A 54,689-nucleotide genomic window follows, 5' to 3' on the forward strand; every position below is an offset into this window, starting at 1 on the left:
ATTCGGGCTGGCGAAGTGGCCCGGCCGCACGCGTGCGGCTTCACCCCAAGGGCTGCTCGGAACTGACGCTCCGGCGACCCGTCGTGCTTGGGTCCTCCACTCCTGCCGATCCACTCCTGTCGACCGGTCATCCGGGCGGCGGCAGGACTCGGCGTCCGCCCGGATCGCCCCGCCGCGGCGGCGGGGTCTTGTCGTCAGTCAGGGATCTTGGCTCATGGCGCGATCGAAAACCCAACGGAACGGGGGGTTTGTGTTGTTACTCACCACTCATCCGTTCGGGTGGACGGCTCCCTGTTCGGGGCGTCGTCCCGTGCCCGGGGGATCCGCGGACCAGCGGTGGGACAGGCCATTCCGGCCTTCGGGTACGCGCGTTGCGCAACTTCGACGCGTCGAAAACAGCAGGTTCGTCTACGCCGGATGGGGGTACACCGTTTGGTCCGTTTCAACCCCGGCCGGGACGCGCCGTCGGCCGGGGTCGTCGTGCGGGGTCCGTGGGCGTCAACTGCCGGAATCCGGCGGCAGCGTGACCCGGGCCGTGCGCCGCTCGCCGTCCAGCACGCGCAGGGCGCGCGTCAGGGTGACGGAGTGCAGCTCGCTCTCGCCGCGCCCGTGCATCAGGGTCAGCGCGTCGCGCAGCGCGATCGCCTTGCCGACCAGCGCCTGGGCCGCGCGCAGTCCGCGGTAGGTGTCACCGCCGAGGGCGGGGTTGACCCGGCCGAGCAGGTCGACGACCTCGAGATAACGGTCGATCAACTCGGCCTCCGCGCGGGTCAGCGCGGGCAGCGGGGGCAGTTCGGGTGGCAGCATCCGGGGCTCACCTCGAGCCGGAGGCGGGGTACGCGTTCCTGCGGTTCGGGACGATCCGGTCGGCCAGGCCGTAGTCCACCGCCGCCTGCGCGTCGAGGACCTTGTCCCGCTCGATGTCCGCCCGGACCTGCTCCGTCGTGCGGCCCGTGTGCCGGGCCAGGATCTCCTCCATGCGGGACCGGATACGGGTCAACTCCTCCGCCTGGATGGCCAGATCGCTGGTCTGTCCCTCGATCGGCTCAAGGAGGGAGGGCTGACGGAGCACCAGACGGGAGTCGGGCAGCACGAACCGCTTGCCCGGGGTGCCGGCGGCCAGCAGCAGCGCGGCGGCTCCCTCCGCCTGGCCGAGGCAGATCGTCTCCACGTCGCACGTGACGTAGCGCAGCGTGTCGTAGATCGCCGACATGGAGTGGAAGGAGCCGCCGGGGGAGTTGACGTAGAGCGAGATGTCCCGGTCGGGGGAGTGGTGCTCCAGATACATGAACTGGGCCATCACGTCGTTCGCGGAGGTCTCGTCGATCTGCGTCCCGAGGATGACGATCCGCTCCTCGAGCAGCTTCGAGTACGGATCCATCGTCCGTTGCCCGGATGCCGTGCGTTCGGTGAACTCGGGCAGGACGTGGCGGGCGGACGGTCGGGTCATGAGAGCCCCTCCTGTCTGGTTGTCTCTGTAAAAAATGTACAGGACGTACGTGACGTTATGATGGGTTCATGGCCTACGAGATTCCGGTTACCCAAGCCAGGGCTGAGCTCGCCGACCTCATCAACCGAGTGGTGTACGGCGGTGAACGCGTGGTCGTGACCCGGCACGGAAAGCCCCTCGTCGCCCTTGTGTCCGCCGATGACCTGCGACGACTCGAGGAGCTGCGGGAGGACCGGGAGCCCGCCGAGGAGCCGGTGATCAGCACGCTGGCCGGTGTCCGTGAGGTCGCGTCCGCTGCCCGCGAACACCCGCGCTTCGGCATCGCGGCGGAGCACCGGGGAACCGCCACCTCGTAGACCCAGGCGAACAGGACCGTGCACCCCCGTCCGCTACGGCGGGGGTGCACGGTCGTCTTCGTGCCGCGGGCGGTGGTGCGGCCGTCACGCGGGTCGGGCGGCGGTCAGCCGGCGGGAGCGAGGCTCGGCCCGGACGCCGGTTCCGTCTTCCCCGTACGTCCCTTCAGTGCGTCGCCGACCAGGACGGCCCCCAGGCCGAGCGCCGCCCACCAGGTCAGCGTCAGCGCGGGCCCGGCCGCCGCCGCGCCGTCGAAGAAGGACACCGAGCGCAGCAGGGACACTCCCGCCCCCGGCGGCAGCCACTGGCCGATCACCCCGGCCGGCCCGGGCAGCATCTCGGGCGCCGAGGCCGCCCCCGAGAAGGGGTTGCCGAGCAGCATGATCAGAACGCCGCCCAGGACGATACCGGCCCGGCCCATCAGCGCCGCGAGTCCGGCGACCCCCGCACTCATGGCCAGCGCGGCCAGGGCGAACGTACCGGCCACGGCCCACCAGTCCCCCGGAACGGCCTCCAGCCAGCTGTGCGCCAGGGCCGCCGCCACGGCTCCGACCAGGGCGGCGGCCCCGGCCAGCGCGGCCACCGCGCGGGTGCCGCGCAGCCCCAGCAGCGTCACCGCGGCGCCGGCCCCGATCCCGGCCAGGGCCAGGGGCAGCACGCTCGTGTTGAGGACCGCGCCGCGCGGATCCCGTTCGGCGGCGGGCACGACGTCCACGGTGGTGACCGCCGCGCCGGTGGCGGAGGCCCGCTCCGCCACCGCCTGCTGGAGCATCTGGGCCACGACCGGGCTCGCCGCGGACGCGGTGAGCAGCCTCGGGCCCCGCTCGGTGACGACGACCGCGCCGTACACCTCGCGGTCCTCGACGGCCTCACGGGCGGCGGCCTCATCGGCGTAGCGGTGCAGTTCGAAGGCGCCGTTCCGCTGCTTCAGCTGCTGCTCCACCGGCGCGGTCGCGGCGGCGGGGCCGGCCACGCCGAGTGGCAGGTCGTTAGGCGCCGTACGGGCCGCGGGCCAGGCGAAGGCCCAGAGGGCCAGCGCCACCAGGGCGGGGATCAGCAGCATCACGGCGAGGACCCGGCGGTGCGGCGACAGTGATGAGGAGGGCATGAGAGCTCCAGCGGGCCTGAAAGAAGGATCGTTCGTTTTACGTTCATCGCCACCGTCCCGCTCCGCGTGCTTCTTGTCAAGAAGGAATGTTCGTTTTAGATTCGGCGCATGGCTCGCGTATCCCAGGAACACCTCGACGCCCGCCGCCGTCAGATCCTCGACGGCGCCGCGCTCTGCTTCGCCCGCAACGGCTTCCACGCCACCTCCATGCAGGACGTCCTCAAGGAGGTCGACCTGTCGGCCGGCGCGGTCTACCGCTACTTCGCGGGCAAGGACGAGCTGATCACCGCGATCGTCGGCGAGGTGCTCGGTGAGGTCCGGGAGGCCTTCGACGAGGCCGCCGGGCAGAGCCCGCCCCCGTCGCCGGACCGTCTGATCGGCGCGGTGCTCGGCCGCGTCCTCGGCGCCCGCGCCTCCCTCACCGTCGACGGGGAGCCCGCCTTCCCGAGCCTGATCCTCCAGGTCTGGGCGGAGACCCTGCGCAGCCCCGAGCTGGCCGCCGCCCTGCGCGAGGGGTATGGCGCGGTGCGGGACGCGTGGACCCGGGTCGTCGAGGGCTATCAGAGTGCCGGGATGATGGCGGCGGACGTTCCCGCGCAGGACGTGGCGCGGATCATGGTCGCCCTCGTGCAGGGGTTCCTGGCCCAGCAGTCACTGTTCGGCTCCGCCCCGGTCGAGGTGCTTCAGAACGGGCTGCGCGGTCTGATGAGCCACCGGGACCCGGACCGGCCCGCCCCGGCGGGTCACGGTTCGGTTAACGTGCCCGAAACCCCGTCCGACTAGCCTCACCCTCCACGCCACCAGGCACGTCGCGCGGTGGCCGCGGCAACCGGGCCCCGCACGGTCCGGAGCGAGGACTGTGAGGTGGGACGTGCAACTGACCCCGCACGAGCAAGAGAGGCTGCTGATCCACGTGGCGGCCGACGTCGCCGAGAAGCGCCGGGCCCGCGGACTCACGCTGAACCACCCCGAGGCGGTCGCCCTCATCACCGCGCACATCCTCGAGGGTGCCCGGGACGGCCGCACCGTCGCCGAACTCATGGCCTCAGGGCGCCGGCTGCTCACCCGGGACGAGGTCATGGAGGGCGTCCCGGAGATGATCCACGACGTCCAGGTGGAGGCGACCTTCCCGGACGGCACCAAGCTCGTCACCGTCCACGACCCGATCGTCTGACGGGGGAGCGGCCGCCGTGATTCCCGGAGAGATCCTGTTCGCCGACGACCCGATTGCCTACAACGCGGGTCTCGACGTCACCCCGCTGACCGTCCTCAACGCCGCCGACCGGCCCGTCCAGGTCGGCTCCCACTACCACTTCGCCGAGGCCAACCCCGGCCTGGAGTTCGACCGCGCGGCGGCGCGCGGAAAGCGGCTGAACATCGCCGCCGGCGCCGCCGTACGGTTCGAGCCCGGCATCCCCGTCGAGGTGGAACTCGTCCCGCTCGCCGGAGCCCGCGTGGTGCCCGGACTGCGCGGGGAGACCGGAGGCGCGCTCGATGCCTGAGATCTCCCGCGCCGCCTACGCCGACCTGTTCGGCCCGACGACCGGTGACCGCATCCGGCTCGCCGACACCGACCTGCTGATCGAGATCGAGGAGGACCGCTCCGGCGGGCCCGGACGCGCGGGCGACGAGGCCGTGTTCGGCGGTGGAAAGGTCATCCGCGAGTCCATGGGCCAGTCCCGCGCCACCCGCGCGGACGGCACCCCGGACACGGTCGTCACCGGCGCGGTCGTCGTCGACCACTGGGGCGTCGTCAAGGCCGACATCGGCATCCGCGACGGCCGGATCACCGGCATCGGCAAGGCCGGCAACCCCGACACCATGGACGGCGTCCACCCGGACCTGGTCATCGGCCCCGAGACCGAGATCATCGCCGGCAACGGACGGATCCTGACCGCCGGAGCCATCGACGCGCACGTCCACTTCATCTGCCCGGGGATCGCCGACGAGGCGCTGGCCTCCGGTGTCACCACCCTGGTCGGCGGCGGCACCGGACCCGCAGAGGGCTCCAAGGCGACCACCGTCACGCCCGGTTCCTGGCACCTGGCGCGGATGCTGGAGGCCATGGAGGCGTACCCGCTGAACATCGGGCTGCTCGGCAAGGGCAACACCGTCTCCCAGGAGGCGCTGCTCGCCCAGATCCGGGGCGGCGCGGCCGGGCTCAAACTGCACGAGGACTGGGGTTCCACCCCGGCCGTCATCGACGCCGCGCTGACCGTCGCCGAGCGGACCGGCGTCCAGGTCGCCATCCACACCGACACCCTCAACGAGGCCGGATTCGTGGGCGACACGCTCGCCGCGATCGCCGGACGCGGCATCCACGCGTACCACACCGAGGGCGCCGGCGGCGGACACGCCCCGGACATCATGACCGTGGTCTCCGAACCGCACGTCCTGCCCAGCTCCACCAACCCCACCCGGCCGTTCACCGTCAACACCGTCGAGGAGCACCTCGACATGCTGATGGTCTGCCACCACCTGAACCCGGCCGTACCGGAGGACCTCGCCTTCGCCGAGTCCCGGATCCGGCCGTCCACCATCGGTGCCGAGGACGTGCTGCACGACCTCGGCGCCATCTCGGTCATCTCCTCCGACTCCCAGGCCATGGGACGCGTAGGAGAGGTGATCATGCGGACCTGGCAGACCGCCCATGTGATGAAGCGACGGCGCGGCGCGCTTCCCGGCGACGGACGCGCCGACAACCACCGGGTACGTCGCTATGTCGCCAAATACACGATCAACCCGGCGCTCGCCCAGGGGCTGGCCCGTGAGATCGGCTCCGTGGAGCGCGGCAAGCTGGCCGATCTCGTGCTGTGGGAACCGGCGTTCTTCGGGGTCAAGCCCCTCCTCGTCCTCAAGGGCGGACAGATCGCCTACGCGCAGATGGGCGACGCCAACGCGTCCATCCCGACCCCGCAGCCGGTGCTCCCGCGCCCGATGTTCGGGGCGATCGGGCGGGCGCCCGCAGCCAACTCGGTGAACTTCGTGGCGGAACCGGCGATCGAGGCCGGACTGCCGGACCGGCTGGGTCTTGGCAAGCGGTTCGTGACCATCGACTCCACCCGTGGGGTGACCAAGGCGGACATGCGGGAGAACGACGCCATGCCGGACGTGCGGATCGACCCCGACAGCTTCGCCGTGCGGGTCGACGGGGAGCTGATCGAGGCGTCCCCGGCCGAGGAACTGCCCATGGCCCAGCGCTACTTCCTCTTCTGATGTCCAGGGGAGCGCTGCTGGTTCTGGCCGACGGCCGGTTTCCCGCCGGGGGGCACGCGCACTCCGGCGGGGCCGAGGCGGCGGTCCGGGCCGGGCGGATCACGGGGGCCGCGAGCCTGGAGGACTTCTGCCGGGGGCGGCTGCACACGACGGGGCTCGTTGGGGCGGCGCTCGCCGCCGCGGCGGCGCTGGGGGTCGATCCGGTGGCGCTGGACGCGGCCGCCGATGCGCGTACGCCCTCGCCCGCGCTGCGTCTGGCCGCGCGCAGGCTGGGGCGGCAGTTGACGCGGGCGGGGCGCGCGGTGTGGCCCTCCGACGAGCTCGAAGCACTGGCGCGGCGGTTTCCCAAGGGGGCGCATCAACCGGTGGTGCTGGGGGTGGTCGCGCGGGCGGCGGGGCTGGGGGCGGTGGATGCGGCGTACTGCGTGGCCTACGAGTGTGTGAGTGGGCCGGCGTCGGCGGTGGTGCGGTTGCTGGGGCTCGATCCGCTGGACGCGACGGGGGTTTCGGCGCGGTTGGCGGTGGAGGTGGACGGGGTGGTTTCGCGGGCCGTGGAGGCGGCGCGGGGGGTTGTCGGTGAGGGGGTCGACGTGTTGCCTTCGGCGTCCGCGCCGTTGCTGGAGGTTTTCGCGGAGGCGCATGCGGGGCGGTCGGGTCGGCTCTTCGCCACGTGAGGTCGCCCCCGCCGCCCCTTCCCTTCCCGTCCCCGGGGGCTCCGCCCCCGGACCCCCCATCGGCCTACGGCCTCGTCCTCAAACGCCGGACGGGCTGGAAGTTGTCAGCGGCCTCGTCCTCATGTGCCGGACGGGCTGGATAGCTGGATACTGGAGGCGTTCCATGCATCTTGATCACTCCCTCTCCCACGACGGGCCCGCCGCCGTCAGTGCTGATGTACGTCGGCCCGACGGGAGGCGGCGGGCTCTGCGGATCGGGCTCGGTGGGCCCGTGGGGTCCGGGAAGACCGCCACCGTCGCCGCGCTCTGCCGGGAGTTGCGGGACCAGGTGTCGCTCGCCGTCGTCACCAATGACATCTACACGCGGGAGGACGCCGAGTTCCTGCTCCGCGAGGCCGTGCTGCCGCCCGAGCGGATCACCGCCGTGGAGACCGGGGCGTGCCCGCACACCGCGATCCGCGACGACATCTCCGCCAACCTCGAAGCCGTCGAGGACCTCGAGGACGAGGCCGGACCGCTGGATCTGATCCTCGTCGAGTCCGGCGGGGACAACCTCACCGCCACCTTCTCCAGGGGGCTCGTGGACGCGCAGATCTTCGTCATCGACGTGGCCGGCGGGGACGACATCCCGCGCAAGGGCGGCCCCGGGGTCACCACCGCCGACCTGCTGGTCGTCAACAAGACCGATCTCGCCCCCTACGTCGGCTCCGACCTGGCCCGCATGGCCGCCGACGCCAGGGCCCAGCGGGCCCACCTCCCCGTGGTGTTCCAGTCGCTGCGCGGCGCAGACGGGGCGAAGGAGGTCGCCGACTGGGTGCGGGAGCGGCTCGCGGCGTGGACGGCGTGACCACCGCCGGCGTATGTGCCGTCGCCCGGGTCCGCGCCCGCCCCGACGGCCGGGGCGGGACCTCCCTGCCCGTGCTGGAGAGCGACGGCCCCCTGGCGCTCCGGCGGACGCGGGGGACCGGCGCCGAGGCGCGCGTCGTGCTGGTCGGCGCCATGAGCGGCCCCCTCGGCGGGGACCGCCTCACGGTGCTCGCGGACGTGGAGCCGGGCGCCCGGCTCCGGTTCGGATCGGCCGCCGCCACCCTCGCCCTGCCCGGCCGGTCCGGGGGCCAGGCACGCTACGACACACGGCTCACCGTCGCCGAGGGCGGTGAACTGCACTGGCTCCCCGAGCAGTTGATCTCCGTCAGGGGGAGCGACCTGTCTGTCACCACCCGGGTCGACCTCGCTCCCGGGGCCCGGCTCGTGCTGCGGGAGGAGCAGGTGCTGGGGCGCGCCGGGGAGCCACCCGGAAGGCTCACCTCCCGTCTGACCGTACGGATCGCGGGGCGTGCCGTCCTCGACCAGGAGCTGTCCTGCGGTCCCGGAGCCCCCGGAGGCTGGGACGGCCCCGCCGTGCTGGACGGACACCGAGCCGTGGGCCAACTTGTCGTAGTGGACCCCGAGTTCGAGGAAAAGCCGGCAGGCGCCCGGCAGTTGGGCGAGGGCGCCGCCGTCCTGCCGCTCGCCGGACCCGCCGTCCTGGTGAGCGCCGTGGCACCCGACGCGCTGCGGCTGCGACGCCTGCTCGACGAGGCGGGTGCCTCCCTGTGATCAGCGCAGCGGCAGGCGCGGGAACCGCCGCTTGTCCTCCGCCTCGCGCGCCGCGTCCTCGGCCTTGGCGACCGCCGCGTACTGGTCGACGTACTCCTGCTCGGACAGGCGGAGGACGGCGTACATGATCTCGTCGGTGATGGCGCGCAGGACCGCCTTCTCGTTCTCCATGCCGGCGTAGCGCGAGAAGTCCAGCGGCTCACCGAAACGGATCACCACCGGGTGGATCCGCGGGATCACCTTGCCGGGCGGCTGCGCCTCGAACGTGCCGATCATCGCGCAGGGGATCACCGGCACGCCCGCCCTGAGGGCCATGACCGCGACACCGACCTTGCCCTTGTAGAGGCGGCCGTCGTGCGAGCGCGTGCCCTCCGGGTAGATGCCGAGCAGTTCCCCCTTGCTCAGCACCCCGAGGCCCTCCCGGATCGCGGCCTGCCCCGCCTCCTTGCCGGAGCGGTCGACGGGGATCTGCCCCGCGCTGTGGAAGAAGAACGCCGTCAGCCGGCCCTTGAGGCCGGGGCCGGTGAAGTACTCGGCCTTGGCGAGGAAGGTGATGCGCCGCTTGAGCACGGCCGGCATCAGGAAGTGGTCGGAGAACGACAGATGGTTGCCCGCGACGATGGCGGCGCCGGACGACGGAACATGCTCCAGGCCCTCTATTCGCGGCCGGAAGACCAGTCGGAGCAGCGGGCCCAGCAGCACGTATTTGAGCAGATAGTAGAACAAGCGCACGCTCCTCGACTCTGGCGGACGGGCGGTGCCGCCGCATTCGAGCAGGTCATCCGGCACGTCGTGGGCTGCCAGTCTAGGACCGGGCACGGCGACCCGGCACCAGGTGCGACGGGACGGGATGTGCCGGGCCGGGCCGGGCCGTTGAGCGTCCGTCAGTGGCGTACCGCGCGGAGTAGGCTCCGAAGCATGCGGATCTCCGTCTCCTCCGACATGGACGAACCCGTGGCCCACGCCCTCCTCGCCGAGCTCCGCGAGCGCGGCCACGAGGTACGCGCGCACGGCGCCCTCAGCCCCGGGGACGACCCGCAGTGGGCCGTCTGCTCCGAGGCGGCGGCCCGCGACGTCGCCGACGGGACGGCCGACCAGGCGGTGGTGTGCTGCTGGACCGGCACGGGCGCCTCCATCGCCGCGAACAAGGTGCCCGGCGTCAGGGCCGCCCTGTGCGCGGACGCGTACACGGCGGACGGCGCGCGCCGCTGGAACGACGCCAACGTGCTGGCGCTCAGCCTGCGGCTGACCTCCGTACCGCTGCTGAGGGAGATCCTCGACGCCTGGTTCGCCGGCGCGCCCAGCGACGACCCGGAGGACCGGCGCAACGTGGACCGCACGGCGCGGCTCGACCGGGAGCGCACCGGCCACTGACCCACGGGTTCCCGACGTCACAGCCGTACGACGACCAGCGCCGTGTCGTCCGTGGCGCCGCCGGGGCGCAGCAGCTCCAGCAGCACGATGTCCGCGAGGGTCTCGGGATCCTCCGTCCGGTGGCGGCCCAGGGCCTCGGAGAGCCGGAGCAGACCCAGGTCGATGTCCTCCCGGCGCCGCTCGATCAGACCGTCGGTGTACAGCACCAGGGTCGCCCCCGGCGTGAACCCGGTCGTCGCCTCCGACCTCGGGGTCGGATCGGGCTGGGCGTCGAGCGGCGGGTCGGTGGCCCGGTCGAGGAACTCCACCTGTCCGTCGTGGTGGAGCAGCACGGGCGGCGGATGGCCGGCGCTGCTGTAGGTGATGGTGTGCCGGTCGAAGTCGATGAACGTCGTCACCGCCGTCGCGGACTCGGCCCCGTCCACCACATGGGCGTAGCGGCCCACCACGTTCAGTGCCTGCGCGGGCCCGTCCGCCACCCGGGAGGCGGCGCTGAGCGCGCTGCGCAGCTGCCCCATGACCCCGGCCGCCGCCAGACCGTGCCCGACCACGTCGCCCACGGACACGCCGATGCGGTGCCCGCCCACCAGGTCGACCAGGTCGTACCAGTCGCCGCAGACGTTGAGCGCGCCCACCGCCGGCCGGTAGCGCACCGCGGCACGGTGGTGGCCGACCTGCCGGCGGGCGGGCAGCATCGCCTCCTGCAACGCCAGGGCCACCTCGCGTTCCCGGGCGTGCGCCCGACGCAGCCGGTTGTTGAGCTCCTGGAGCTCACGGCCGCGCGCGTACAGCTCGGTCTCCATCACCAGCCCCCGGCCGCCGACCGCGCTGTCCTGGGCCCGGACCAGCTCGGTCACCTCCTCGACCCGGTGCACGATCATCGCGACCCGCCCGTCGGGACCGCGCACCGGTGTGTTCACCGGGCTCCAGTAGTGCTCCTCCCACACCCCCGAGTGCTCCGGGGTCTCCAGGTCGTAGCGCTGCACGGCCATGGTGTCGCGCTCCCCGGTGGACAGGACCCGCAGCAGCGAGGTGCGCAGATTGTGCGCGCCCTTGGCCTCCGGGTCGTTGGGGTTCTCCGGGAAGACGTCGAACATGCCGCGGCCCACCACGCTCTCCCGGGCCCGGCCGGTCCCGCGGACGAAGGCCTCGTTGACATCCAGGTAGACCAGGTCCGGAGTCAGCACCGCCACCATGCCGGGCAGGGCCCGGTAGACCGCCGCGTAATCGATCGGCACCTCCGCCATGGCCCTCGCCTCACTCCAGCGGTGCGTTCAGCGACTGCTCCGCCCAGATGATCTTCCCGTCGGGCACGAACCGCGTGCCCCACCGCTGGGCCAGCTGGGAGACCAGCAGCAGGCCGCGCCCGCCCTCGTCCATCGCGCGGGGATGCCGCAGATGGGGAGCGGTGGCGCCGCCGTCGAACACCTCGCACACCAGCGCACGCTCCCGGATCAGCCGCAACCGTACGGGCCCGTCGGCGTGCCGGATGGCATTGGTGACCAGTTCGCTGACCACCAGTTCCGTGGTGAAGCCCAGCTCGTCCAGCCCCCATCGGGTCAGTTGCCGGGTGGTGGTCTTGCGGGCCTGGGCCACGACGGCCGGATCCGCCGGCAGCTCCCAGACCGCGACCTGCCCGGGGTCGAGACGTTTGGTACGGGCCATCAGCAGGGCCACGTCGTCGTACGGACGGGCCGGGACCAGCATGTCGACCACGGCCCGGCAGCTCTGCTCGAGCGCCGACGAGGCACCCTCCAGGGCCTGACGCAGGCGCTCCCGGTCCGCCCCGTCGCCCGTCGGCTCCCCGTGGGCCAGCAGACCGTCGGTGTGCAGGGCGAGCGTGCTGCCCTCGGTCAGGGACAGCTCCACCGCCTCGAACGGCGGACCGCCCACACCGAGCGCCGGCCCCTGCGGAAGGTCCACGAAGGTGACCGTGCCGTCGGGGGCCACCACCGCGGGCGCCGGATGGCCCGCCGCGGCCATCGTGCACTTACCGTCCACGGGGTCGTAGACCACGTACAGGCACCCGGACCCGACGGACCGGCCGGGGGCGTCGCCGGACTCCCCGCCGCCCTCGTCCCGCGCCAGCCGCGACGCCAGGTCGTCCAGATGGGCGAGCACCTCCTCGGGCGGCAGATCGATCGCGGCCAGGGTCCGTACGGCGGTGCGCAGCCGCCCCATGGCCGCCGCGGCGTCGATGCCGTGCCCCGGTACCTCGCCGACGACCAGGGCGACCCGGGCGCCGGACAGCGGGATCAGGTCGTACCAGTCGCCGCCCAGACCGGTCAGCTCGTCGGCCGGGAGATAGCAGGCGGACACCTCGACGGCGTCCTGCTCGGGCAGCCGGCGGGGCAGCAGACTGCGCTGGAGGACGAGCGCGGCGTCCCGCTCACGGGTGTAGCGCCGGGCGTTGTCCACGCAGACGGCGGCGCGGGAGACGAGGTCCTCGGCCAGATTGAGGTCGTCCGCGTCGAACGGGTTCTGCCGGCGCCGACGGAAGAACGTGGTGACGCCCAGGGTGACGCCACGCGCCCGGACCGGGACGACCATCACGCTCTGGAGGCCCAGCTCCAGAAACGTGGACTCCCGGCCGCCCGGGGTCGCGGCCCACTCCAGGGCCAGCGGGTCGAGCTGTTCCTGACGCCAGGACCGGCCCGTGGTCAGACAGCGCACCGGCGGCGAACCGGCCAGGTACGACACGACCGCCCCGTGCTCCACGGCCGTCCGCGGCAGATCCTCGTACATCGACCGGTGTCCCGCGCGGCGCAGCGGCACCCGGTCGGAGTCGGTGAGCGGTCCGGGCGGGAGTTCGGCGCCGTGCAGCACCGTCTCCAGCAGGTCCACCAGGACGAAGTCCGCGAGGTCCGGCACGGCGACGTCCGCCAGTTCCTGCGCGGTGCGCATGATGTCCAGCGTCTGGCCGATGTGCTCGCCGGCCCGGTCGAGCAGGGCGAGACGCTCCCGGGCGCGGTGCCGCTCGGTGACGTCCACGACGGTGTAGTACACGCCCATCGGACGGCCGCGGTCGTCGTCGAGGCGGGTGAACGACAGCATGTGCGCGGTCTCGCGCATGGGTGCCGAGCGCACCCGCCCGACGTGCTCGTAGCCGACCACCTGCTCGCCGGTGTCCAGCACGTGCCGCATCTGCGCCTCGACGGCCTCGGCGTTCAGCCCCGGCTGGACGTCCGCGAACCGGAGCCCCAGCCGCCGCTCGGCGGGACCGCCGCCGAACTGCTCGAGCGCGGCGTTGGACCACACGAAGCGCAGCTCCGTGTCCACGATCGCGATGCCGATCGCCGTATCGGTGACCATCTGCTCCAGCACGGACCGGCTCATGTCCCAGCCGGCCGAGTCGGCCAGCTCCGACAGCAGCACCAGCAGCGACGAACGGCCGCGCGGCTCCACCGTCGGCGTGATCCGCACCATCACCGCGACCGGATGCCCGTCCCGGTGCCGGGCGGTCATCAGCCCCGCCCAGTCGCCGTCCGAGCAGCACCGCTCGACCAGGTCGGGCACCCGCTCGGCGTCCTCGGGGATCAGCAGCTCGGCGAACTTGCGGCCCACCGCCTCGGACGCGCGGTACCCCAGCAGTCGCTCGGCCCGCTCCGTCCAGCTCGACACCATGCCGTGCGGATCCAGCAACAGGGGAACGGCGTCGGCCACATCGAACCCCTGCCGGGCAACGTCCTGCTCCTTGTGTCCGCCCACGGCCGACCTCTCTGTCGCTGAGAGTGGTCTACCACCTCTTGTCCCCATCTTCACCCTTGGAGCGGGCCGAGGGCTCCCCGGGAGGTGCCGTCCCCCGCGCGAGCCGGGCGGGGGACGGCGACGGCTCAGGCCTGCCGGGCCAGAACCTTCTCCACGGTGTGCAGGGCGCTCTGGAGCTCCTCCGCCGTGATGGTCAGGGGCGGGGCCAGACGGATGGTGGAGCCGTGCGTGTCCTTGACCAGGATGCCCTCCCGCATCAGCCGCTCGCTGACCTCCCGGCCGGTGCCCAGCGCCGGGTCGACGTCCACGCCCGCCCACAGACCGCGCGAGCGGAAACCGACCACGCCCTTGCCGACGAGGGATTCCAGGCCCTCGCGCAGGATCCCGCCCAGTTCCGCCGCCCGGCGCTGGAACTCGCCCGTCTCCAGCAGCTCCACCACGGCCGTACCGACCGCCGCGGCCAGCGGATTGCCGCCGAAGGTCGACCCGTGCTCACCCGGATGGAGCACCTCGAGGACCTCCCGCCGGGCCACCACCGCCGACACCGGGACGATGCCGCCGCCCAGCGCCTTGCCGAGCAGCACCACGTCCGGGACGACCGACTCGTGCTCCACGGCGAGCGTGCGGCCCGTGCGGCCGAGCCCCGACTGGATCTCGTCGGCGACGAACAGGCACCCCGCGCGGCGCGTCAGGTCCCGCACACCCGCCAGATAGCCGTCGTCCGGAATCACGACGCCCGCCTCGCCCTGGATCGGCTCGATCAGCACCGCGGCCGTCGTCTCGTCGACCGCCGCCTCCAGCGCCGCCAGGTCGTTGTACGGCACGACCCGGAAACCCGGGGTGAAGGGCCCGAACCCGGTCCGGGCGACCTCGTCCGTCGAGAAGCTCACGATCGTCGTCGTACGGCCGTGGAAGTTGTCCGCCGCCACCACGATCGTCGCCCGGTCGGCCGGGACGCCCTTCACGTCGTAGGCCCACTTGCGGGCCACCTTGATCCCGCTCTCCACCGCCTCCGCGCCGGTGTTCATGGGCAGCACCATGTCGAGACCGGTCAGCGCGGCCAGCCGTTCCGCGAACTCGGCGAGCCGGTCGTTGTGGAACGCGCGCGAGGTCAGCGTGAGCCGGTCCAGCTGGCGGTGCGCCGCCTCGATCAGCGCCGGATGCCGGTGGCCGAAGTTGAGCGCCGAATAGCCCGCCAGCATGTCCAGGTACCGGCGGCCCTCCACGTCCTCCACCCACGCGCCCTCCGCGCGGGCGACGACCACGGGCAGCGGATGGTAGTTGTGCGCGAGGACCGGCCCCTCGGCACCGATCAGCTCGGCGGACGAACGCGCGGGTACGACAGAGGTCATGAGCGGATCTCCTGAGTGCAGCACTTGATGCCCCCGCCGGCCTTGTGGAACTCGGACAGGTCGACGGGAACGGGAACGTAGCCGCGGTCGGCGAGCCGGGCGGCGAGGGCCGTGGCCCCCGGCGAGACGAACACATGGCGCCCGTCGGAGACGGAGTTCAGCCCGAACGCCATCGCGTCCTCACGGGTCGCGAGCACCGCGTCCGGGTAGAGCCGGGCGAGCACCTCACGGCTGCCCGGCGAGAAGGCCTCCGGGTAGTACGCGACGTTCTCGTCGTCCAGCACGAACAGCGCCGTGTCCAGGTGGTAGAAGTACGGATCCACCAGCGTCAACCCGATCACCGGCACCCCGAAGTACTCCTGCGCCTCACGGTGCGCCTCGGGGGTGGTGCGGAACCCGGTGCCGGCGAGGATCCAGCGCCCGGCGGGCACCAGGTCGCCCTCGCCCTCGCACACCGACTCGGGATGCTGGACCTCGTACCCCTCGGCCTTGAACCAGGCCTCGTACGGCACGGACTCGGGACGCCGCTCGGGCGCCAGGAACAGGGAGCCGAAGACCCGGCCCGCCACGACGACCGCCGCGTTCGCGGCGAACACCATGTCGGGCAGCGCGGGCTCCGGGTCCACGGTCTCCACGGTATGACCGTGGGCGCGGTAGGTGTCGATCAACGTACGCCACTGGCGTTGGGCGAGGGCGACGTCGACGGGACGGTCGGGGTGCATCCAGGGATTGATCGCGTACCGCACGGCGAAGTGTCTGGGTTCGCAGACGAGGTATCGCCGTGGGGACGCCACACGGAAGTCGGGCACAGAGGGGTTCCTCCGCTTCCACGCGGTCTCGACAGGGGTGTCTCCACGGTAGGAACCGACCGGGACGGGCGACAAGGAACGAGAGCTGCGTGTCCACGCAGGATCACTGCGTCTTTCCGCGGCTCAACGCACGTCCGGTGCGCCCTCGGGGGCCGGCTGGCTCACTCCCGCCTCAGGACTGTCCGGCAGCAGATGGGACAGCACCATCACGCTGATCGTCTTCCGGATGAACGGCTCCTGGCGGATCCGCTCCAGCACCTCCTCGAAGTGCTCCACGTCCCGCGCCCGCACGTGCAGCAGCGCGTCCGCGCCGCCGGTCACCGTCATCGCCGCGGCGATCTCCGGATGGTTGCGCACCACCTCCGCCAGCCGCCGGGGCGGCGCCGCGCCCTCGCAGTACACCTCCACGTACGCCTCGGTGCGCCAGCCCAGCGCCGACGGCCGCACCGTCGCCGTGAACCCGGTGATCACCCCGGTCTCCCGCAGCCGGTCCACCCGGCGCTTGACCGCCGTCGACGACAGCCCGATGGCCGCGCCGATCTCCGCGAACGACGTCCTGGCGTTCGCCATCAGCGCGGTGACGATCTTCCGGTCGAGTTCGTCGAACGACGCGGGCCTGCTGTTCATGCGGGCACTGTATCCAGCGGGAACGCCCGGGGCCGGGGCATGTCCACACGTGGAAATCACCCCTACACTCCACCTTCATGCTGCGCGCCCTCGCCGTCGACGACGAACGTCCCTCGCTGGAGGAACTGCTCTACCTGCTGAACGCCGACCCCCGCATCGGCAGCGCGGAGGGCGCCGGCGACGCCACCGAGGCACTGCGCCGCATCAACCGCGCCCTGGAGTCGGGACCCGACGGGCCCGAGGCCATCGACGTCGTCTTCCTCGACATCCAGATGCCGGGACTCGACGGCCTCGACCTGGCCCGGCTGCTCACCGGGTTCGCCCGGCCGCCGCTCGTCGTGTTCGTCACCGCCCACGAGGACTTCGCCGTCCAGGCCTTCGACCTCAAGGCCGTCGACTACGTGCTCAAACCGGTCCGCAAGGAACGGCTGGCCGAGGCGGTCCGCCGCGCCGCCGAGCTGCGCGCCGCGGGCCGGCACGGCACCGCCGCCCCGCACATCCCCGTGCACGAACCCGACCCCGACCACATACCCGTCGAACTCGGCGGCGTGACCCGCTTCGTCGCCGTCGACGACATCACCCACGTCGAGGCCCAGGGCGACTACGCCCGTCTGCACACCGACCGGGGCAGCCACCTCGTACGGATCCCGCTGTCCACCCTGGAGGAGCGCTGGCGCTCCCGCGGCTTCGTCCGCATCCACCGCCGCCATCTGGTCGCCCTGCGCCACATCGGCGAGCTCCGGCTCGACGCGGGCACCGTGAGCGTCCTGATCGGCTCCGAGGAACTCCAGGTCAGCAGGCGGCACGCCCGTGAACTGCGGGACCTGCTGATGCGCCGGACCACGAGCTAGACGGGGGAGGACCCATGCCCCAGGACCCGACCGAACGCCGCGTGGTCGTCACCGGCCCGCCCCGCCGCGCCCGCCGCTCCTCCGGCTACTACCGCCCACGCACCGAGATCGACGAACAGACCACCCTCGGCCACACCTACGTCCGCTCCCTGATGCGCATCCAGCTGCGCACCGGACTCGCCGTGTTCGCCGTCCTCGCCCTGCTCATCGGCCCCCTCCCGCTGGTCTTCGCCGCGGCACCCGACGCCCGCCGCCTGGAGTGGGCGGTGCTCGGCTTCGGGCTGTACCCCCCGCTGGTCCTGCTCGCCCGCTGGTACGTCCGCCGCGCCGAACGCAACGAACGCGACTTCGTGCGGCTCGTCGAGGACCGCTGAGACCGGGGACCGCCCGCACCGTGAACTCCACCTACGCCGTCACCGCCGTCGCGCTCGTCGCCCTCGCGACCGTCCTCGTCGGCGCCTTCGGCCTGCGCATCTCCCGCACGACCTCCGACTTCTACGTCGCCTCCCGCACCGTCGGCCCCCGCCTCAACGCGGCCGCCATCAGCGGCGAGTACCTCTCCGCCGCCTCCTTCCTCGGCATCGCGGGACTCGTCCTCGTCCAGGGCCCGGACATGCTCTGGTACCCGGTCGGCTACACCGCCGGCTATCTGGTCCTGCTGCTGTTCGTCGCCGCCCCGCTGCGCCGCTCCGGCGCCTACACGCTGCCCGACTTCGCCGAGGCCCGGCTCGACTCGCAGACCGTACGACGGCTCGCCGGAGCCTTCGTCGTGGGCGTCGGCTGGCTGTATCTGCTGCCCCAGCTCCAGGGCGCCGGGCTCACCCTGACCGTCCTCACGGGAGCCCCCGACTGGCTGGGCGGGGTGATCGTCGCCGTCGTGGTCACCGTCATCGTCGGCGCGGGCGGCATGCGCAGCATCACCTTCGTCCAGGCCTTCCAGTACTGGCTGAAGCTCACCGCCCTGCTCGTCCCCGCCCTCTTCCTGATCGTCGCCTGGCAGAGCGACGGCGCCCCCAGCCACGCCTTCGACGAGCCGGCCACCTTCCGCGAACAGCGCGTGGTCCGCGTCGACGACACCCTCGACCTCCGGCTCTCCGAGCCGCTGACCGTCACGGTGGACGGCACCGTCGACGGCCGCGACCTCGACGGCACCGAGATCGGCCTGCCCGCCGGCACCCACCGCATCGACGGCGGCACCCGGCTCACCTTCGCCGAGGGCGCCGAGGTCCCCGCCGCCGGGCGCGGCGCCGACGACGCCCTGTCGCCCTCCCGGGCCGAGTCCCGCGAGGAACGCCCGCTGTACGCCACGTACGGGCTGATCCTCGCCACCTTCTTCGGCACCATGGGACTGCCCCACGTCGTCGTCCGCTTCTACACCAGCCCGCACGGCGTCGCAGCCCGCCGCACCACCGTCGCGGTGCTCGGCCTGATCGGCGCCTTCTACCTCCTCCCGCCGGTCTACGGCGCCCTCGGCCGCCTCTACGCGCCCGAGCTCACCCTCACCGGCGACGCGGACGCCGCGGTCCTGCTCCTGCCCGGACGCATGATCGGCGGAACGGGCGGCGACCTCCTCGGCGCGCTGGTCGCCGGGGGCGCCTTCGCCGCGTTCCTGTCGACGGCCTCCGGGCTCACCATGGCCGTGGCCGGAGTGCTCACCCAGGACGTGCTCCCGTCGCGCGGCGTACGGCACTTCCGGCTCGGCACGGTGCTCGCGATGGCCGTACCGCTCGGGGCGAGCCTCCTGGTCGGCGGGCTGCCGGTGGCCGACGCCGTGGGGCTCGCCTTCGCCGTGTCGGCGTCGTCGTTCTGCCCGCTGCTCGTCCTCGGCATCTGGTGGCGCCGGCTGACCCCGCCGGGGGCGGCGGCCGGCATGCTGGTGGGCGGCGGCTCCGCGTTCCTCGCCGTCGCCGCGACCATGGCCGGCTACCCGGGCGGCGGCCCGCTGCACGCCCTGCTCGCCTGGCCCGCGCTGTGGTCGGTGCCGCTGGGCTTCCTCACCATGATCCTGGTCTCGCTCGCCACCCCCGGCCGGGTGCCGCCCGGCACGGCGGCCGTGCTGGCCCGCTTCCACCTTCCGGAGGAACTCCGTACGGAGGTGTCCGCATGAGCGGTTTCCTCGCCGGTCTGCTCGTCGCCGTATTGCCCCTGCTGGCCGCCGGGTTCTGGATCGGCCGGCGCACCGCCCGGCCCGCCGGCCTCGCCGGACTCGGCACGCCCGTCGAGCACGCCACCTTCGAGACCCTGCACACCGCCTCCCTGGCCACACCCCCGCTCCGGGCCGGCCTCACGGAGGAGACCGCCGGGAAGTCCGCCCGCAAACTGCGCTCCCTGCTGGGCACGGACGCCCTGTGCCTCACCGACCGCGAGCAGGTCCTCGTCTGGGACGGCGTCGGCGCCCACCACCGCACCGAGATCATGGAGCGCCTCACCGGCCCTCTCGACACCGGCCGCGGCGAGGCCTTCCCGCTGACCTGCGACACCCCCGACTGCTCGGTGCGCTGGGCCGTGGTCGCCCCGCTCACCGTCGACGACCGGGTGCACGGCGCGCTGGTCGCCTGCGCGCCCCGCGAGTCGGCGGTCCTGGTCCGGGCCGCCGGCGAGGTCGCCCGCTGGGTCTCCGTCCAGCTCGAACTCGCCGACCTCGACCAGTCCCGCACCCGTCTCATCGAGGCGGAGATCCGGGCGCTGCGGGCGCAGATCTCCCCGCACTTCATCTTCAACTCGCTCGCCGTGATCGCCTCGTTCGTGCGCACCGACCCCGAGCGCGCCCGCGAACTGCTGCTGGAGTTCGCCGACTTCACCCGCTACTCGTTCCGCCGGCACGGCGACTTCACCACCCTCGCCGACGAACTCCACGCCATCGACCACTACCTGGCGCTGGTCCGGGCGCGCTTCGGCGACCGCCTCTCCGTCACCCTCCAGATTGCCCCCGAGGTGCTGCCGGTGGCGCTGCCCTTCCTCTGCCTCCAGCCGCTGGTGGAGAACGCCGTCAAGCACGGGCTGGAGGGCAAGGCCGACAAGTGCCGCATCCAGATCACCGCGCAGGACGCCGGCGCCGAGGCCCTCGTCGTCATCGAGGACGACGGCGCCGGAATGGACCCCGTCCTGCTCCGTCGCATCCTCGCCCGCGAGGTCAGCCCCACCGGCGGCATCGGCCTGTCCAACGTCGACGACCGGCTCCGCCAGGTGTACGGCGACGACCACGGCCTCGTCATCGAGACGGCCGTGGGCGCCGGCATGAAGATCACCGTCCGGCTGCCGAAGTACCAGCCGGGCGTGCACCTGGCGGGCCGGCTCACCCCGAGGTGAGGCGGGTGTCCCTCAGGTGCTGCGGGTGGCGACCATCCCCAGGGTGATCAGTCCCAGAACGACCCAGCCGAACCACAGCCAGCCGTTGCTTCCGAGTGCCACCGTGTAGGCCGTGACGGCGACCAGGCCGCCGACGGTGAGCACTCCCATGGTCTTCGTGGACGTGGAACCGTTCGTGGAACCGGGCATCGCAACACCCTCCTCATGGTTCGGCTCCCTCCATGGTGCCCCCGTTCTGCCTCCTCACGGTGCACACGACGACATGTGTGCCCGATTTCCACGGCCCCTCACTGGTCCACGACCCGGCTTCGTGGACCGACGGGTCGAATCCGTAGTCACGCGGCGGGACCGCGCGGGCACACGCCGCGTCCGACTCCGTACGCGCCTCGGCGAGCGTGACGTCCCCGTCCAGCCGGGTGAAACCGAGCACCTGCTCGTCGTACCTCCCCTCGCACGACACCAGCCGCGCCTCCCGGCGGGACCGCACGTCCAGACAGTCCCGCCGCTGCATCGTCGCCGTGTCGGCGAACGCCGTCCCGGGGCGGCGCCGGTCCCCGAGCGGCCCGTACACCGGCCCGTGCGCCCCCAGCACCAGACAGGCGGTACGCCCGTCGGCCGCCTCGAACCCGTCCGGCGTCGGTACGACGGCCAGCGCGCGCACGTCGGCCAGCCGGCCGCGCAGTTCCCGGGTCCGCTCCTCGCAGCGGGCCGGGCCCCGCTCCCGCGCCTCCTCGTCCGAGGCGGCCTCGACGAGCGCCACGACCTGCCCGTCGGGTGCCTGGTCCGAGCAGGTCGGGTCCAGGGCCAGCCGGGGTGTGCCGCCGAACCGGGTGCCGCCCGGCCAGTCGGCCAGCACGCAGTCGCCCTCCTCGAGCGCCCGGGTCAGCCCGACGGCCTCTCCGTACGGTCGGGCCGCCGTCCCGCCGCCGGCGCCCTCCCGGTCGGCCAGCGCGTACCAGGCCCCGCCCAGGGCCAGCACCAGACCCAGCCCGCCCGCGAGGACGGCACGCAGGGCGTGCGGGCGGGGACGCCGACGGGTGCCGCCGGCGGGGCCACGGGGCTGCGCGCCGGGTGCCGGGCCGGGGGAGGCGTCCCAGTGCGGCTGGGACCCGGGGTCGGTCCCGGTCCGCGGATACGTCTCCGACTGGGGCGTCACGATCCGCGCCAGCTCGGCCTCCACGTCCCGAGCCGCGGCCCGCTGTTCCGGATCCTTGGCGAGCAGCCCCCGCAGCACCGGCTCCAGCGCACCCGCGCGCACCGGCGGGTAGGGGTCCTCCATGACCGCCGCGGTGACCGAGGCCAGCGGCGACTCACGCGCGAAGGGGCCACGTCCCTCCACCGCGTGGTACAGCGTGCAGCCGAGCGAGAACAGGTCGGCCGCGGGCGTCGGCGGACCGCCGGTGGCCCGCTCCGGCGCCAGATAGCCCGCCGTGCCGACCAGCGCGGACGCCATGGTGTACCGCGTCTCCCCGGTGTCCGGCTGTACGGAGATGCCGTAGTCGGTGAGCAACACCCGCCCGTGCGGCGCACCGCCCCGGTCCGGGGCGAGCAGGATGTTCGCCGGTTTCACGTCCCGGTGCATCACGCCCCGCTCGTGCCCGGCGGTCAGCGCGTCCAGCACGGCCAGCCCGATCCGGGCGCACTCGGCCGGGGGGAGCGGACCGTCGCGGGCGAGCAGCTCCCGCAGATCGACGGCGCCCGCCACGTACTCCATGACGATCCAGGGCAGCCCCTCGTGCTCCAGCACGTCGTGCACCGTCACCACGTGCGGATGGCCCCGCAGACCGGCAGCGTGCCGCGCCTCCGCGCGAGCCCGGGCCACCCGGGCCTCCCGCTCCTGGCCGGGCTCGGCCGGATCGCCGAGCACGACCTCCTTCAGCGCGACCTCGCACGCGAGTCTCTGGTCGTGGGCCAGCCAGACGTGTCCCATGCCGCCGCTGCCCAGCCGGCGCAGCAGCAGATAGCGGCCGGCGATGACCCGGCCCACTCCCGACGTCGGTGATCCTGACGGCATCCGGTCACTCCCGGGTTCGACGGGGGCGCTCAGCGGTGGCGCTCGCGGTGGGCGCCTCGGAGGTGGCGGGCACGCTCGTGTCCGGAGCGCTGCTCGCGGGCCCGCTGGTGGGCGGTGGGGGCGTGGCGCTCGTGACGGGGGCGCCGGTCGGGGGCGCGGAGGTGGTACGGGGTGGTGCGGAGGAGCTTTCCGGGGGCGCGGAGCGCGTCGGCGGCGGGGACGTGTCCCCTTGCGTCCCGCTCGGCGACGCGGGCCGCTCGGACCGCGAGGGCCCGGTGGAGGACCCGGACGGCTCGGAGGGCGAGGACGACGGAGACGACGCGGACGAAGGGGACGAGGCGGACGGCGTCGGCCGCGTCGACGGCGGTCCTGGCCCCTTCGACGCGGGCGGCGACTGCGAAGCCGGGGGAGTGGTCCGACCGCCGGACCCACTCCCACGCGAGTCCTCCGCCACGCTCAGCGTGACGTACGCCCCGAACCGCAGCTCGGCCCCGGCCGCCGGATCGGACGCCGTGACCCGCGCGCCGTCCGGCGGCGGCTCCTCCCCGCCGTGGGCGACCGCCAGTCCCCGCCCGGTCAGCCGTCGGCTCGCTTCGCCGAACGTGGTCCCGGTGAGCCGCGGCACCGCCCGCCGCTCCCGGGTGTCGAAGGCGGAGTCGTCCTCGCCCGTCGTCCCCACGGGCCGCGCGATGCCCCGGTCGGAGTCCTCGACGTCCACCAGGGCGATCCGCTCCAGTTCGCGGGTCGCGGGCCGCACGACCACGACCTCGGAGCGGTCGTACCCCTTCCACTTCTTGTTGCCGTCGTCGAACGACACGGAAATCCCGGTCCTGTCCCCTTCGAAGGGCCGCAGTGGATTTCCGCACGAGCACTTCACCGCCGGCAGCCCCTGCTCGTCGACCAGAACCGCGATTCCCGCCTGGAGCAGCGCATTGAAGGGAACAGCCTTTCCCTTTTTGTAGTCGTGGTTCTTCACCAGAGTGTCGTGACGCAGGAGAACAGGGGTGAGCCGGTCGAGATACCCCGGTATCTCATCCGTACGGAGATCGAGTGCCCCGGCCCACGCCCGCGCCTTGCGGTCGTTGCGCCGCTCGCCGAGATACCGCTTCAGCTGCTCGACGTCGCAGATCGTCGCCTGTGCGGTGCCCCCGTAGAGACCCGGTGTGTCCCCCTGCTGGAGGCCACCGTGAGCGGGCCGGGCCCGCACCTCGGCGTCCCGTCCGAGTCCGCTGCCCTCGTCGAAGAACGGTGCGAGGGAGGCGGTTCCCGCGGCGACCGCCTTCACATCGAACAAAGGTGTGCCCGAATCGCACCCGCCGACGGCAAGAAGTAACAACGACAGGACGGCGATCTTCCGAATCGCCGCTTTTCCCGTCCTGTTCATGAACGCGCGAAGTGCCATCACCGCTCCCCCCGGCGGTCCCCCCTGACGGCATTCATGCTACTGGAGGAAATTGCCCGTTCAAGGGGAACGGGAAGACGGTGAATTCAGTTTCCGCGTGCGTGCAATGAGGCCAGATAGGCGTTGTACGCCTCGAGTTCCTTGTCCCCGTCCCGGTCGGCCGCGCGGTCCTTGCGCTTGGCCTGCCGCTGGTCCGAGGCGTACCACTGGAACAGCAGCGCGATCAGCACCAGGACGGAGGGGATCTCGCTGAACGCCCAGGCGATTCCGCCGGCCGCGTTCTGGTCGGAGAGCGCCTCGATGCCGAGCGAGCCGGGCGGGTTCTCGAACGTCGTGACCATCGGGGTCGACGCCATCATCAGGGCGATGCCGAAGAACGCGTGGAACGGCATGCCCGCGAACAGCTCCAGCATCCGCATCAGATACCCCGGCCGGTGCGGGCCCGGGTCCACGCCCATGATCGGCCAGAAGAAGACCAGGCCCACGGCGAGGAAGTGCACCATCATCGCGATGTGCCCCGTCTTGGAGCCCATCAGGAAGTCGAACAGCGGGGTGAAGTACAGGCCGTACAGGCTCGCGATGAACAGCGGGATGGTGAACACCGGATGGGTGACGACCCGCATGTAGCGGCTGTGCAGCAGCATCAGCAGCAGCTCGCGGGGCCCCTTGCGGCCCCGCCCGGCCGGCGGCAGCGCGCGCAGGGCCAGGGTGATCGGGGCGCCCAGCAGGATCAGGATCGGCGACACCATGCTGATCACCATGTGCTGCACCATGTGCACGCTGAACATGACCATGCCGTAGTCGTTCAGCTTGGTGCACATCATGAGCCCGATGCTCAGCACACCGGCGACGAAGGCGACGGTCCGGCCCACCGGCCACTTGTCACCGCGCCGCACCAGCCGGACCACGCCCCAGCCGTACAGCGCCAGCCCCAGCAGGCAGGCGAGAAGAAAGAAGGGATCCGCCGACCAGCCGAGCCCTCGCCCCAGCGTGAACGGCGGCAGATCCATGGTCATGCCGTGCCCGCCGTGATCCATCCACCGGCTCCATTTTCGTCCAGGTTGTACGCAATCAGTCCGCACCCAGACTAGAACCGCCCCCGGCGACCTCTGTCACCGGGGGCGGGAAGCGCCCCGAAAGGGGCGCGGGGAACTGCGCGACAAGCCCCCACGGCCCGCAGACCGCGACGAACCTGATGGACCGAGCTCTTAGCGGCGCCGCGAGTTCACAAGACGCACTCCGCCTCGTCATACCGTGCCTCCGGCACAGTCTTCAGCGTCTCGACCGCCTCCGCGAGCGACACCATCACGATGTCCGTACCCCGCAGCGCGGTCATCCGCCCGAACTCCCCCCGGTGCACGGCCTCCACCGCGTGCCACCCGAACCGCGTGGCCAGCACCCGGTCGTACGCCGTGGGCGTCCCGCCCCGCTGCACGTGCCCGAGGATCACCGGCCGCGCCTCCTTGCCGAGCCGCGACTCCAGTTCCACGGAGAGCTGCCGGGCGATCCCGGCGAACCGCTCATGGCCGTACACGTCCTTGCCGCCCTCGTCGAAGTCCATGGTGCCGGCCTTCGGCTTGGCCCCCTCCGCGGCGACGACGATCGCGAACCGCTTGCCGGCCGAGAACCGCTCGCCGACCTTCGCGGTCAGCTCGTCGATGTCGAAGGGCCGTTCGGGCACGACGACCGCGTGCGCGCCTGCCGCCATGCCGGAGTGCAGCGCGATCCAGCCGGTGTGCCGGCCCATGACCTCCACGATCAGCACCCGCTGGTGCGACTCGGCGGTGGTCTTCAGCCGGTCCAGTGCCTCCGTCGCCACGCCGACGGCCGTGTCGAAGCCGAAGGTGACGTCGGTGACAGCGATGTCGTTGTCGATGGTCTTCGGCACACCGACTATCGGCAGGCCGTTGTCCGACAGCAGCCGGGCCGCCTTGAGCGTGCCCTCACCGCCGATCGGGATGATCGCGTCGAGGCCGAGTTCCTGGACGTGCCCCTTGGCCCGCTCCACACCGTCCCGCAGATGCTCCGGGCGCACCCGGGAGGAGCCGAGGATCGTGCCGCCGCGGGCGAGGATGCCGCTCACCGCGTCGAGGTCGAGCTTGAGGTAGTCGCATTCCAGGAGGCCCTTCCAGCCGTCCCGGAAACCGATGACCTCGTCGCCGTGGTCGACGACGGCACGGTGCACGACGGACCGGATGACGGCGTTCAGGCCGGGGCAGTCGCCGCCGGACGTGAGGACACCAATGCGCATAGCCCGAAACAACCTTCTCGATGTGGGCCGGGACCGGACCGCGCTGTCCGGCTCGATCTCCGCCACCCTAGCGGCTCCGGGGGGCGGGGCCGCACCTCGCGTCCGCCTGCTGGACGACCCCGCTCACCTGTGCGGACCAGCCGTCAGACGGGCCGGTTACGCCCGTCCGACGCCCAGGTGTCCGCGGGTCCGCGGACACCGGCCCGCGTGGTTCACGCGGGCTGCTGGGCCGCCGCGATGCGTTCGTTGCGCAGCGCCTCGTACCAGCGGTCGTCGGTGGGCGGCAGCGCGTTGACGTCGAGCGCCAGCTTCAGCAGCAGGTCCGCGATCTGCGGGTTGCGGGCGAGCACGGGACCGTGCATGTACGTGCCGAAGACGGTGTCGTTGAACGCGCCCTCCGTGCCGTCCCCGGTGCCGTTGCCGTTGCCGAAGCGCACCTGGGCGAGCGGGCGGGCGGTGGGGCCCAGGTGGGTGACGCCCTGGTGGTTCTCGAACCCGGTCAGCGGGGGCAGCCCCAGCTGCGGGTGGATGTCCGCCAGCACGTCACCGACGCACCGGGCGCCCTCACCACGCACCGAGACCACGTCGAGCAGTCCAAGGCCGGGCTCGCGCTGGCCGAGGTCGTTGATGAACTCGTGGCCGAGGATCTGGTAGCCGGCGCAGACCGAGAAGACGATCGCGCCGTTCTCCACCGCCCGGTGCAGACCGCCGTCGCGGCGCAGCCGCTCGGCGGCCAGCCGCTGCGGACGGTCCTCACCGCCGCCGATCAGGTAGATGTCGCCGGAGGTCGGGATCGGCTGGTCGCTGCGCACGTCGAGCCGTGCCACGTCCAGGCCGCGCTGTCGCGCCCGGCGCTCCACGACGAGGACGTTGCCCTGGTCGCCGTACGTGCTGAGCAGGTCCGGGTAGATCCAGACGACCCGCAGCTGGTTGTCGCTCACTTCAAGTCCCCAGAGGTGTCGTGGTCAGTTGCCGACGCGGCGGCGCAGGTCCTGGAACGCGGTGTAGTTGGCGATGACCTCGATCCGGCCCGGCGGGCACAGCTGCACCGCCTGGTCGAGGTTCTCGCAGACCTGGAACTGCTGGTTCGCGACCTCCAGGCGCACCGCGAGGTCCAGCTTCCGGTCGCCGACGACGCAGATCGGGTGACCCGTCAGCCGGGTGTAGTCGACGTCCCACAGCCAGGAGGTGTCGGTGCCGTCCGCGGAGCGCGCGTTGACCGAGAGGATCACCGGGGTCGGCGGCGGGTCGATCAACGAGAACGTCTCCAGCCAGCCCGCGGGGTTCTTGGCGAGCAGCAGGCGCAGGTCACGGCCCTGGAACTGGACGACGTCGTAGCGGCCGGCCACGGCCTGCACCTGGTACATGCGCTCCAGGGCGACCTGCGGCGGTACCCCGAAGACGGCGGCGACGGCCGCGGAGCTGGCGGCGTTGGCCTTGTTGGCGCGGCCCGGCAGCTGGAGGTGGATCGGCCAGGCGGAGCCGTGCGGGTCGAGGACGTGGTCGCCGGAGAGCGCCCAGCTCGGGGTGGGCCGGCGGAAGCCGCACTCGCCGCAGAACCAGTCGTCGCCGGGCCGCTGCATCACACCGCCGCAGGACGGGCAGGACCAGGCGTCGTCCTTCCACATCTGGCCGGCGGCGACCCAGATCACGTTGGGGGAGGAGGACGCCGCCCACACCACCAGCGGGTCGTCGGCGTTGGCGACGACGACGGCCTTGGACCCGGCCAGGCCCTCGCGCCAGTTCTCCGCGAGCATCCTGGTCTCGGCGGCGCGGTCGAGCTGGTCGCGGGAGAGGTTGAGCAGGGCGATGCACTTCGGGTCGGTGTCCCGGGCGACGCCCGCGAGGTACTTCTCGTCGACCTCGATGACGGCGAACTTGGCCTCCGAGCCACCCGCGAGCGCCGAGGTGATACCGGCCGGCATGTTGGCGCCGAGCGCGTTGGAGACCACGGGCCCCGCGGCCCGCAGCGCCTCGGCGATGAGCCGGGTGGTGGTGGTCTTGCCGTTGGTCGCCGAGACCAGGACGCAGTCCAGGTTCTGGGCGAGCCGGGCGAGGAGATCGGGGTCGAGTTTGAGTGCCACCCGGCCGCCGATCACCGAACCGCTGCCGCGCCCGGCGGCGCGGGATGCCGCTGCGACCGCCTTGCCCGCGGTCACGGCCAGCTTGGCCCGCGGCGTGAGCGGGTCCGAGTTGCCTGCCATCAGTTCTCGATCCTCCTTGCGTACGCGCCGCGTCTGTGCCTGACGGCCACGTGGTGGGACCTCAGCCTATCGAGATCCATTCGCACTCCAGAACCGCGGCACCACCGTGAGACGGGCGTTGCTGGAAGGACCGTACTCTGACCGGCATGCGACAAGGCTCCATCCCCGGCGTCCACGGACGTGTGCGGCCCCTCACCCTGCTCGGCGACCCGGTGCTGCACGCACCCTGCCTGGAGGTCACCGACTTCGGCCCGGAACTCGCCCGCCTGGTGGACGACTTGTTCGCCACGATGTACGCGGCGCAGGGCGTGGGCCTGGCCGCCAACCAGGTCGGCGAGCCGCTCAGGGTGTTCGTCTACGACTGCCCGGACGACGAGGACGTCCGGCACCTGGGACATGTGGTGAACCCGCGGCTGGTCGAGACGGACGGGGTGGTGGTGCGCGGCCCCGAGGGCTGTCTGTCCCTGCCGGGCCTGGAGGCGGGGACGGAGCGCCACGACCACGCGGTCGTCGAGGGCTTCACGGTGACCGGCGAACCGGTCACCGTCCACGGCACCGGGTTCTTCGCCCGGTGTTTGCAGCACGAGTGCGACCACCTGGAGGGCCGCGTCTACGCCGACCGTCTGACGGGGTGGCGACACCGCAGGCTCATGCGCCGGGCGGAGCGGGCCCCCTGGCGCCGGCCGGGCTGAGTCTCAGAACCCGGGCCCGCCCACCTTGTCGCCCGCCGCGGCCAGCCGCCCCCACAGCAGATCGGCCAGGCTGCGCACCAATTCCGCCCGGGAGCAGGGCCGTTCGCCGAGCCACCAGTCACCGGCCGCGTGCATCATGCCGACGATGCCGTGCCCCCACACCCGGGCCAGCCGCTGGCCGGCCGGTCCGAGGTCCAGCCGCTCCTCGATCACCTGGGCCAGCTCCTCGCCCATGCGCCGCAGCAGCGGCGCCGAGTGCTTGCCGACGTCGAAGCCCTGGTCGCTCTGCGACCCCTCCGCCGGGTGCATCAGGAACCGGTACACCTGGGGTCGCGCCTCGATCGCCGAGAGGTAGGTGTCGAGGGTCGCCTCCACCCGCTCGCGCCGGTCGGCCGGGGCGTCCAGCGCGGCCCGCAGCGAGTCCAGCAGCGCGTCGGTGTGCCGCTTGGCCAGGGCGGCGTAGAGTCCTCCCTTGTCGCCGAAGTGCCGGTAGAGGATCGGCTTGGTGATGCCGGCCTCGGCGGCGATCGCGTTCATCGACGCCTGCGGGCCGTCGCGCAGCACCACCCGGTCGGCGGCCTCCAGCAGCTCGCGCCGGCGTCGGTCGGCGGACCGCTGCTGATCGGTCCGCTGTGTGGTGTCCATGAGCTCTCCCCACCCGTGCTGATTCGGTGACGCCTGCGCAAACTAACACTGAAGGCGCCGGCGTCATCGAACGGGATGCCGACCCGTCCTGGGGAGTTGACTTTTCCTACCCACCGGTAACAGACTCGGGGTTACCGCAAGTAACATGCACGTGTGTCGCCGCTGGAGGGGTCATGGCCGAGTTCACCATGGAGCTCAACGACGAACAGAAGGAGGTCCGGGACTGGCTGCACGGCTTCGCCGCCGATGTGATCCGCCCCGCGGCCGCCGAATGGGACGAGCGTGAGGAGACTCCCTGGCCGGTCATCCAGGAGGCCGCCAAGGTCGGCATCTACTCCCTCGACTTCTACGCCCAGCAGTACTTCGACGCAAGCGGGCTCGGCATCCCCATGGCCATGGAGGAGCTCTTCTGGGGCGACGCCGGCATCGCCCTGTCGATCGTCGGCACCGGCCTCGCCGCCGTCGGAGTCCTCGCCAACGGCACCGAGGAGCAGATCGGCACCTGGATCCCCCAGATGTACGGCGACGCCAACGACGTCAAGGTGGCCGCGTTCTGCTCCTCCGAGCCCGACGCCGGCTCCGACGTGGCCTCGATGCGCACCCGCGCGGTGTACGACGAGGCCAAGGACGAGTGGGTGATCAACGGCACCAAGACCTGGGCGACCAACGGCGGCATCGCCAACGTCCACGTCGTGGTCGCGGTCGTCGACCCCGACCTCGGCTCCAAGGGCCACGCCTCCTTCATCATCCCGCCGAACACCCCGGGCTGCTCCCAGGGCCAGAAGTTCAAGAAGCACGGCATCCGCGCCTCGCACACCTCCGAGGTCGTTCTGGACAACGTGCGCGTCCCCGGCTCCTGCCTGCTCGGCGGCAAGGAGAAGCTGGACGAGCGCCTCGCCCGTGCCCGGGAGAAGGCGAAGAACGGCGGCGAGCGTGTGAAGAACGCCGCGATGGCCACCTTCGAGGCCTCCCGCCCGGCCGTCGGCGCCATGGCGGTGGGCACCGCCCGCGCGGCGTACGAGGTCGCCCTGGAGTACGCCACCACGCGCGAGCAGTTCGGCCGCCCCATCATCGACAACCAGGGCGTCGCCTTCCAGCTCGCCGACATGCGCACCCAGATCGACGCCGCCCGCCTGCTGGTGTGGCGCGCCTCCTGGATGGCGATCAACGGCAAGCCGTTCACGGCGGCCGAGGGCTCGATGTCCAAGCTGTTCGCCAGCGAGACCGCCAAGAAGGTCACCGCCCAGGCCATACAGATCCTCGGCGGCAACGGCTACACCCGCGAGTACCCGGTGGAGCGCATGCACCGCGACGCCGCGATCTACACCATCTTCGAGGGCACGAGCGAGATCCAGCGCCTGGTGATCGCCCGCACCCTCTCGGGCATGCCCATCCGCTGAGGCCGCCCCACCCGAACGACCCGGCGGTGCGGGCGGCACCGCCGGGTTACCCCTGCCCCGCTCAGGGGGAACGCTGGTGGGTGACCGACGCGACGGAGGACGCGATGACACGCACCGCCAGGGAACTGCTGGAGACGACGACCAGGGAACTCGCCCCGGACTCCCGGTCCAACCCGCTGGTCCCCCTGATCGCCCGCGGAGAGGCGGACCGCGGCGTCCTGGCCACGCTGGCCCTGGAACAGGGCCGGGTGATCCCGGCGGACCGCCGCGCCTTCCTGCATCTGGCGGAGCGGGCCGCCCCGGAGCCGGCCGCGTACTTCACGGCCCTGGCCGAGGGCGAGACCCTGGCCGAGCGGCACCTGCGGACCTTCGCGGCGGCGTGCGGCGTGGACGAGGCGCGCGCGGACGCGTACAGCCCCCTGCCGGGCTGCCAGTCCTACCCCGCGTACGTCGCCTGGCTGGCCCTCAACGCGGACCCGGCCGAAGCGGTCCTGGCCCTGACCGCCAACTTCTCCGCCTGGGGCGGCTACTGCGCCACCATCGCCGTGGCCCTGCGCACCCACTACGGCTTCACCGACGAGCCCTGCGCCTTCTTCGACTTCTTCGCGGAACCGGCCCCGGCTCTGGAGGAAGCAGCCACGAAGGCGGTCCAGACAGCCCTGGACAAGGGAACCCTGAACGAACCCCGCGCACAGCAGTACGCCCACGCGCTCCAGATCTACGAGGCGATGTTCTGGAGGGCGCTGGTGCAACCCACCTGACAGGGGCCCTACGGCGTCCCACTGCTGTGGGCGATACACGCGACGTCGATCCGATCGGCCAGCTTCGCAAGCTCAATGGTCAGCGCAGCGACCGTGTCCTCGTCGAGCCCGTCCTCCCCCGCCTCGACAAGCCGAACCCACCGCCCACCCACGGTACGCAGCAGCTTGCTGACATCGGAAGCGGCCACCTGGAGGGTCCCGCGGTCGTCGACGATCAGAGGCAGAGTCACTTCGCGGTTCACAGTCGGGATCGTAGCCGCGCGGCCGTCACGCACCCTGCCAAACCGTGGTGATGTTGCAGAACTCGCGGATTCCGTGCCCGGACAGCTCACGCCCGTACCCGGATCGCTTGACCCCGCCGAAGGGGAACGCGGGATGGGACGCCGTCATGCCGTTCACATACACACTGCCGGCCTCCAGGTCCCGTACGAACCGGTCGACCTCGGCCTCGTCGCGGGTCCAGACGTTGGAACTGAGGCCGAAGGAGGTGTCGTTGGCGATCAGCACGGCCTCGTCCAGGTCCGCCGCGCGGTACAGGGTGGCGACCGGGCCGAAGGCCTCCTCCCGGTGGATGCGCATCTCCCGGTCGACGCCGGCGAGCACCGTCGGCGGGTAGAACCAGCCGGGCCCCTCGGGACGCTCGCCGCCGCACAGGACGGTGGCGCCCGCGCGGACGGCGTCGTCGACCAGTTCCTCCAGGTCGCCGCGGCCCTTCTCGCTGGAGAGCGGGCCGACGTCCGTCTCCTCGTCCATCGGGTCGCCCATCCTCAGCGCCCTCATACCCGCGGTGAAACGCTCGGCGAAGGCGTCGTAGACGTCCGTGTGCACGATGAACCGCTTGGCGGCGATGCAGGACTGCCCCGTGTTCTGCGTCCGCGCGGTGACCGCGACCTCGGCGGCCCGGTCCAGGTCGGCGGAGGGCATGACCACGTACGGGTCGCTGCCGCCCAGCTCCAGCACCGTCTTCTTGACCATCTCCCCGGCGGTGGAGGCGACCGCGCGGCCGGCGGGCTCGCTCCCGGTGAGGGTGGCGGCCTTCACCCGCTCGTCCCGCAGGAGGTCGTCGACCGCGGCGGAGCCGACGAGCAGGGTCTGGAAGCAGCCCTCCGTGAAGCCCGCGCGGTGGAACAGGTCCTCCAGGTACAGGGCGGTCTGCGGCACGTTCGAGGCGTGCTTGAGCAGGCCCACGTTGCCCGCCATCAGCGCGGGCGCGGCGAACCGCACCACCTGCCACAGCGGGAAGTTCCACGGCATCACGGCGAGCACCGGGCCGAGCGGCCGGTAGCGCACCACGACCCGGGACGCGCCGGAGTCCTTCACGTCGGAGGCGTCGGGTTCCTCGTCGGCCAGGAGCTCCGCCGCGTGATCGGCGTACCAGTGCATCGCCTTGGCACACTTCGCCGCCTCCGCGCGGGCCTGCTTCACCGGCTTGCCCATCTCCGTGGTGATCACCCGGCCGATGGTCTGCTGGTCCTCGTCGAGGATCTCGGCGGCCCGGTGCAGCAGGCGGGCCCGCTCGTCGAAGGTCGTCGTCCGGTACGTCCGGAACGTGGCCTCCGCGAGCTGGAGCCGGCGCTCGAGCTCCTCCTCGTCCATGGGGTGGTACGTCTTGACGGTCTCGCCGTTCGCCGGATTCACCGTGGCGATGTGCATCGCTGACCTCCCTGGGGACCCTGTGCCTTCCGACCTTCCCGCGCGCCGGTGGGCGCCGCAACGCGGGAGGGCTCCTCAGGGCGAGTGCTCCGCCAGGCGGTCGAGAAACGCGGTCTGCGCGCGGATGATCACCTCGCGGGCCCGGTCCAGGGGGAACCACGCCACCCGGTCCAGCTCCGGGAACTCCCGCATCCGCCCCGACTTCGGCGGCCACTCCATCTCGAAGGTGCCGGGGACGACGGCCGCCGGGTCGAGATCGGCCTCCACGGCCCAGACCGTGACCGTCTTGCCGCCCGCCTGGCGGACCTCCCCGAGCGGTACCGCCTCGCCGTCCGGCGGCGGCACGCCCAGCTCCTCCCGGAACTCGCGGCGCGCCGCCTCCCAGGCCGGTTCGGCGGGGTCGTACTCGCCCTTCGGCACGGTCCACGCCCCGCTGTCCTTCCGCGCGAAGAACGGTCCGCCCATATGGCCCAGCAACACCTCCAGGCCCTGACCGGTATGCCGGAACAACAGCAGTCCGGCGCTCCGGGCGCCCTTCACGGCCGTACCTCGGGGTGGGCGGCGAGCAGCGCCTCGACCGTGTCCGCCTCCTCGGGGCGCTTGTCCTCGCGGTAGCGGACCACGCGGGCGAAGCGCAGGGTGACGCCGGCCGGGTAGCGGGTGGAGCGCTGGAGGCCGTCGTAGGCGATCTCCACGACGAGTTCGGGGCGCACCGTCACGACGTGGGAACTCTCGTCCACCGCCAGTTCCCGCAGGCGTTCCGTCTGCCAGGTCAGCATGGCGTCGGTCATGCCCTTGAAGGTCTTGCCGAGCATGGCGAAGCCGCCGTCGGCGGTGCGGGCGCCCAGATGCAGATTGGACAGCTTGCCGGTGCGGCGGCCGTGGCCCCACTCGGCGGCCAGCACCACCAGGTCGAGCGTGTGCACGGGCTTGACCTTCAGCCAGGACGCGCCGCGTCGGCCCGCGCTGTAGGGGGCGTCGACCCCCTTGACCACGACGCCCTCGTGACCGCGCTTCAGCGTCTCGGCGAGGAACTCCTCCGCCGCGCCCAGGTCCTCGGGCCCCGACACGAGCGTCCGCCGCACCCGCATGGGCTCCGGGACCAGCCGGGCCAGCTCCGCGTGCCGCTCGGTGAACGGCAGGTCCAGCAGATCGCGGCCGTCGACGGAGAGCGCGTCGAAGAAGACGGGGGAGACGGGGACCTCCCGGGCGGCCGTGGCCACGTCCACCCGGGAGCCGACCCGTCCGGCGGTCTCCTGGAAGGAGCGGGGGCGGCCGTCCTCGTCGAAGGAGATCACCTCCCCGTCGAGGATGAACCGCTCGCCCCGCAACTCCCGCGCCGCCGCCGTCACTTCCGGCAGCCGGCCGGTGATGTCGTCGAGGGTGCGGGTGTGGACGCGCACGATGTCCCCGTCGCGGTGCACCTGGACCCGGATGCCGTCGAGCTTCTCCTCGACCGCGCACGCCCCCAGCTTCTCGACCGCCTCCGCGACCGAGGAGGCGCTGTGCGCCAGCATCGGCAGCACCGGGCGGCCGACGGTGAGCCGGAACCGCTCCAGTGCCCCGGGGCCGTCCGCGAGCAGCGCCTCCGCCACCGTCTGCAACGAGCCCGCGAGCATCACGGCCCGCCGTACGTCCGCCGACGGCGCCCCCGTCGCCCGCGCCAGCCCTTCCACCGCGACCGCGTCCAGGGCGCCCTGCCGGACCTCGCCGGTGAGCAGCCCGAACAGGAACCGCTGCTCGTCCTCGGTGGACGCGCCCAGCAGCTCGCCGACCAGCCGGGCCCGCTCGGCCTGCGATCCCGCACCCGACACCTTGCCCAGCGTGGTGAGCAGCGCGTCGACCTCGCGCACCGTCAGGGACGGCTCGGCGGCGGGGGCGACCGGACGGCTCAGCACCTTCCAGCCCACGCCGAGCCGTCCCTGCGGCAGCCGGCCCGCCAGATACGGGATGACGATCGGCACGTCGTCGGCCTCCGCCTCCCCGAACAGCTCGGCGAGCAGAGCGATCTTCCGGGACCGCGCCGAGGTGGCGGCGACCTCCTGGGACACACGGGCCAGCCGGGACAGCAACATGCGGCCATGGTGCTACGGGGGCGGGCGCTCCACACCCCGGCCGTGCGGCCGGCCATCCGTCCACCCAGGTGGGCGCGACGGCACCTCGTTGGCGCCGGGCCGCGCAATCCCCCCGCACCAACACCGCTCTACCGGCGCTCGCCGGGTGCCGCTGCGCCCACCCGTGCCGCCCCAGCGGCACGACTGCCCGCAGCTCAGGCGTCGAGGCCGGTCATCAGAAGGTCCCCGACGATCGCGGCCGCCGCGCGGTAGCCGCCGCTCGCCGCGTGCACCACCTGCTCGGCGAAACCGATCGCGTTGCCCGCCGCCCAGACGCCAGGGACCGTGGTAAGACCGGTCGGGTCGACGACCGGGTACGCGCCGAACGGCGTCTCGTTCAGCTCGGCTCCCAGCCGCTCCAGCAGGCCGGTCTGCGGCACCGGGCGCGGCCCGACGAACAGCACGGACCGCGCGTGCGTGGTGCCGTCGGCCAGCCGCACCCCGGTGAGCCGGTCGTCCTCGACCACCAGCTCCGCGACCTCACCGGGCACCACGTCGACCCCGGCGGCGGCCAGCCGGCGCAGATCCTGGTCGGACAGCTCCTCCTCGGCGACCTGGTGCAGGAAGAAGGTCACGTCCTTCGACCACTGGGACACCATCAGCGCCTGGTGCACGCTCGCCGCGCTCGACGCGAGCACGCCGAACGGTTCGTCGCGCACCTCCCAGCCGTGGCAGAACGGGCAGTGCAGCACGTCCCGCCCGAACCGCTCGGCGACCCCGGGGACTGCCGGCAGCTCGTCCTTCAGGCCCGTCGCGACGACCAGCCGTCGCGCGCGCACGGTCCCTCCCGCGTCGAGTACGACGGTGAAGTCCTCGCCCCTGGTGACGTCCGTCACCCGGTCCCGGACGAGCTCCACCCCGTAGCCCGCGATCTCCTCCCGGCCCAGCGCCAGGAACTCGGCCGGCGACATCCCGTCCCGGGTCAGATAGCCCTGCATGTGCGACGAGGGCGCGTTGCGCGGCTCGCCCGCGTCGACGACCAGCGTGCGGTGCCGGGCCCGGCCCAGCACCAGCGCGGCCGACAGCCCCGCCGCCCCGCCCCCGACGACGACCACGTCGTACGTCTCGTTCCCGTGTGTCGCGTTCCCGTGTGTCCCGTTCATCGTGACCACCTCCACGACGACGGTCGCCCAACCGGTGCCGGATTGACAAACAACTTTGCCGAACCTGCAATACCGGTATGACTACGGACGACGTTCTCGCGGATGTGGGCCCCCGGCTGCGGCGGATCAGGAAGGAGCGGGAGGTCACCCTGGCGGCACTGTCCGAGGCGACCGGCATCTCCGTCAGCACCCTCTCCCGCCTGGAGTCCGGACTGCGCAAACCCAGCCTCGAACTGCTGCTGCCGATCGCGCAGGCCCACCAGGTGCCGCTGGACGAACTGGTCGGGGCCCCGCCGGTCGGCGACCCCCGCGTCCGCTCCGAGCCGATCGTCTGGGGCGGGCGCACCCACTGGCCGCTCACCCGCCAGCCCGGCGGGCTCCAGGCGTACAAGGTGCTCGAACCGAAGCGCAGGCTCGAGCCCGAGCCCCGCACCCACGAGGGCTACGAGTGGCTGTACGTGCTGTCCGGCAAGCTGCGGCTGGTGCTCGGCGAGCACGACGTGGTGCTGGTGGCGGGGGAGGCGGCCGAGTTCGACACGCGCGTGCCGCACTGGTTCGGGTCCACGGGCGAGGGGCCCGCGGAATTTCTCAGCCTGTTCGGCCCCCAGGGGGAGCGGATGCATGTGCGGGCGCGGCCGAAGCGGGCGTGACGGACGAGGGTGTTCCCCTGTCGGCAAGCGACCGCTTAGTATGCGGTGGACCCGGTCAGGCGAACACGACGTTCACAGCCCCGTGGAGGCCCCGTATGCAGGCATGGCAAGTGCATGAGCTCGGCGAGCCGGGCGAGGTGATGCGCCTCGCGGACGTGGCGCGGCCGACGCCCGGTGACGGGCAGGTCCTGCTGAAGGTGCGTGCCGCCAACATCAACTTCCCGGACGCGCTGATGTGCCGGGGCCAGTACCAGGTCCGGCCGCCCCTGCCGTTCACCCCGGGCGTGGAGATCTGCGGCGAGACGGAGGACGGGCGCCGCGTGATCGCCAACCCGGCGCTGCCGTACGGCGGTTTCGCCGAGTACGCCGTCGCGGACGCCGCCGCGCTGCTGCCCGCGCCGGACGCGCTGGACGACGCCCAGGCCGCCGCCCTGCACATCGGCTACCAGACCGGCTGGTTCGGGCTGCACCGCCGGGCCGGTCTGGAGGCCGGCGAGACCCTGCTCGTCCACGCTGCCGCGGGAGGGGTCGGCAGCGCGGCCGTGCAGCTCGGCAAGGCGGCGGGCGCCACCGTCGTCGGCGTCGTCGGCGGCGCCGAGAAGGCGGCCGTCGCCCGCGAGCTGGGCTGCGACGTGGTGATCGACCGGCGCGAGCAGGACGTCGTCGCCGCGGTCAAGGAGGCCACCGGCGGCCGGGGCGCCGACGTGGTCTACGACCCGGTCGGCGGCCAGGCCTACGCCCAGTCCGCCAAGGTCGTCGCCTTCGAGGGGCGGATCGTCGTCGTCGGATTCGCCAGCGGTTCCATCCCGAGCCCGGCGCTCAACCACGCCCTGGTGAAGAACTACTCGATCGTCGGCCTGCACTGGGGCCTCTACAACACCAAGAACCCGAAGCTGGTCCAGCACTGCCACGAGCAGCTCACCGACCTCGCCGCGCGGGGCGCGATCAAGCCGCTGGTGAGCGAGCGCGTGCCGCTCGCCGGGGCCGCCGACGCCGTGCAGCGGGTCGCGGACGGCGTCACCACCGGACGCGTCGCCGTGCTGCCCTCGCTGGAGAACGGAGCCGCCGCATGACCGACGCCGCCGAACTGCGCCGCCGTACCCGGGAGTTCCTGGCCGCGCATCCCCCCGCCGACACGGAGCGCCTGGACTTCCTGCGCGCCCGCTTCGACGCCGGACTCGCCTGGGTGCACTTCCCCGAGGGGCTCGGCGGGCTGGGCGCCCCACGCTCCCTCCAGGCCGTCGTGGACGCCGAACTGGAGGCCGCGGGGTCACCCGACAACGACCCGCGCCGCATCGGCATCGGCCTGGGCATGGCCGCGCCGACGATCCTCCAGTACGGCACTGAGGAGCAGAAGCGGCGGTTCCTGAAGCCGCTGTGGACCGGCGAGGAGGTCTGGTGCCAGCTGTTCAGCGAGCCGGGCGCCGGATCGGACCTGGCGGCGCTCGGCACCCGCGCCGTGCGGGAGGGCGAGGACTGGACGGTCAACGGGCAGAAGGTGTGGACGTCCAGCGCCCACCTGGCCCGCTGGGCCATCCTCATCGCCCGTACCGACCCGGACGTGCCCAAGCACCGGGGCATCACCTACTTCGTCTGCGACATGACCGACCCCGGGGTCGAGGTGCGGCCGCTGCGCCAGATCACCGGCGAGGCCGAGTTCAACGAGGTGTTCCTCACCGACGTCCGCATCCCCGACTCCCGACGCCTCGGTGAGGTCGGCGACGGCTGGCGGGTGGCGCAGACCACGCTGAACAACGAGCGCGTGGCCATCGGCGGTATGCGGCTGCCCCGCGAGGGCGGCATGATCGGCCCGGTCTCGAGGACCTGGCGCGAACGCCCCGGACTGCGCACCCACGATCTGCACCAGCGGCTGCTGAAGCTCTGGGTCGAGGCCGAGGCCGCCCGGCTCACCGGTGAACGCCTCCGCCAGCAGCTCGTCGCCGGACAGCCCGGCCCCGAGGGCGCCGGCATGAAGCTGGCCTTCGCCCGCCTCAACCAGGAGATCAGCGGCCTGGAGGTGGAACTCCGCGGCGAGGAGGGCCTGTTGTACGACGACTGGACCATGCGCCGCCCCGAACTGGTCGACTTCACCGGCCGCGACGCCGGCTACCGCTACCTCCGCTCCAAGGGCAACAGCATCGAGGGCGGGACCAGCGAGGTCCTGCTCAACATCGTCGCCGAGCGCGTCCTGGGCCTGCCCGCCGAGCCGCGCACCGACAAGGACGTCGCCTGGAAGGACCTGGCCCGATGACGACGCAGCGCACCCAGCCCGACCTGCTGTACTCGGAAGAGGAGGAGGCGCTGCGCGCCGCCGTCCGGGACCTGCTCACCGACCACTGCGACGCCGCCGGGGTGATCGCCCGCGCCGAGTCGGACGCCCCGCACGACCTGTCCCTGTGGAAGTCGCTCACCGACGGCATGGGCCTGGCCGGCCTGCTGGTGCCCGAGGACAAGGGCGGCCAGGGCGCCACCCACCGCGAAGCCGCCGTCGTACTGGAGGAGTTGGGGCGCGCCGTGGCCCCCGTGCCGTATCTGACGAGCGCGGTCGTCGCGACCGAGGCGCTGCTGGCCTGTGAGGACGGTGGCGACCTGCTCGCGGAGCTGGCGTCCGGGCGGCGGATCGGCGCCCTCGCCGTCGGCCTGCACACCGCTCCCGGCGCCCCGTTCACCACCGTGACGGCGGAGGGGAGCGTGCTGCGCGGCGAACTGACGGGCGTCGCGGACGCCGCCGTCGCCGACGTACTGCTCGTCCCGGCCGACGACGGCGGCCTGTACGCGGTGGAGGCCGACACGGTCACCGTCACTCCTCAGGTCTCCCTCGACCTGACCCGTCCGGTGGCACGCGTGGCCCTGGACGGTGCGGCCGGGCGCAGGCTGGGCGACGCCGACGTCGCCGTACGCCGCGCCCTGCGGGCCGGCGCCGGACTGCTCGCCTCCGAACAGCTCGGGTCCGCCGACTGGGCGCTGACCGAGACCGTCCGCCATCTGAAGGACCGCACGCAGTTCAACCGCCCCGTCGGCGGCTTCCAGGCGCTCAAGCACCGGCTCGCCCAGCTGTGGCTGGAGGTCGTCAACCTCCGCGCCGCCGCCCGCAACGCCGCCGACGCGCTCGCGACCGGCGAGGACGCCGACGTGGCGGCGGCCGTCGCCCAGGCCTACGCCGCGCCCGTCGCGGTCCGGGCCGCCGAGGAGGCACTGCAACTGCACGGCGGCATCGGCATGACCTGGGAACACCCGGTCCACCTCCACCTCAAGCGCGCCAAGGCCGACTCGATCGCCTACGGCACGGCGGGCGCACACCGCGGGGCACTGGCCGAGCTGGTCGACCTGCGAGCGCCCTGACCGGCCGGATCGACGCGAAGAAGCCCGTCCCCCTCGGGGGGCGGGCTTCTTCACGCCCTCCCGGTGCGGAGAAGTGAACGCCCGACGGCGGATCGGCCAACTCCCCGCACGGCCCTGCTCCTTGGACACCCCGGCCCCTCATACTCTCCCCCAGTCTCGAACTCACTCGACCGGGCGGGGCCCCCATTGGTCCCGTACGGCCCTTCCAGGGAGGCAGAGCATGGCCCTCACCACCCGTCGCAGAGCCCTCACCACCCTCGGCGCCACCCTCGCCGGTACCGTCGCCCTCCCCGCGACCCAGGCGCTGGCCGGCGAACGGAAGCACCACCCGCGCCCGTTGTGGCGCGCCCACGCCCACAACGACTACGAGCACCCCCGTCCCCTCCTCGACGCCCTCGACCACCGCTTCGGCAGCGTCGAGGCCGACATCTACCTGGTCGGCGGCCAACTCCTCGTCGCCCACGACCCCGAGGACCTCGACCCGTCCCGCACCCTCGAGTCCCTCTACCTCGACCCGCTCACCGCGCGGGTCCGCGCGAACCACGGCTCGGTGTACCGCGGTCACCGCCGGCCGCTCCAGCTGCTGATCGACATCAAGACCGAGGGCGCGTCCACCTACCTCGAACTCGACCGCCGTCTGCGCCGCTACCGGCACCTGTTCACCACCTACGCGCACGGCCGGGTGCGCCCCGGCGCGGTCACCGCCGTCGTCTCCGGTGACCGCGCGGCCCGCGCGCCCATGGAGGCCCAGCGGGTGCGCAGCGCCTTCTACGACGGCCGGCTCACCGACCTCGGCAGCACCGCGCCGGCCTCCTTCGTCCCGCTGATCAGCGACAACTGGACGCTCAACTTCACCTGGCGGGGCGTCGGCGCCTTCCCCGACGCCGAGCGCCGGAAACTGCGCGACATCGTGGGCACCGCCCACGCGCGCGGGCAGCGGGTGCGGTTCTGGGCCACCCCGGACCTGCCCGGCCCCGCGCGTGACGCGCTCTGGGGGGAACTGGTCGCGGCGGACGTCGACCACCTCAACACCGACGACCTGGCAGGACTCGAATCATTCCTCGACGCCTACCGGGGGGCGTGACACCACACGTTCGGAGGACAGCTCAGCCGCCCGGACGAACCCTCCGCTACGCCACACTTGCGGCCGAACGCCGCGAAACGGATGTGGCGGAGGAGGTTGACGATGGCCATTTCCATCTCTGTGGTGCTGCTGCTCTCGGTCCTGGCGGTGATCTTCCTGCGCAACGGCGGGCTGAAGATCTCCCACGCGCTGGTCTGTCTGCTGCTCGGGTTCTACCTGGCCAGCACGAGCATCGCGCCCACGATCCACAGCGGTCTCACGGCGACCGCCGACATCGTCGGCGGTCTGCGGCCGTGAGGCCACCGGACCGGGCGCCGTTCAGCGTTCGGTCACCGCGTCCCGCGGCAGCACGGTGACGCGGTGGAAGTTGCACCCGGCGGGCGCCGGGAGCGGGGACGGGGACCTGTGCTGGTGCGCCTTCAGGGCGACGCTCACCAGACTCAGCAGCAGGTCCACGTCGGTGGCGCAGTCCAGATGCACCGTCACCCAACTGGAGCCCGGGACCAGTTGTATGGCACTCGACCCGCCCAGGTCGTAGTGGAACCGCTGGATGGCGCGCCGGGTGAGGTGGAGGTCCACGTCCCGCGCGGAGTGGAAGTGGACGATCTCGTCACGGGCGGTACGGAGCGCCTGCCCCGTGCCGCAACCTGCCGTACAGGCCGTGAGATCGGACCATGTGAGCAGTCGCTCCATGGCACGCTGCGCCGGTGTCATACCCTCATCGTCGCCTGCTCACCGCCCGGCAACCAGTAGTTGGGCGATTCGTAATCGACCGGTGAGGTGGCGGGGCCGGCCGGCTCAGGCCCGCTCGGCCACCTGCGCCGGGTCGTCCAGCACTCCCCGGACCACCGAGTGCGCCGCGCCGAGCAGCGGGCCCTCGGGGCCCAGCGGGGAGACGGAGACGGGGCAGGCCGGTCCCGCCGTGCGGCGCGCCAGTTCCGACCGCAGTGAGGGCAGCAGCCAGGGCGCGAGCCCGGACAGCGCTCCGCCCAGCACCACGCTCTCGGGGTCCAGCAGATTGACCGCCCCGGTCAGCGCGATCCCGAGCGCCGTTCCCGCGTCCTCCAGGGCACGCCGCACGTCCTTGTCGCCCTGCTCGGCGCGCCCGGCGAGAAGTCCGACGCGGTCCTCGCCGGGCTCCAGTCCGGCCGCGCGCAGCACCGCCTCCTCGCCGGCGTACTGCTCCAGACAGCCGCGTCCGCCGCAGGCGCACTCCGGTCCGTCGGGCCGCACGGGCACGTGGCCCAACTCTCCCGCGAAGCCGCGGTTGCCGTGCAGCAGCCGCCCGTCCACGACGACCGCGGCACCGATACCGATCTCGGCCGACACATGGAGGAAGTCGCGCGGGGTGTCCTCGCCGAGCCACAGTTCGGCGAGGGCACCGAAGTTGGCCTCGTTGGCCACGGTGAGCGGCAGCCCCGCGGGCAGCAGCTCGCCGAGGTCCGTGCTCTGCCAGCCGAGGTTCGGGGCGCGGACGACGGTACGCGCGTCACGCGCCACCAGACCGGGTACGGCCACGGCGAGCCCCGCCGGCCACAGGCCCTCGCGCTCCGCCTCGGCGACGACCCGCCCTATCAGCCCGGTCAGTTCCCCGAGCACCGGCTCGGGGGAGCGGTCCCGGTTCGGGACGTGCCGCACCGCCCGCGCCCGGACCCGCCCGCGCAGGTCGACCGCGCAGACCGCGAGATGGTCCACGCCGACCTCGGCGCCGATCCCCGCGGGGCCGTGCCCGCTGACCGCCAGCGCCGAGCCGGGACGGCCCACGCGCCCCGGCCGCTCGGGCCCCAGTTCCTCCAGCAGACCCGAGCGGATGAGCTCGTCGACCAGCGTGGACACCGCCGCGCGGGTCAGGCCGATGCGTGAGGCGACGGCGGCCCGGGACAGCGGCCCCTCGGCGCTGACGGTGTGCATCACCCGCGACAGGTTGCGGCGGCGCATGCCCTGCTGGGTGTCGGGCAGCGCGCGCCCCGGACCGGCCGGGCGGGCCTTGTGCGGCGGTGCGCTCATTCCTCCGTCGTTCCTCGGTCTCTGCCGTCGTCGAGTGGTGCTGCCTGGTGGGCGCCGGGGCCCGTGTCGCGGGAGCGGCCGCCGTCAGTCGGTGTCCGTGCCCCGGTCCAGCAGCGGGGCCGCGTCGGAGAGTACCCCGGCCAGTCTGGCCAGCGTCTCCTCGTCCCGCTCCACGGCCTCCAGCACCGGGCCCGCCGCCGTGTTCCAGCGCCGGGCGACCGCGGCCGGGTCCTCCCCGGTGAGCAGCCCCGCCGCCTGGGCCGCCGCGCCGAGCGCGACCAGCTCCTTGGCCTCGGGCACCTGCACGGGCCGCCCCGACAGCCGCCGCACGGTCTGCTGCCAGGCCGTGCCCCGCGCGCCGCCGCCGATCAGCAGCAGGGGCGCCGACGGGTCGGCGTCCTCGTCGAGGACGAGGTCGAGCGCGGCCAGCAGGGAGTACACGGCACCGTCGTAGGCGGCCTGGAGCAGCTGGCCGCCGGTGGTGTCGTGACGCAGCCCGTGCAGCAGACCGGAGGAGTTGGGGAGGTTCGGGGTGCGCTCGCCGTCCAGGAAGGGCAGCAGCGTGACGCCGTGGCCGGGCTCCACGGCCTCGCGGTCCAGGCCCAGCAGGGTGGCGACCCGGTCCACGGCCAGCGTGCAGTTGAGCGTGCAGGCCAGCGGCAGCCAGTCGCCGCGCGCGTCGGCGAAGCCCGCCACCGTGCCGGTCGGGTCGGCCGGCCTGCGCTGCGTCACCGCGTACACGGTGCCCGAGGTGCCCAGGCTCATCACCGGTGTGCCCGGACGCACCCCGAGGCCGAGCGCGGCGGCGGCGTTGTCGCCGGTGCCGCACGCGACCAGGGTGCCCTTGGAGAACGGCAGGTCGTGGCTGTCGCGCACGGTCCCCGCGACTTCACCGGGACGCACCACACGCGGCAGCAGCGCCGGGTCGAGGCCGACGTGCGCGAGGATCTCCTCGTCGTACGCCTCCGTCCCCGAGGCCCACCACCCGGTGCCGGAGGCGTCGCCGCGGTCGGTCGTGCCCTGCCCGGTGAGCCGCTCGGTGAGGTAGTCGTGGGGGAGCCGGACCGCCTTGGTGGCGCGCACCGCGTCCGGCTCGTGCTCCGCCAGCCAGGCCCACTTGGTGACCGTGAAGGAGGCGGCCGGCACGCTTCCGGTGCGCTCGGCCCAGAACTTCGCGCCGCCCAGTTCCTCGATCAGCCGGGCGGCCTGCGGCGCGGAACGCACGTCGTTCCACAGCAGCGCCGGGCGGACCGGCTCACCGTGCTCGTCCAGGCTGACCAGGCCGTGCTGCTGCCCGCCGATCGACACCGCGGCGGCCTCGTGCGCGGCCTCGCCGCACTGCCGCAGCGCCTCGGACAGGGCGTCCCACCACTGGCGCGGATCACTTTCCCGGCCCGCCCCCGAGGTCACCGTGTGCGGTGCCTGGCCGCTCGCGACGACCCTGCCGGTGGCGACGTCGACGACCAGCGCCTTGGTGGACTGCGTGGATGTGTCCACGCCGACGACGAGCGGACCCTCGGCTGCTGACATCGGTCTCTCCCTCTTCCGCGACTCGGCGGGGTGTGTCTCTTCCCAGAAATGTTCCTGCATACTAATTTGTAAACCGCCATGACGAAATAGCCCGAGCGAGCAAGGAGCCGCGGCATGAACTACCAGCCCACCCCCGAGGACAAGTTCACCTTCGGACTGTGGACCGTCGGCTGGCAGGGACGGGACCCCTTCGGTGACGCCACGCGGCGCGCCCTCGACCCGGTCGAGTCGGTGCGGCGCCTGGCCGAGCTGGGCGCCCACGGCGTCACGTTCCACGACGACGACCTCATCCCCTTCGGCTCGAGCGACAGCGAGCGCGAGGAGCACATCAAGCGGTTCCGGCAGGCGCTGGACGACACCGGCATGAAGGTGCCGATGGCGACGACCAACCTGTTCACCCACCCGGTGTTCAAGGACGGCGGCTTCACCGCCAACGACCGCGACGTGCGCCGCTACGCGCTCCGCAAGACCATCCGCAACATCGACCTCGCGGTCGAGCTCGGTGCCGAGACCTATGTGGCCTGGGGCGGTCGTGAGGGCGCCGAGTCCGGTGGCGCCAAGGACGTGCGGGACGCCCTCGACCGCATGAAGGAGGCCTTCGACCTGCTCGGCGAGTACGTCACCTCCCAGGGCTACGACATCCGCTTCGCCATCGAGCCCAAGCCGAACGAGCCGCGCGGCGACATCCTGCTCCCCACCGTCGGCCACGCCCTGGCGTTCATCGAGCGCCTGGAGCGCCCGGAGCTGTACGGCGTGAACCCCGAGGTGGGCCACGAGCAGATGGCCGGCCTCAACTTCCCGCACGGCATCGCGCAGGCCCTGTGGGCGGGCAAGCTGTTCCACATCGACCTCAACGGGCAGAACGGCATCAAGTACGACCAGGACCTCCGCTTCGGCGCGGGCGACCTGCGGGCCGCGTTCTGGCTGGTGGACCTGCTGGAGTCGGCCGGGTACCAGGGCCCGCGGCACTTCGACTTCAAGCCGCCGCGGACCGAGGACTTCGACGGCGTGTGGGCGTCGGCGGCCGGCTGCATGCGCAACTACCTGATCCTCAAGGAGCGCGCGGCCGCGTTCCGCGCCGACCCGGAGGTGCAGGAGGCGCTGCGCGCCGCCCGTCTGGACCAGCTGGCCCAGCCCACGGCGGCCGACGGCCTCCAGGCCCTGCTCGACGACCGCTCCGCCTTCGAGGACTTCGACGTCGATGCGGCGGCGGCCCGGGGCATGGCCTTCGAGCGCCTCGACCAGCTGGCGATGGACCACCTGCTGGCCGCTCGCGGCTGAGACCCGGCCGTGGGGGTGCGGCCGTCCCGATGTGGTCATGGGACGGCCGCACCCCCACGCGCGTGACGGCGTGCGCTCCGCGCGGAGTACGCCGGAATCATGGCGGGCGTGCCCTGAGTCCGTATCAACTTCCGCGCGGCGTCTTCGCGCGGGGCCGGTCCTCGCGGGGACCATGGCGCGTATGGCCATGCCCCCCGTACCGCCTCAGCCGCCGGACGACACACCGCCCCCGGGCGGCGGTTTCGGACCGCCGCCCCACCCGCCGGAGCCGGCCGGCAGGCGCAGGACGGTGCTCATCCTGCTCGCCGCGATCGTGGCCGTGGCGGCCGTGGCCCTCGTCGTGGTGATGGCCACGGGGGACGACGACTCGCCGGACCGGGAGCCGGGCAGCAGCACGGGGACCCACGGCTCGCCCGAGGAGTCACCGGGCCTCCCCTCCGAACTGCCCAGCGGCCTTCCCAGCCGGCTGCCGTCCGGCTTCCCCACGGAGCTGCCGTCCGAGTTCCCGAGCGACCTGCCGACCGACCTGCCCAGCAACCTCCCGAGCGGCCTGGAGTCACTCCTGCCGGAACTGCCCTGACGGCCCGGGGGTGTCCGCGAAGTCGCGTCGTCCGCCCGGAGGGCGGGCCTCGCGGCGACCGGTGCGTGCTCCGGCCAGGCGTCGCCGGGCAGGCGGGACTTCGCGGACACCCCCTGGCGAGTCACTCCCCGGTCGATCCCTCCGCCGTGGCCAGGGCCGTCGCCGGGTCCTGGGAGGAGCCTCCCGCCGGGACCCATCGGCCGTGTTCCTCGCGGTACGGCCACCAGCGGCCCTCGCGCCCCAGACGCAGTTGGACGGGCTCACCGACGACCGTCCACCGGTTGGCCCGGGCCCGAAGCGCCGGGCGCTCGTCGTCGTCCCACGCCGAGTCCAGTGCGGCACGCGCGCGTGCCAGCCGCTCCCCGTCGACCGTCCACTCCTCGTCGAGCACCGCCAGTGCCGCCGTACCGCCGTGCCGCCAGGCACTCACGGCCACCGCCAGCCCCTCCCGGCCGCGCCCCGATCCCTCGGCCAGCCGGTCGGCAACCGCGCGGCCGGGCTCCCCGGCGGCCAGCCGCACCGCGTCCCACGCGACGGTCGCTTCCGGTGCCGGTGCCGGTGCCGACTCAACGGGTTGCCGTTCGTGCCCGTCGCGGAGCGCCTCCGCCAGCAGGCGATGCGCCCGTACGGCGGTCCGGGCGGCCAGGAACTCCAGTGCGGACGGATCGATTCCGGCGGGCGGCGCGGTCTCCGTGTCCAGGGCCGGGGGGACCCCGGGCTCCGCGGGCAGCGCGGGAGCAGCCGGCAGCGAGGGCAGGATGTCGCCGGCCGCGTACGCCTCGGCCGCGTCCACCCCCTCCGCGCCCCCGGCGGGCCGCCCGGCGGACGTCTCCCCCCGCGTCCGGAGCGCCTCCAGCAGGGCGCGTTCACCACGTCCCCGCATCAGCAGCAGGACGAAGGGGTCGTGGTCCAGCAGCCGGGCCACCTGGTAGCACAGCGCCGCCGTGTGACCGCAGTGGTCCCAGGCATCGCAGTCGCACTTCGGCTCCAGATCGCCGAGGCCCGGCAGCAGTTCGACGCCGGCCAGCTCCGCGTCCTCGACCAGATGCGTCGGCATCTCCCGGTCCAGCAGGGCCGCGACATGCCCGGCCCGTTCCACGGTCATGGCCAGGAACCGGTCCCACTGCTCCTCGGACAGCTCCTGCAACAGCACGTCCGCGCGGTGCGCCGTACGGTCCCGGTCCTGTACGACCGCCGTGATGCGCCCCGGCCGTACCGACACCGCGCCGACCGCTCCCGCGCGTGCCAGCCGGCGGCCCGCCTTGAGCTGCCCGGAGTCCAGTGCCGTACCTTCCAGCGCCGTCAGCCAGGCCTGGCCCCACCAGGTCTGCGTGAAACCACGCCCCCGCGCGGGCGGCAGCGCGGCGAAGGTGCGCTCCATGTCGGCCCCGTCGGTGTCGTACCGGTTCATCGCGGTCCCCCTCGCAGCTCGACCAGATCCGCCAGCTCGGCGTCCGTCAGTTCGGTGAGCGCCGCCTCGCCGGAGCCGAGCACCGCGTCGGCCAGCTCACGCTTGCGCACCAGCAGCGCGGCGATACGGTCCTCGATGGTCCCCTCGGCGATGACGCGGTGCACCTGCACCGGCCGGGTCTGGCCGATGCGGTACGCGCGGTCCGTCGCCTGCGCCTCGACGGCGGGGTTCCACCAGCGGTCGTAGTGCACGACGTGCTCCGCGCGGGTGAGGTTCAGCCCCGTGCCCGCCGCCTTCAACGACAGCAGGAAGACCGGAACCTCGCCGTCCTGGAAACGGCGCACCATCGCCTCACGCGCGGCGACCGGTGTGCCGCCGTGCAGGAACTGGGTCGGCACGCCCCGCGCGGCAAGATGCCGTTCCAGCAGCCGCGCCATCTGCACGTACTGCGTGAACACCAGAACGCCGGCCTGTTCGGTGAGGACCGTGTCGAGGAGTTCGTCCAGCAGCTCCAGCTTTCCGGACCTCCCGGCGACCACCGGCCGCTCCTCCTTGAGGTACTGCGCCGGGTGGTTGCAGATCTGCTTCAGACCGGTCAGCAGCTTCACGATCAGCCCGCGCCGCGCCATGCTGTCGGCGCCGGAGATCTCGGCCAGCGCCTCGCGCACCACGGCCTCGTACAGCGCCGTCTGCTCCGGGGTGAGCGACACCGCGTGGTCGGTCTCGGTCTTGGGTGGCAGCTCGGGCGCGATCCCCGGGTCCGACTTGCGGCGGCGCAGCAGGAACGGCCGTACCAGCCGGGCCAGCCGTTCCGCCGCGGCCGGGTCCTGCCCGCCCTCGACGGCGTCCGCGTACCGCCGCCGGAAGGTGCCGAGCCGGCCCAGCAGTCCCGGGGTCGTCCAGTCGAGGATCGCCCACAGCTCCGACAGGTTGTTCTCCACCGGCGTACCGGTGAGCGCCACGCGCGCGCGTGCGCCGATGGTGCGCAGCTGACGGGCCGTCGAGGAGTACGGGTTCTTCACGTGCTGGGCCTCGTCGGTGACGACCATGCCCCAGGGGACGTCGGCCAGCCGGGAGGCGTCCAGCCGCATGGTGCCGTACGTGGTGAGCACGAACTCGCCGTCGGCCAGTCCGTCCAGCGTCCGCCGCGCACCGTGGAAGCGGCGCACCGGCACTCCGGGCGCGAACCGCTCGATCTCCCGCTGCCAGTTGGCCATCAGGGAGGTCGGGCAGACCACGAGGGTGGGGCCGGCCGACTCCGGAGCGGTCTGGCGGTGCAGGTGCAGCGCGATCAGGGTGACGGTCTTGCCGAGCCCCATGTCGTCGGCGAGACAGCAGCCCAGACCCAGGGAGGTGGTCCGGGCCAGCCAGGTCAGGCCGCGCCGCTGGTAGTCCCGCAGGGTGGCGGCGAGGGCGGCTGGCTGTTCGACGGGCTCCTGGGACTCGGGCTCCGCGAGCCGGTCCCGCAGCGCCGCCAGCCAGCCGGTGGGCCGTACCTCGATCCGGCTGCCGTCGACCTCCACGGAGCCGGTCAGGGCCGCACCGAGCGCGTCGACCGGAGTGATCTTGTGGTCCTGGCGCGCACGGGCCCGGGCCGGTTCTTGAGGGTCGATCAGGACCCACTGGTCGCGCAGCCGCACGAGGGGACGGTTCGCCTCCGCGAGCCGGTCCAGCTCCTCGCGCGTGAGCCGTCGGTCGCCCAGGGCGAACCACCAGTCGAAGGCCAGCAGCGCGTCGGCCGACAGGAACGACGGCCCGTCCGCGAAGCCCGCCCTTTCCGGCGCGGCCCCGTCGTCGGCGGGGCCGACCTCCGCGCGGGTGGTGAGTTCGCGGACCAGATCCTTGGGCCAGTGCACGTCGACGCCCGCGCCGGCGAGCGCCCGGGTGCCCTCGCCGAGGAGTTCGGTGACCTCCTCGTCCGCGAGGTCCACCGCGTCCGGCACGGTCGCCGACAGCAGAGGGGCGAGCGGTGCCCAGGCACGCGCCGCGCGGCGCAGCGCGAGCAGGGCGTCCATCCGCGCGGTGGAGCCGAAGGCCGCGCCGGCGGTCCCGGCCCACACCTCGCCCGCGTCCGCGACGAGGGCGGGGTCGCCCACGCCGTGCATCTGGAGGACGGCCCGGAAGGACACGTCCGCGTCGTCGGCGGCGGGGTCCGTCGCGTCCGGCAGCCCGCGCACCTCGATGCGCAGCGACAGCCGTACGCCCGCGTCGTGTCCCGCGGCGATGTCGGCGGCCCAGTCGCGCAGTCCGGGCAGCCGCTGCGGTCGCGGTGCCGCGAAGGCGGCCGTGCCGGTCGCGAGGTGGGCGGCGGGGGTGCGGGGGAGGGAGTCGGCGACCGCGTCGAGGAAGGCACGCAGCAGCCGTTCGGGATCGTGCAGACGCGGCGGGCCGGTGCCGTCCAGCGGTACCGCGTGCGCCTCCGGCGGCATCGCGGCGGCGAGCCGGCGGACCGCCTCGACGTCCTCCGCGTCCAGCGGGCCGACGCGCCAGGCGTCGTGGTCGGCCGGGGAGAGACCGGGCAGCAGCAGTCCGCGCGCCACCAGGTGGAGGGCGTGCACGGCGGCGGCGCCCCAGAACAGGGCGGCCCGGTGCCCCGCACCACCGGCACGCGCGCGCGTGAGCAGCGGAAGCGCGGCGTGCACGGGCAGCACGGTGGCGGGCACCCGTACCACCTCGATCCCTTCGTCGCCGGGAACGGCCACGGTCAGGTCCTCGTCCCACGCCCCGTCCACGGCGAAGGGAGGAGCCGAGCCGTCGGGCCGCCAGAACGCGAACCGACCGGTCCGGGCGGGGTCACCGGGGAGGAATACGACGGCACACCGGGCCGGTTCGGAGTGGGCGGGGGACAGGGCCGGGGAAGGCGTCTGCACAGAGATGACAAGTCCTCAAACTTGACTAGTGAAGCCGGAGTCGCCGAGGGTACAGCATGAGCGGCGTCGCCCGGGTATGCCTCTGCTGTGATCCGGGTCACCATGGAGGCGCGTCGTGAGCCTCCCGGACGGGAGGGTCACGACGGGCTCCCGGAGACCTTAGGGGGCGCACCTCAGGGACGTCTCAGGGTCGCGGTCCGGAACCGTGGCGGGCGCGGGCCCGTTTTCACGGCAGAGAGCGGCAGTGGCCGCGAAGGAGGCGACACTCATGTCGAAGAACGCCAAGATCGCCGCGGGGGGTGTGGCGGCCGGACTCGTCCTGCTCATCTGGCTGCCCTGGTGGGCCGCGCTTCTGATAGTCCTGGGAGTTCCGGCCGCCGCGTACCTCGCCCTGGACCCCGCACAGCGGCGCAGGCTGCGCCGTGTCTCGCGCAAGGAGCTGGGCCGCTGAGGCGCTACGGCGTCACCGCCTCACCGGAGTCCAGCGCGCAGGAGTTGACCACGTCGCCGTCCGCGGGCCTGACGATCGTGCGGTCCGCGGGCGGCGCGACTCCGCGCTCCACCCACGCGACCAGGGCGTCGAACGCCGAGCGGTAGCAGGGCAGGATCGGTCGCAGCCGGTCCGGATGGGTGTCGTACAGCCCGTCGGCGTGCGTGCCGTCCTGCACCGTGTAGTAGCGGTGCAGCCGCCCCCGGCCGCTCGACTCGATCATGCGGTCGTACACATCGGAGTCGACGGACTTGGGCAGCAGCGCGTCCAGATCGCCGTGCAGGGTGATCATCGGCCGTCCGATCCGCCCGGTGAGCGCCACGCGTTCCACGGCACGGTGCACGGAGGCGGGGCGCGAGGCGTAGTCGTAGGCGGCGTCGGAGGGGCACGGCGCCAGGATCTCCTCCGTCGTCGATCCGGCGGAGGGGTCGGGGCAGCCGGGGTCGTGGGCCGGGTCGAACTCGGCGCGGTAGATCTTCTGCGTGAGTCCCCAGTAGGTCTTCTCGTGGTACGGCCACAGGAACTCGGACCCCCGCGCGAAGCCCGCCTCGTACATGTCCTCGTCCGTCGCCGCGCCGAACGTCCTGGCCACCGCCACCGGCAGGGAGACCAGCGGGTTGCGCCCCTCGGCGGCCCACAGCGTGCCCTCCCAGTCCACCCCGCCGTCGTACAGCTCGGGATGGTTCTCCAACTGCCAGCGGGTGAGGTAGCCGCCGTTGGAGACGCCGGTCATGTACGTACGGCGCGGGGCGTGCCCGTAGTACCGGGCCACCGCGCGCCGGGCCGCACGGGTGAGCTGCGTGGTCCGCTCGTTCCACTCGGCGACGGCGTCACCGGGCCGCTTCCCGTCGAGGTGGAAGTCGACGCCGCTGTTGCCCTTGTCCGTCGACGCGTAGGCGTAGCCCCGTGCCAGCACCTGGTCGGAGATGGCCCTGTCCGTCGCGTACTGCTTGCGGTTGCCGGGCGCGCCGGTGACGACCAGCCCGCCGTTCCAGCGGTCCGGCAGCCGGATCACGAACTGCGCGTCGTGCCGCCAGCCGTGGGTGGTGTTGAAGCGGGAGGAGTCCGGGAAGTAGCCGTCGATCTGCACCCCGGGCACGCCCGAGGGCGACCGGGTGGCCGCGGCGGTCAGCCCCGCCTGGTCGGTCATGTCGGTGTACGGCGTACCGGCCAGTCCCGTGGTGGTCAGATCGGCCAGACACGCACTGCGCTGATGCGCGGCGCCGGGCACCCGCACCCGGTCCTGGCGCGCGCAGTGACCGTTGTCGGCCGCACCGGCCGGAGTCGGGGATGTGAGGGCGGCCGCGGCGAGGACGGCGGCGAGCAACGGAACGCCATGGGAGGGACGCATACGGCCTCCGAAAGGACGAGCGACGGAAGAGGGCAGGGAATCGATCGCGGAACCGCCCCATGGTGAGGGCCCGCCCTCGCCGTCATCGATGGGTTGGCGCCCCATGGAACGACAGCCGCACGTGGGGTCTCAGCACACGCCGGCGTCCCGTCCCCGGGACGTTGCCCCGAACCCCTCGCGGCTCAGAGCGGTCGTACGGCCATCCGGTCGAGCGCTTCCAGCAGGCCCGGCAGCTCCGGCCCCCGGCCCACCGGCAGGACCTCGCGGGGTTCGTCGTCGAGCAGGACGAACGCGATGTCGTCCGTCCGGGCCACCAGCGACCAGCCGGGCCCGTCGGCACGGAGGGTGCGCGCACCGCCCGGTGCGAAGGACGAGCGGACCCGGCCGAGCGGCGGCGGCGAGTCGACATACGCGCGTGCCTCCGCGAGGACGCGGCGGATGCCGCTGTGGCGTGGCTGCCCGTCCCGGTGGCCGTCGGCCTCCTGGTCCTTCGGGCCGTCCTCCGCCGGTTCCTCGGCGCCCTCGGCGGCCCGGTCGGAGCCGGCCGGCTCCGGAAACGCCGAGTCGTCGACGCGCTCCCGCCAGACCGCCCACTGAAGCGCGATCTCGTCCGCCCCCAGCCGACGCTGGGCGGGCCCCCAGGCCCCAGCGTCCGGCGGGGCCAGCGGGGGCCCGTCGGCGACATCGGGACCGGGATCGTGCGGCGCCGGCACGTTCGGCGCCGCGACGGCCACCGCGAGCGGCCAGCCGGGCAGCGCGGCGACGACCGTGCGCTCGTCCGGCGACAGGTCCTGCTCCATGCCGCAGTCCCAGGCCGCGATCGCGACGGCGACCAGCGAGACGTCGTCCACGACGACGGTCCACCGGGCGCCCTCGCCGTCCTGGCCGAGCACCAGCCCGTACCCGTCGGCGAGTGGCGGAAGGCCGAGCGCCGCGCACGCCTCGGGGTAGTCGTCGCCCAGCACGCTCGGGAACTTCGCCGGCGTCAGCAGCGCCGCCGTGAGCACATAGAGCGCGTCGTCCGCGGCGGCGACGGCTTCCTCGTCCGTCCCGGCCATCCCAGCCTCCCCATCGGTTCGTCCATCGGCGCGCACCATATGCCGACCCCGAGCCGCTTGTCACGACCCCCGCAGCCGTGCCCGGAGCTGCAGGTTTCCGGCCGGACGGGGCGAATCGACCACGCTTCGGGGGGCCGCATGTCGCCTTCGCGGACCGTTCATCTCCTGCTACTCAACGTAGAGTTGCGGCTTCGACGACATGAAGGGGGCAGCACGGTGCGGCGCTTCGAACGGCTGGAACGGATTCGGCGGATGGACCCCCACCGGGAAGCCACGGAGATCTACCGGCTCAGCTCGGCGTACGAGTTCCCCTGGGACTTCACCCGGGCCCTGGAACTGGCCCTCTACCGCACCTACGCCGTCCC

The 54,689-nt window shown here is 73.0% G+C and carries 55 protein-coding genes and 1 riboswitch (2 of these 56 running past the window's edge); of the genes, 26 read left to right on the forward strand and 29 right to left on the reverse strand.

Annotated elements, in window-relative coordinates:
* Nucleotides 1-151: riboswitch (cyclic di-AMP (ydaO/yuaA leader) on the reverse strand; it reaches 39 nt to the left of the window's first position.
* A 347-nt stretch (nucleotides 152-498) separates the two neighbouring features.
* Both ACZ470_RS26930 and ACZ470_RS26935 read right to left on the reverse strand, forming a co-directional pair.
* Entirely contained in the window at nucleotides 499-807 is a 309-nt protein-coding gene (locus tag ACZ470_RS26930) for a hypothetical protein (protein ID WP_468431243.1), read from the reverse strand.
* 7 nt (nucleotides 808-814) lie between these two features.
* A complete protein-coding gene (locus tag ACZ470_RS26935; protein ID WP_468431245.1) occupies nucleotides 815-1,450 on the reverse strand; it encodes an ATP-dependent Clp protease proteolytic subunit in 636 nt (211 codons plus the stop codon).
* A gap of 68 nt (nucleotides 1,451-1,518) precedes the next feature.
* Here ACZ470_RS26935 and ACZ470_RS26940 point away from each other — a divergent pair, with 68 nt between their 5' ends.
* Complete coding sequence (locus ACZ470_RS26940; RefSeq protein WP_468431247.1) at nucleotides 1,519-1,806, forward strand: type II toxin-antitoxin system Phd/YefM family antitoxin; 288 nt, start codon at nucleotides 1,519-1,521, stop codon at nucleotides 1,804-1,806.
* A gap of 104 nt (nucleotides 1,807-1,910) precedes the next feature.
* Here the strand turns inward: ACZ470_RS26940 and ACZ470_RS26945 are convergent, their stop codons facing one another.
* Complete coding sequence (locus tag ACZ470_RS26945) at nucleotides 1,911-2,912, reverse strand: ABC transporter permease (protein WP_468431249.1); 1,002 nt, start codon at nucleotides 2,910-2,912, stop codon at nucleotides 1,911-1,913.
* Nucleotides 2,913-3,020: 108 nt separating this feature from the next.
* On the opposite strand from ACZ470_RS26945, the gene ACZ470_RS26950 reads away from it, so the two are divergent.
* From ACZ470_RS26950 to ACZ470_RS26980, 7 genes are all read left to right on the forward strand, one after another.
* Nucleotides 3,021-3,695, forward strand: a complete 675-nt coding sequence (locus tag ACZ470_RS26950; protein ID WP_468431251.1) for a TetR/AcrR family transcriptional regulator — start codon at nucleotides 3,021-3,023, stop codon at nucleotides 3,693-3,695.
* Between the two features lie 88 nt (nucleotides 3,696-3,783).
* The gene (locus tag ACZ470_RS26955; protein WP_468431253.1) at nucleotides 3,784-4,086 is read left to right on the forward strand and encodes an urease subunit gamma; all 303 of its coding nucleotides are present in this window, start codon (nucleotides 3,784-3,786) and stop codon (nucleotides 4,084-4,086) included.
* 16 nt (nucleotides 4,087-4,102) lie between these two features.
* On the forward strand, nucleotides 4,103-4,414 hold the full coding sequence (locus ACZ470_RS26960; protein WP_468431255.1) for an urease subunit beta: 312 nt from the start codon (nucleotides 4,103-4,105) through the stop codon (nucleotides 4,412-4,414).
* Entirely contained in the window at nucleotides 4,407-6,128 is a 1,722-nt protein-coding gene (locus ACZ470_RS26965) for an urease subunit alpha (protein WP_468431257.1), read from the forward strand. Before ACZ470_RS26960 ends, ACZ470_RS26965 begins: the two co-directional genes overlap by 8 nt.
* Entirely contained in the window at nucleotides 6,128-6,802 is a 675-nt protein-coding gene (locus ACZ470_RS26970) for an urease accessory protein UreF (protein WP_468431258.1), read from the forward strand. The genes ACZ470_RS26965 and ACZ470_RS26970 overlap by 1 nt, the downstream gene beginning before the upstream one ends.
* A gap of 163 nt (nucleotides 6,803-6,965) precedes the next feature.
* Nucleotides 6,966-7,649: an urease accessory protein UreG gene (gene ureG, locus ACZ470_RS26975; RefSeq protein WP_468431260.1), complete on the forward strand. Its 684-nt coding sequence runs from the start codon at nucleotides 6,966-6,968 to the stop codon at nucleotides 7,647-7,649.
* A complete protein-coding gene (locus tag ACZ470_RS26980; RefSeq protein WP_468431261.1) occupies nucleotides 7,637-8,401 on the forward strand; it encodes an urease accessory protein UreD in 765 nt (254 codons plus the stop codon). The genes ureG and ACZ470_RS26980 overlap by 13 nt, the downstream gene beginning before the upstream one ends.
* Here the strand turns inward: ACZ470_RS26980 and ACZ470_RS26985 are convergent, their stop codons facing one another.
* A complete protein-coding gene (locus ACZ470_RS26985; RefSeq protein WP_468431262.1) occupies nucleotides 8,402-9,127 on the reverse strand; it encodes a lysophospholipid acyltransferase family protein in 726 nt (241 codons plus the stop codon).
* A 192-nt stretch (nucleotides 9,128-9,319) separates the two neighbouring features.
* On the opposite strand from ACZ470_RS26985, the gene ACZ470_RS26990 reads away from it, so the two are divergent.
* The gene (locus ACZ470_RS26990) at nucleotides 9,320-9,775 is read left to right on the forward strand and encodes an RpiB/LacA/LacB family sugar-phosphate isomerase (protein WP_468431264.1); all 456 of its coding nucleotides are present in this window, start codon (nucleotides 9,320-9,322) and stop codon (nucleotides 9,773-9,775) included.
* A 17-nt stretch (nucleotides 9,776-9,792) separates the two neighbouring features.
* On the opposite strand, the gene ACZ470_RS26995 is transcribed toward ACZ470_RS26990, so the two are convergent.
* The 5 genes from ACZ470_RS26995 to ACZ470_RS27015 form a co-directional block, all read right to left on the reverse strand.
* Entirely contained in the window at nucleotides 9,793-11,022 is a 1,230-nt protein-coding gene (locus ACZ470_RS26995) for a PP2C family protein-serine/threonine phosphatase (protein ID WP_468431266.1), read from the reverse strand.
* A 10-nt stretch (nucleotides 11,023-11,032) separates the two neighbouring features.
* Complete coding sequence (locus ACZ470_RS27000; protein WP_468431267.1) at nucleotides 11,033-13,483, reverse strand: SpoIIE family protein phosphatase; 2,451 nt, start codon at nucleotides 13,481-13,483, stop codon at nucleotides 11,033-11,035.
* 125 nt (nucleotides 13,484-13,608) lie between these two features.
* Nucleotides 13,609-14,835 carry an ornithine--oxo-acid transaminase gene (gene rocD / locus ACZ470_RS27005; protein ID WP_468431269.1) on the reverse strand — a complete coding sequence of 409 codons (1,227 nt, stop codon included), beginning with the start codon at nucleotides 14,833-14,835 and terminating at the stop codon, nucleotides 13,609-13,611.
* The gene (ddaH, locus tag ACZ470_RS27010) at nucleotides 14,832-15,644 is read right to left on the reverse strand and encodes a dimethylargininase (protein WP_468431271.1); all 813 of its coding nucleotides are present in this window, start codon (nucleotides 15,642-15,644) and stop codon (nucleotides 14,832-14,834) included. Before ddaH ends, rocD begins: the two co-directional genes overlap by 4 nt.
* Nucleotides 15,645-15,767: 123 nt before the next feature.
* On the reverse strand, nucleotides 15,768-16,271 hold the full coding sequence (locus ACZ470_RS27015) for an Lrp/AsnC family transcriptional regulator (RefSeq protein ID WP_468431272.1): 504 nt from the start codon (nucleotides 16,269-16,271) through the stop codon (nucleotides 15,768-15,770).
* Nucleotides 16,272-16,348: 77 nt separating this feature from the next.
* Between ACZ470_RS27015 and ACZ470_RS27020 the strand changes: the two genes are divergently transcribed.
* The 4 genes from ACZ470_RS27020 to ACZ470_RS27035 are packed head-to-tail and all read left to right on the forward strand — an operon-like array spanning nucleotide 16,349 to nucleotide 20,431.
* Nucleotides 16,349-17,122 carry a LytR/AlgR family response regulator transcription factor gene (locus ACZ470_RS27020; protein ID WP_468431274.1) on the forward strand — a complete coding sequence of 258 codons (774 nt, stop codon included), beginning with the start codon at nucleotides 16,349-16,351 and terminating at the stop codon, nucleotides 17,120-17,122.
* Nucleotides 17,123-17,136: 14 nt separating this feature from the next.
* Nucleotides 17,137-17,496: a hypothetical protein gene (locus ACZ470_RS27025; RefSeq protein WP_468431276.1), complete on the forward strand. Its 360-nt coding sequence runs from the start codon at nucleotides 17,137-17,139 to the stop codon at nucleotides 17,494-17,496.
* 20 nt (nucleotides 17,497-17,516) lie between these two features.
* Nucleotides 17,517-19,229 carry a sodium/solute symporter gene (locus ACZ470_RS27030; protein WP_468431277.1) on the forward strand — a complete coding sequence of 571 codons (1,713 nt, stop codon included), beginning with the start codon at nucleotides 17,517-17,519 and terminating at the stop codon, nucleotides 19,227-19,229.
* Complete coding sequence (locus ACZ470_RS27035) at nucleotides 19,226-20,431, forward strand: sensor histidine kinase (protein WP_468431279.1); 1,206 nt, start codon at nucleotides 19,226-19,228, stop codon at nucleotides 20,429-20,431. Before ACZ470_RS27030 ends, ACZ470_RS27035 begins: the two co-directional genes overlap by 4 nt.
* Before the next feature lie 12 nt (nucleotides 20,432-20,443).
* Here ACZ470_RS27035 and ACZ470_RS27040 read toward each other — a convergent pair whose 3' ends face one another.
* From ACZ470_RS27040 to ACZ470_RS27070, 7 genes are all read right to left on the reverse strand, one after another.
* A complete protein-coding gene (locus ACZ470_RS27040; RefSeq protein ID WP_030865508.1) occupies nucleotides 20,444-20,620 on the reverse strand; it encodes a membrane protein in 177 nt (58 codons plus the stop codon).
* A 13-nt stretch (nucleotides 20,621-20,633) separates the two neighbouring features.
* Complete coding sequence (locus ACZ470_RS27045; protein WP_468431281.1) at nucleotides 20,634-22,445, reverse strand: serine/threonine-protein kinase; 1,812 nt, start codon at nucleotides 22,443-22,445, stop codon at nucleotides 20,634-20,636.
* A gap of 4 nt (nucleotides 22,446-22,449) precedes the next feature.
* Nucleotides 22,450-23,730: a DUF6777 domain-containing protein gene (locus tag ACZ470_RS27050; protein ID WP_468431282.1), complete on the reverse strand. Its 1,281-nt coding sequence runs from the start codon at nucleotides 23,728-23,730 to the stop codon at nucleotides 22,450-22,452.
* Between the two features lie 203 nt (nucleotides 23,731-23,933).
* The gene (locus ACZ470_RS27055) at nucleotides 23,934-24,884 is read right to left on the reverse strand and encodes a cytochrome c oxidase assembly protein (protein ID WP_468431283.1); all 951 of its coding nucleotides are present in this window, start codon (nucleotides 24,882-24,884) and stop codon (nucleotides 23,934-23,936) included.
* Between the two features lie 188 nt (nucleotides 24,885-25,072).
* Entirely contained in the window at nucleotides 25,073-26,098 is a 1,026-nt protein-coding gene (locus tag ACZ470_RS27060) for a 6-phosphofructokinase (protein ID WP_468431285.1), read from the reverse strand.
* Nucleotides 26,099-26,310: 212 nt separating this feature from the next.
* On the reverse strand, nucleotides 26,311-27,039 hold the full coding sequence (locus ACZ470_RS27065; protein ID WP_468431287.1) for a type 1 glutamine amidotransferase: 729 nt from the start codon (nucleotides 27,037-27,039) through the stop codon (nucleotides 26,311-26,313).
* 24 nt (nucleotides 27,040-27,063) lie between these two features.
* The gene (locus tag ACZ470_RS27070; RefSeq protein ID WP_468431288.1) at nucleotides 27,064-28,302 is read right to left on the reverse strand and encodes a MurT ligase domain-containing protein; all 1,239 of its coding nucleotides are present in this window, start codon (nucleotides 28,300-28,302) and stop codon (nucleotides 27,064-27,066) included.
* Nucleotides 28,303-28,448: 146 nt separating this feature from the next.
* Here ACZ470_RS27070 and def point away from each other — a divergent pair, with 146 nt between their 5' ends.
* On the forward strand, nucleotides 28,449-28,994 hold the full coding sequence (gene def / locus ACZ470_RS27075) for a peptide deformylase (protein WP_468431289.1): 546 nt from the start codon (nucleotides 28,449-28,451) through the stop codon (nucleotides 28,992-28,994).
* A gap of 3 nt (nucleotides 28,995-28,997) precedes the next feature.
* On the opposite strand, the gene ACZ470_RS27080 is transcribed toward def, so the two are convergent.
* Nucleotides 28,998-29,639 carry a TetR/AcrR family transcriptional regulator gene (locus ACZ470_RS27080; RefSeq protein ID WP_468431290.1) on the reverse strand — a complete coding sequence of 214 codons (642 nt, stop codon included), beginning with the start codon at nucleotides 29,637-29,639 and terminating at the stop codon, nucleotides 28,998-29,000.
* A 173-nt stretch (nucleotides 29,640-29,812) separates the two neighbouring features.
* On the opposite strand from ACZ470_RS27080, the gene ACZ470_RS27085 reads away from it, so the two are divergent.
* Both ACZ470_RS27085 and ACZ470_RS27090 read left to right on the forward strand, forming a co-directional pair.
* Nucleotides 29,813-31,039, forward strand: a complete 1,227-nt coding sequence (locus ACZ470_RS27085; protein ID WP_468431292.1) for an acyl-CoA dehydrogenase family protein — start codon at nucleotides 29,813-29,815, stop codon at nucleotides 31,037-31,039.
* A gap of 104 nt (nucleotides 31,040-31,143) precedes the next feature.
* Nucleotides 31,144-31,800 (forward strand): thiaminase II/PqqC family protein, encoded by a 657-nt coding sequence (locus ACZ470_RS27090; protein ID WP_468431446.1) that lies wholly within the window; start codon nucleotides 31,144-31,146, stop codon nucleotides 31,798-31,800.
* Between the two features lie 8 nt (nucleotides 31,801-31,808).
* Here ACZ470_RS27090 and ACZ470_RS27095 read toward each other — a convergent pair whose 3' ends face one another.
* The 5 genes from ACZ470_RS27095 to ACZ470_RS27115 form a co-directional block, all read right to left on the reverse strand.
* A complete protein-coding gene (locus ACZ470_RS27095) occupies nucleotides 31,809-32,042 on the reverse strand; it encodes a DUF6213 family protein (protein WP_121545048.1) in 234 nt (77 codons plus the stop codon).
* A gap of 25 nt (nucleotides 32,043-32,067) precedes the next feature.
* Nucleotides 32,068-33,453, reverse strand: coding sequence for an NADP-dependent succinic semialdehyde dehydrogenase (locus tag ACZ470_RS27100; RefSeq protein ID WP_468431295.1), 1,386 nt, complete (start codon nucleotides 33,451-33,453; stop codon nucleotides 32,068-32,070).
* A 75-nt stretch (nucleotides 33,454-33,528) separates the two neighbouring features.
* A complete protein-coding gene (locus ACZ470_RS27105) occupies nucleotides 33,529-33,993 on the reverse strand; it encodes an NUDIX hydrolase (protein WP_468431297.1) in 465 nt (154 codons plus the stop codon).
* Entirely contained in the window at nucleotides 33,990-35,528 is a 1,539-nt protein-coding gene (locus ACZ470_RS27110; protein WP_468431299.1) for an ATP-dependent DNA ligase, read from the reverse strand. The genes ACZ470_RS27105 and ACZ470_RS27110 overlap by 4 nt, the downstream gene beginning before the upstream one ends.
* Nucleotides 35,529-35,722: 194 nt before the next feature.
* A complete protein-coding gene (locus ACZ470_RS27115) occupies nucleotides 35,723-36,670 on the reverse strand; it encodes an NAD(P)/FAD-dependent oxidoreductase (protein ID WP_468431301.1) in 948 nt (315 codons plus the stop codon).
* A 77-nt stretch (nucleotides 36,671-36,747) separates the two neighbouring features.
* Here ACZ470_RS27115 and ACZ470_RS27120 point away from each other — a divergent pair, with 77 nt between their 5' ends.
* The 6 genes from ACZ470_RS27120 to ACZ470_RS27145 all read left to right on the forward strand — a co-directional run bounded on the left by ACZ470_RS27120 (nucleotide 36,748) and on the right by ACZ470_RS27145 (nucleotide 42,043).
* Nucleotides 36,748-37,320, forward strand: coding sequence for a helix-turn-helix domain-containing protein (locus ACZ470_RS27120; RefSeq protein WP_468431303.1), 573 nt, complete (start codon nucleotides 36,748-36,750; stop codon nucleotides 37,318-37,320).
* Between the two features lie 95 nt (nucleotides 37,321-37,415).
* Nucleotides 37,416-38,393 (forward strand): NADPH:quinone oxidoreductase family protein, encoded by a 978-nt coding sequence (locus tag ACZ470_RS27125; protein WP_468431305.1) that lies wholly within the window; start codon nucleotides 37,416-37,418, stop codon nucleotides 38,391-38,393.
* A complete protein-coding gene (locus ACZ470_RS27130; protein ID WP_468431307.1) occupies nucleotides 38,390-39,571 on the forward strand; it encodes an acyl-CoA dehydrogenase family protein in 1,182 nt (393 codons plus the stop codon). Before ACZ470_RS27125 ends, ACZ470_RS27130 begins: the two co-directional genes overlap by 4 nt.
* Nucleotides 39,568-40,662, forward strand: coding sequence for an acyl-CoA dehydrogenase family protein (locus ACZ470_RS27135; protein ID WP_468431308.1), 1,095 nt, complete (start codon nucleotides 39,568-39,570; stop codon nucleotides 40,660-40,662). The genes ACZ470_RS27130 and ACZ470_RS27135 overlap by 4 nt, the downstream gene beginning before the upstream one ends.
* 220 nt (nucleotides 40,663-40,882) lie before the next feature.
* Nucleotides 40,883-41,746, forward strand: a complete 864-nt coding sequence (locus tag ACZ470_RS27140) for a phosphatidylinositol-specific phospholipase C/glycerophosphodiester phosphodiesterase family protein (RefSeq protein ID WP_468431310.1) — start codon at nucleotides 40,883-40,885, stop codon at nucleotides 41,744-41,746.
* A 102-nt stretch (nucleotides 41,747-41,848) separates the two neighbouring features.
* Nucleotides 41,849-42,043, forward strand: a complete 195-nt coding sequence (locus ACZ470_RS27145; RefSeq protein ID WP_073934709.1) for a hypothetical protein — start codon at nucleotides 41,849-41,851, stop codon at nucleotides 42,041-42,043.
* A 21-nt stretch (nucleotides 42,044-42,064) separates the two neighbouring features.
* On the opposite strand, the gene ACZ470_RS27150 is transcribed toward ACZ470_RS27145, so the two are convergent.
* The 3 genes from ACZ470_RS27150 to xylB all read right to left on the reverse strand — a co-directional run bounded on the left by ACZ470_RS27150 (nucleotide 42,065) and on the right by xylB (nucleotide 45,283).
* Complete coding sequence (locus tag ACZ470_RS27150) at nucleotides 42,065-42,460, reverse strand: luciferase domain-containing protein (protein WP_468431312.1); 396 nt, start codon at nucleotides 42,458-42,460, stop codon at nucleotides 42,065-42,067.
* An 84-nt stretch (nucleotides 42,461-42,544) separates the two neighbouring features.
* On the reverse strand, nucleotides 42,545-43,753 hold the full coding sequence (locus ACZ470_RS27155; RefSeq protein ID WP_468431314.1) for an ROK family protein: 1,209 nt from the start codon (nucleotides 43,751-43,753) through the stop codon (nucleotides 42,545-42,547).
* Nucleotides 43,754-43,837: 84 nt separating this feature from the next.
* Nucleotides 43,838-45,283: a xylulokinase gene (gene xylB, locus ACZ470_RS27160; protein WP_468431315.1), complete on the reverse strand. Its 1,446-nt coding sequence runs from the start codon at nucleotides 45,281-45,283 to the stop codon at nucleotides 43,838-43,840.
* Nucleotides 45,284-45,397: 114 nt separating this feature from the next.
* Between xylB and xylA the strand changes: the two genes are divergently transcribed.
* Together xylA and ACZ470_RS27170 are read left to right on the forward strand one after the other, a co-directional pair.
* Entirely contained in the window at nucleotides 45,398-46,564 is a 1,167-nt protein-coding gene (xylA, locus tag ACZ470_RS27165) for a xylose isomerase (protein ID WP_468431317.1), read from the forward strand.
* Between the two features lie 181 nt (nucleotides 46,565-46,745).
* Entirely contained in the window at nucleotides 46,746-47,144 is a 399-nt protein-coding gene (locus ACZ470_RS27170; RefSeq protein ID WP_468431319.1) for a hypothetical protein, read from the forward strand.
* A 121-nt stretch (nucleotides 47,145-47,265) separates the two neighbouring features.
* Here ACZ470_RS27170 and ACZ470_RS27175 read toward each other — a convergent pair whose 3' ends face one another.
* Nucleotides 47,266-48,555 carry an SWIM zinc finger family protein gene (locus ACZ470_RS27175; protein WP_468431320.1) on the reverse strand — a complete coding sequence of 430 codons (1,290 nt, stop codon included), beginning with the start codon at nucleotides 48,553-48,555 and terminating at the stop codon, nucleotides 47,266-47,268.
* Nucleotides 48,552-51,425 carry a DEAD/DEAH box helicase gene (locus ACZ470_RS27180; RefSeq protein WP_468431322.1) on the reverse strand — a complete coding sequence of 958 codons (2,874 nt, stop codon included), beginning with the start codon at nucleotides 51,423-51,425 and terminating at the stop codon, nucleotides 48,552-48,554. Before ACZ470_RS27180 ends, ACZ470_RS27175 begins: the two co-directional genes overlap by 4 nt.
* Before the next feature lie 268 nt (nucleotides 51,426-51,693).
* On the opposite strand from ACZ470_RS27180, the gene ACZ470_RS27185 reads away from it, so the two are divergent.
* Nucleotides 51,694-51,876, forward strand: a complete 183-nt coding sequence (locus ACZ470_RS27185; RefSeq protein WP_468431324.1) for a hypothetical protein — start codon at nucleotides 51,694-51,696, stop codon at nucleotides 51,874-51,876.
* A gap of 4 nt (nucleotides 51,877-51,880) precedes the next feature.
* Here the strand turns inward: ACZ470_RS27185 and ACZ470_RS27190 are convergent, their stop codons facing one another.
* Nucleotides 51,881-53,266 carry a tannase/feruloyl esterase family alpha/beta hydrolase gene (locus ACZ470_RS27190; RefSeq protein ID WP_468431326.1) on the reverse strand — a complete coding sequence of 462 codons (1,386 nt, stop codon included), beginning with the start codon at nucleotides 53,264-53,266 and terminating at the stop codon, nucleotides 51,881-51,883.
* Between the two features lie 182 nt (nucleotides 53,267-53,448).
* On the reverse strand, nucleotides 53,449-54,324 hold the full coding sequence (locus ACZ470_RS27195) for a hypothetical protein (RefSeq protein ID WP_468431328.1): 876 nt from the start codon (nucleotides 54,322-54,324) through the stop codon (nucleotides 53,449-53,451).
* A 216-nt stretch (nucleotides 54,325-54,540) separates the two neighbouring features.
* On the opposite strand from ACZ470_RS27195, the gene ACZ470_RS27200 reads away from it, so the two are divergent.
* Nucleotides 54,541-54,689: the 5' portion of an oxygenase MpaB family protein gene (locus ACZ470_RS27200; RefSeq protein WP_468431330.1), read on the forward strand. It continues 733 nt past the right edge of the window; the window shows 149 of its 882 coding nt (coding positions 1-149); the start codon lies at nucleotides 54,541-54,543; the stop codon falls past the right edge of the window.

The organism is Streptomyces sp. NPDC031111, from assembly GCF_055570675.1.

Bases quoted from the DNA above. Each gene is read 5' to 3' on its own strand.
- ACZ470_RS26930 (WP_468431243.1), bottom strand. From the start codon at position 807: ATGCTGCCACCCGAACTGCCCCCGCTGCCCGCGCTGACCCGCGCGGAG.
- ACZ470_RS26935 (WP_468431245.1), bottom strand. From the start codon at position 1,450: ATGACCCGACCGTCCGCCCGCCACGTCCTGCCCGAGTTCACCGAACGC.
- ACZ470_RS26940 (WP_468431247.1), top strand. From the start codon at position 1,519: ATGGCCTACGAGATTCCGGTTACCCAAGCCAGGGCTGAGCTCGCCGAC.
- ACZ470_RS26945 (WP_468431249.1), bottom strand. From the start codon at position 2,912: ATGCCCTCCTCATCACTGTCGCCGCACCGCCGGGTCCTCGCCGTGATG.
- ACZ470_RS26950 (WP_468431251.1), top strand. From the start codon at position 3,021: ATGGCTCGCGTATCCCAGGAACACCTCGACGCCCGCCGCCGTCAGATC.
- ACZ470_RS26965 (WP_468431257.1), top strand. From the start codon at position 4,407: ATGCCTGAGATCTCCCGCGCCGCCTACGCCGACCTGTTCGGCCCGACG.
- ACZ470_RS26970 (WP_468431258.1), top strand. From the start codon at position 6,128: ATGTCCAGGGGAGCGCTGCTGGTTCTGGCCGACGGCCGGTTTCCCGCC.
- ureG (WP_468431260.1), top strand. From the start codon at position 6,966: ATGCATCTTGATCACTCCCTCTCCCACGACGGGCCCGCCGCCGTCAGT.
- ACZ470_RS26990 (WP_468431264.1), top strand. From the start codon at position 9,320: ATGCGGATCTCCGTCTCCTCCGACATGGACGAACCCGTGGCCCACGCC.
- ACZ470_RS26995 (WP_468431266.1), bottom strand. From the start codon at position 11,022: ATGGCGGAGGTGCCGATCGATTACGCGGCGGTCTACCGGGCCCTGCCC.
- rocD (WP_468431269.1), bottom strand. From the start codon at position 14,835: ATGACCTCTGTCGTACCCGCGCGTTCGTCCGCCGAGCTGATCGGTGCC.
- ACZ470_RS27015 (WP_468431272.1), bottom strand. From the start codon at position 16,271: ATGAACAGCAGGCCCGCGTCGTTCGACGAACTCGACCGGAAGATCGTC.
- ACZ470_RS27020 (WP_468431274.1), top strand. From the start codon at position 16,349: ATGCTGCGCGCCCTCGCCGTCGACGACGAACGTCCCTCGCTGGAGGAA.
- ACZ470_RS27025 (WP_468431276.1), top strand. From the start codon at position 17,137: ATGCCCCAGGACCCGACCGAACGCCGCGTGGTCGTCACCGGCCCGCCC.
- ACZ470_RS27035 (WP_468431279.1), top strand. From the start codon at position 19,226: ATGAGCGGTTTCCTCGCCGGTCTGCTCGTCGCCGTATTGCCCCTGCTG.
- ACZ470_RS27040 (WP_030865508.1), bottom strand. From the start codon at position 20,620: ATGCCCGGTTCCACGAACGGTTCCACGTCCACGAAGACCATGGGAGTG.
- ACZ470_RS27045 (WP_468431281.1), bottom strand. From the start codon at position 22,445: ATGCCGTCAGGATCACCGACGTCGGGAGTGGGCCGGGTCATCGCCGGC.
- ACZ470_RS27055 (WP_468431283.1), bottom strand. From the start codon at position 24,884: ATGGATCACGGCGGGCACGGCATGACCATGGATCTGCCGCCGTTCACG.
- ACZ470_RS27060 (WP_468431285.1), bottom strand. From the start codon at position 26,098: ATGCGCATTGGTGTCCTCACGTCCGGCGGCGACTGCCCCGGCCTGAAC.
- ACZ470_RS27070 (WP_468431288.1), bottom strand. From the start codon at position 28,302: ATGGCAGGCAACTCGGACCCGCTCACGCCGCGGGCCAAGCTGGCCGTG.
- def (WP_468431289.1), top strand. From the start codon at position 28,449: ATGCGACAAGGCTCCATCCCCGGCGTCCACGGACGTGTGCGGCCCCTC.
- ACZ470_RS27080 (WP_468431290.1), bottom strand. From the start codon at position 29,639: ATGGACACCACACAGCGGACCGATCAGCAGCGGTCCGCCGACCGACGC.
- ACZ470_RS27085 (WP_468431292.1), top strand. From the start codon at position 29,813: ATGGCCGAGTTCACCATGGAGCTCAACGACGAACAGAAGGAGGTCCGG.
- ACZ470_RS27090 (WP_468431446.1), top strand. From the start codon at position 31,144: ATGACACGCACCGCCAGGGAACTGCTGGAGACGACGACCAGGGAACTC.
- ACZ470_RS27100 (WP_468431295.1), bottom strand. From the start codon at position 33,453: ATGCACATCGCCACGGTGAATCCGGCGAACGGCGAGACCGTCAAGACG.
- ACZ470_RS27110 (WP_468431299.1), bottom strand. From the start codon at position 35,528: ATGTTGCTGTCCCGGCTGGCCCGTGTGTCCCAGGAGGTCGCCGCCACC.
- ACZ470_RS27115 (WP_468431301.1), bottom strand. From the start codon at position 36,670: ATGAACGGGACACACGGGAACGCGACACACGGGAACGAGACGTACGAC.
- ACZ470_RS27120 (WP_468431303.1), top strand. From the start codon at position 36,748: ATGACTACGGACGACGTTCTCGCGGATGTGGGCCCCCGGCTGCGGCGG.
- ACZ470_RS27125 (WP_468431305.1), top strand. From the start codon at position 37,416: ATGCAGGCATGGCAAGTGCATGAGCTCGGCGAGCCGGGCGAGGTGATG.
- ACZ470_RS27130 (WP_468431307.1), top strand. From the start codon at position 38,390: ATGACCGACGCCGCCGAACTGCGCCGCCGTACCCGGGAGTTCCTGGCC.
- ACZ470_RS27135 (WP_468431308.1), top strand. From the start codon at position 39,568: ATGACGACGCAGCGCACCCAGCCCGACCTGCTGTACTCGGAAGAGGAG.
- ACZ470_RS27140 (WP_468431310.1), top strand. From the start codon at position 40,883: ATGGCCCTCACCACCCGTCGCAGAGCCCTCACCACCCTCGGCGCCACC.
- ACZ470_RS27145 (WP_073934709.1), top strand. From the start codon at position 41,849: ATGGCCATTTCCATCTCTGTGGTGCTGCTGCTCTCGGTCCTGGCGGTG.
- ACZ470_RS27150 (WP_468431312.1), bottom strand. From the start codon at position 42,460: ATGACACCGGCGCAGCGTGCCATGGAGCGACTGCTCACATGGTCCGAT.
- ACZ470_RS27155 (WP_468431314.1), bottom strand. From the start codon at position 43,753: ATGAGCGCACCGCCGCACAAGGCCCGCCCGGCCGGTCCGGGGCGCGCG.
- xylB (WP_468431315.1), bottom strand. From the start codon at position 45,283: ATGTCAGCAGCCGAGGGTCCGCTCGTCGTCGGCGTGGACACATCCACG.
- xylA (WP_468431317.1), top strand. From the start codon at position 45,398: ATGAACTACCAGCCCACCCCCGAGGACAAGTTCACCTTCGGACTGTGG.
- ACZ470_RS27170 (WP_468431319.1), top strand. From the start codon at position 46,746: ATGGCCATGCCCCCCGTACCGCCTCAGCCGCCGGACGACACACCGCCC.
- ACZ470_RS27175 (WP_468431320.1), bottom strand. From the start codon at position 48,555: ATGAACCGGTACGACACCGACGGGGCCGACATGGAGCGCACCTTCGCC.
- ACZ470_RS27185 (WP_468431324.1), top strand. From the start codon at position 51,694: ATGTCGAAGAACGCCAAGATCGCCGCGGGGGGTGTGGCGGCCGGACTC.
- ACZ470_RS27190 (WP_468431326.1), bottom strand. From the start codon at position 53,266: ATGCGTCCCTCCCATGGCGTTCCGTTGCTCGCCGCCGTCCTCGCCGCG.
- ACZ470_RS27195 (WP_468431328.1), bottom strand. From the start codon at position 54,324: ATGGCCGGGACGGACGAGGAAGCCGTCGCCGCCGCGGACGACGCGCTC.